Here is a 55302-nt window from a genome sequence, read left to right on the forward strand (position 1 = left end):
GCTGTCCGACATCCCAACGCTCCTTAGATGGACAGTTGTCGCAATCCGTCCGCGACGCCTGCCTGTTGCGAGGGCGCGAAAATAGCGAGTGCGTTGTGGTGCCGCAATGGGGATTTCGCAATATCAGACAAAGTTCAAGCGGGCGGTGCGAGTGGATGATGCGGAGTGACGCGTAGAGCCGGGCTTGCCCGGCTGGCGTGGATCCCGGGTGGTTCGCAGCGGGGCGAGCCCCGCTTTACGGGGTTGGCGCAATGGGCACGTTTTGCGGTAGCACCGGTCATGCACGGGCCGGCCAACGGCCGGCGCTACCGGGGTGCTGCGTGATTCGCTTTGGTGCGGCGACGTTGCCAAGTTTCGCTGCGTTCCGATGTTCGCCGTCGCCGCCGGCTGCTCCACTGCCAGAGCCCGCATGTGCGGGAGCTCAAGGAGCGGATGATGATGAGACACCTGTTGTGGCTGTCACTGGGACTGGCTGCAGTGCCCGCCCAAGCGAACGAACGCCCGGAAGACCCGATTGCATGGAGCTGCTTCTATTGCAATGAAGAAGAACGCCAGGCCATGGCAATCCGCAGAGGTGAGGGCATGCACCTCATCTACACAGGGTTCAACTATGACCTTCTCTATGCCTACAACGTGCAGCGCGACGGCAGCGAGTTGGCCGTGGACAGGTGGTATCCCGCTTCCTGGGTAAGCCAGCAGTTCAACGCGATGATCCTCCAGTACCGACAGAGCAGTGGCGAGTTCTACTATGACTGGGGTCTGCTCCAGCTGGTTCCGCCCGGCTGGCCCGGCGAGACAAGCGACTCGGTGATGTGGGGACACCATGTGACCGATCTGCATCCACGGCACGCCGAAGCCCGCGCAACCGTGCAGCGCGTGTTGAACGGCTCCACAATCTTCCGTCACATGAGAGCGGATGAGTACGGTCGCGTGCTGCGCTTCGATTTCCAGCTGGATGGCACGATTCCCTACACCGCACGTCTGCGCAACGGCAGTACTGCACTGGGCTACATGGAGTTCTACTTCGATTACGACACCCGGAACTGGGAGTACCTGGGGTCGAGAGATCTACGTCATCCGATCCAGGAATCGCCGGAAGACTTCCTGGCCGCAGATGGCGGCGCGCGCTCTTTCTACTACTCCAGGACGTTCCAGGATCCTGCGCCTTACTTCCTGCAGCGCGCCAAATGGGCCAACGTGAAGGTCCATGGTGAAATGCCCTCAACTCACAGGGACGTCCGCTTCGACTGCAGCCGCATGGACGGCGAGATCAACTGCTTCGTGATCCACCTGTAACACAACACCCTGCAGCGCCCCGCCGGGCGCTGCAGGTCCCACACACAAACCTCAGGTTTCGCGCAGGGCGGTGGTGATCGGCAACCGTGCCGCACGCAGCGCCGGGAACAGCCCGCCGACCAGGCCGATACCCAGCGCCCACTTCAGCCCGCTCCACAGCAGCTCTGGCGAGACCTTGAACTGGAACACCACCTGGCTGAAATTGCTGCCGATGGTGCTGACGCTGTAGCCATTGAAGATGGCCCACGCGACCAATCCACCGAGCAGCCCGCCAATCAGCGCCAGCAGCATGGTTTCCAGCATGATCGCGGTCACCACCGGCAGGCCACGGAAGCCGATCGCACGCATGGTGGCAATCTCACGCGCACGTGTAGCCACCGCCGCATACATGGTGTTGAGCGCACCAAACACCGCACCGAACGCCATGATCGCGCCGATCACCGTGCCCAGCACACTGATCAGCTTGGTCAGCCCGCCGCCCTGTTTGGCGTAGTACGCCTTGGTGGTTTCCACGTCCAGCTTCAGGCGCGGGTCGGCGGCGACGGCCGCCTTGAACTGGTCAAACCCGGCCTTGCCATCGGTGCGCACGCTGATCGACTGCCAGGCGCCGCGCTGATAGGTGGTGGCCAGCGTTTCGGCGTCGGTCCACAGTTCCGAATCATGCGAGTCGCCGGAATTGAAGGCACCCACCACGGTCCACTGCTGGTTGCCCAGGGTCAGGGTCTGGCCGACATCCAGCCCACGGAACTGGCTCTGCGCGCCCTTGCCGACCACGATCTCGCGCAGGCCCGGCTTGAACTGCCGGCCCTCGGTCACCTTGACCTTGTCATGCACCAGCCAGCCCATCTCGCCCACGCCACGGAACTGTGCATTGACGTCGGTGCCGTCGCCCTTGGACACCAGGTTGACCACCTGCGACAGCTCCGGCGAAATCATCGGCCGGCCCTGGGCATCCTTGCTGACGCCGGGCAGGGTGGACAGCAGCGGGGTCTGCTCGCGGGTAATGACCGAATTGGTTTCGGCCTGCGAGCCGCCACGCAGCACGATCGCGGTGGTGTCATCGCCGGTGCTGTTGAGGGTGGACTGGAAGCCCTGGCCCATCGCCAGCATCGCCACCAGCACGCCGACCACGCCGGCAATGCCGACCACTACCACCGACGAGGCTCCCCAGCGCTGCGGCAGGCTGGCCACGCCAATTCGCGTTGCGGCCAATGCCAGCCGCCCGCTGCGGGTCAGCAGCAGCCACAGCGCGACCGCCACCGCCACGGCGAGTACGCCGGGCCAGGGCAGGGCGATCCACACCCCCAGCGCCACCGCGAGCAGCACGACGGTCAACGCATTCTTCAACCAGTGCTTGATCATGTCGATTCTCCTCAGCGGCCCGCCAGGGCGTCCACAATCTTCAGCCGCTTGGCGCGCAGCGCCGGCAGCAGGCCCACGATCACGCCAATGCCAATGATCAGCGCCACGCCCATCACCCAGGTCTGGGTCGGCACGTGGGGCGGCAGCAGACCCTGGGTCTTCGGGGCCAGCGCCGGCAGGATCATCGCCGCCAGACCCATGCCGATGGCCCCGCCCAGCCCGATCAACAGCACCGATTCGATCATCACCAGCACCAGCACGGTGCTGTCCTTGAAGCCCAGCGTCTTCAGCGTGGCCAGTTCCGGCACGCGTTCGCGTACCGCCTGGGCCATGGTGTTGCCGGTGAGCAGCAGCAGGGTGAAGAACACCGCGCCCATGATCGAGGTGACGATCAGGCCGATGTCGGCGAACTGCTTGACGAAGGCCTGCTGGAACGCCGACTCGGTCTGGCTCTTGGTCTCATGGTCGGAGTTGGCCGAGATCGCATCGATCGCCTGCGCCACCCGCGAGGCGTGGTCGGGGTTGTCCAGCGTGACCGTGTACCAGCTGACCTGGTTCTTGATGTAGTCGTTGCTCTCGTCGAAGTACTTCCAGTTCATCATCAACTGGCGTTCTTCGTTCGCGGCCAGGGTGCGGTCCTTGGAACGGAAGATGCCCACCAGCTGCAGCGGCCAGTCATTGCTGCCACTGCGCGGGAAGATGGTCGCCTGCAGCGGAATGGTGTCGCCGATCTTCCAGCCGAACTCCTTGGCCAGGGTCTCGCCGACCACTGCGCCGGTTCGGGTGTCCTGGAAGGCTTTGAGCTGGTCCGGCGGCAGTTGCAGTTCGCGGTACACGTCGAAGTAGTTCGGAGCCACCGAGAAGTTGGCGAAGAAGTTCTTCGGATCCTGGTAGATGCCGCCGAACCACATGCCGTAGGTGACGTCCTTCACCCCGGCCACCTGCCGCACCTGCGGCTCCAGCCGGATCGGCAGCGACTGGGTGATGGAAAGACGCGAGGCCACGATCAGGCGGTTGGCCCCTTCCACGCTGCCGCCCGAACTGAACGCCACGCGCACCGAGTCGAGCATGCCGAACAGCAGGAACGCAGCCACCACCGAAAACAGGGTCAGCAGCGTCCGCGTCTTGCTGCGGAACAGCTGCGCCCAGATGAGCGAGAAATATTTCATGGCGGCGCTCCTCCGTCAGTGCGCCGCTGGCGCGTCGGCCAGCTCGCCCTTGTCCAGGTGCACGGTATGGGTGGCGTACTCGGCGGCCTTGGGATCGTGGGTGACCATGATGATGGTCTTGCCGTGCTCGCGGTTGAGCTGCTGCAGCAGCGACAGGATCTCCTCGGCCGAGGCGCGGTCGAGGTCACCGGTCGGTTCGTCGCAGATCAGGAAGGTCGGGTCGGAGACGATGGCACGCGCAATCGCCACGCGCTGCTGCTGGCCGCCGGACAGCTCATTCGGACGGTGGCTGCGACGGTCGGCCAGACCGACCAGGGTCAGCGCGATCTCCGCGTTGCGCTTGCGCTGCGCGGCACCCAGGTGGGTCAACAGCAGCGGCAGTTCCACATTCTTCTGCGCGGTCAGCATCGGCATCAGGTTGTAGAACTGGAACACGAAGCCGACGTGGTGGCTGCGCCAGGTGGACAGCTGACCACCGCTCATGCGGTCGATGCGCTCGCCTTCAATCTCGATCTCGCCGCCGCTGGGCGTGTCCAGGCCGCCGATGAGATTGAGCAGGGTGGTCTTGCCCGAGCCGGACGGCCCCATCAGCGCCACGAAGTCGCCGCGTTGGATATCCAGGTCGATGCCATGCAGCACCTGCACCTTCTCGGGGCCGCGCTGGTAGGTCTTGGTGATGTTGCGGAGCGAAACCAGGGTGGACATGGGTGGTTCTCCGTATCAAGAGGTTTGACGCATGCACGACCAACGGTCGTGCGCTACCGGTAGGACACGACCGTTGGTCGTGTCACCCGTTATGGCGCTTGCTTCTCCACCACCGCACTGCCGTCACGCAGTTCCGGCGGTGGGTTGTTGACCACCTGCTGGCCGGCGCTGAGTCCGGCGGTGACCTGGCGGTCGTTGTTCAATGCCACACCCACGGTCACCGGCACCTGCTGCGCGTGACCGTCATCGCTGACCACGAAGGCCACGGTTTTCTGGTCGCGCTCGACCAGTGCCGACGCCGGCACGCGAACGCCCTTGGGCGCTTCTGCCTGGGCCGGTGCTGCCGCTTCCAGGAAGCTCACCCGCACACCCATTTCAGGCACGATGCGCGGATCCTTCACCTTCAGCGCCACCCGCACCTTCACCGTGGCCTTGCCGCGGTCGGCGGTGGGAATGATGGCGATCACCTCGGCCGGAATCTTCCATTCCGGGTAGGCATTCAAGGTGGCTTCCACCGGCATCTTCGGCTGCACGCGGCCGATGTAGGCTTCGCCCACCTCGACTTCGATTTCCAGCGATTCCATGTCGACGATGGTGCCGATGCCGGTGCGGGTGAAACCGCCGCCAGCCGACAACGGCGAGACGATTTCGCCCGGCTGGGCCGCCTTGGCGGTGACCACGCCGGAGAACGGCGCGCGCACGATGTTGTTGTCCACGCCGAGGTCGGCAATGGCCAGCGAATCGGCCGCCACCTGGGTGTTGCGCTCGGCGGTCTTCAGCTGCGCGCGCAGGCTGTCGCGCTGGGCGGTGGCCTGGTCGTACTGCGACCGGGAGACCAGCTGCTGGCCGACCAGCTGCTGTAAGCGTGCCGCCTCGGCATCGGCCTGTGCCACCTGTGCCTTCAACCCGGCCAGTTGTGCGCGTGCGGCTTCCAGCTGCGAGGCCGACAGGCTGCGCTGGGCATCAGCATCAATCGGGTCCAGCGTGGCCATGATCTGGCCGGCTTCCACCCGCATGCCTTCCTCGATCATCACCTCGCGGACCTTGCCGGTGATCTTGGCCGACACCGTGGCCATGCGCCGGGCCACCACGTAACCGCTGGCGTCCAGCACCGAGCTGCTGGCGGTGCCTTGTTGGATGGCCAGCACCGGGGCGGTGGTGACCTCCAGCGGCTTTTCGCGGCCGAAGGCGAACCAGCCAACACCGGCCAGCAGCACCAGGGCCACCACGGCCAATGTGATCCAGAGACCGCGACGTGGCGAGGACGGCGGCGGGGCCGCGCCCTTCTGGCGGTCGATACGAAGTTCCTTGAGCAGTTCGGCGGATGCGTTCATGGGACTCAAGACGTGGAATCGCGCCGAGTGTGACCGCAAGAATGTCCGGCGGCAAACGCCGCCCGGTGGGCGTTACCGGCCTGGGCCCCGCGCCATCGCCGAAAACACCCCGTCGCGCCGCACCCAGGCGTGGAACAACGCCGCACACAGATGCATGACCACCGTCGCAAACAGCACGTAAGCGAGCAGGCTGTGCGCGCTGCGCAGGGCCGCGTAAAGGGCCGGGCTGTGCGGCAGGATGTGCGGCAGTGCAACACCCTTCCACATCTGCACCGGGTAGCCGCCGGCTGACAGCATCGCCCAGCCCACCAGCGGCATCGCGAACATCAGCCCATACAGCAGCCAGTGCGAGGCATGCGCAGCAGCCACCTGCCAGACCGGCAGGTCGGCCGGCAGCGGCGGCGGGCGATGGCGCAGGCGGTTGATCAGGCGTACCACCGCCAGCATCAGGATCGCGATGCCCAGTGGCCGGTGCAGGTCGATCAGCGCCGGCCGCCAGTGCAGCGACGCCACCATGGTCACCCCGATGAACAGCATCGCCAGGATCAGCGCGGCCATCAGCCAGTGCAGCACCCGCGCGGTCAGGTTGAAATGTCCGCTGCTCTGCTTCATTTCGCTTCTCCCGTCGCCTTGGCCGCACCGCTGGCGGTTTCGCGCTCGCGGCGGTTGAACGACACCGAGTACACGGCCGAACGCGCGGCCAGGATCGGGTCGTCGGTGCCGTCGATGCCACTGGGGAGGATCAGCGGGTCGAAGTTGATGTCGCGGCAGGCCCCGCTGGCCTGCGGCTGCATGGCGGTGAGGCTGAGCGTGCCGACCTTGACCTGGCGGCGCTCGGCCGGCCACGGAATCGAGGGGTCATTGATCGCATCGGAAGGTTCGGCCAGGGTCACCCACATTTCCCATTGCACCGGTCCCTGTGTGAGGCGTTGCTGGAACTCGTCGGCCAGATAATCCAGCCCGGCCTGCGCGCGCTGTTCGGCGCTCATGGCTTCAAACGCAGCCTGCGGACGCATGCTCCAGCGCACCACCTGCTCCTTGCCGGCGGCATTGGTGAAGCGGAAGCTGTTGACGCCGTTGTAGTCGGTATTGGCCCAGCTGGTCGACCACGGCGCGCTCTTGGCCCACTCGCCAAACGCGCGAACCGAAGGGTACTTTGCCGCCACCGCTGCCATCTTCGCCGGGTCGGGTTTGCCGGTGGCGGGATCGGGAATCTGCGCCTTGGTCTGTTCCAGGAAGGCATCGGCGGTGGGCACGGCGAAGAACGGGAAGCTGTTCATGGCCGTGCGCCATTCCTGGCCGTCGTCGGTCACCAGCTGCAGCGCCATGCTGCGCACGCGCGCGTTTGCATCGGCACCATGCGGGTCGGCACCGCCGATCGACATGCGGCCCAGCACCGGTACCTGCTGCTGGCGGAACACCCGCGCCGAGCTCAGTTCAGCACCGGCGGGCAGGCCCTGGAAGGTGCCGGTAACGCACACGCCTTTGCTGTGCGCACGGCGGAAGCCCGGATGCCTGGCTCCGGTGGCTTCAATGGTGTCAGTAAAGGACTGCGCCGTAGCGCGGTCGCGCCCCAGCCAACCGGCCAGCCAGGCAAACGCCAGAATCAGCAGACCGGCAATGAAGGCAATCAGCCCGATCCACAGCAACGGGGAATGCCGGCGGGGTGCACCGGGTTCCTGGCCGGCACGGGTGTAGCGGAAGAGCGACATGGGCCAATACCTGCCTTCACGAAGTGAGTGGGTGGGCTGGCGCTCATCCTCGCAGAACCGGTGTCCGGCCGATATTCACATTTTCGACAAGGTTGAAAACGACGATCCCCGCCGGGGCGGGGATCGTGGGTATCAGGCGTACCGCGTCTTCAACATCTGCCACGCCGAGCGCAGCGCCAACGCCTCACCACCGGCCGGGCGGCCCGGGCGCTCGCCGTCATTCCATGCGTACACGTCCAGGTGTGCCCACAGCTGGCCTTCGCCAATGAAGCGCTCCAGATACAGTGCGGCGGTGACCGAGCCGGCCATGCGCGAGCCGGCGTTGGCCAGGTCGGCAATGCCGCTGTGCAGGTAACGCAGGTACGGACGCCACAGCGGCATGCGCCAGACCGGGTCGCGGGTGCGGTCGCCGGCTTCCAGCCACTGTTGGGCCACGCGATCATCGTTGGTGAACAGCGCCGGCAGATCCGGGCCCAACGCGATGCGCGCCGCGCCGGTGAGGGTGGCGAAATCGAGCAGCAGCTCCGGCTTCTGCTCGCTGGCGTAGGTGAGCGCGTCGCACAGGATCACCCGGCCTTCGGCGTCGGTGTTGTCGATCTCGATGCTCAGGCCCTTGCGGGTGGCGATCACTTCGCCCGGACGGAAGGCGTCCGGACCGATCGCATTCTCCACCGCCGGAATCAGCAGGGTCAGCTGCACCGGCAGCTGCTGGGCCATGATCAGTCCGGCCAGTGCCAGCGCGTGCGCGGCACCGCCCATGTCCTTCTTCATGTTGCGCATGCCGTCGGCCGGCTTGATGTCCAGACCGCCGGTGTCGAAGCACACGCCCTTGCCGACCAGCGCCACGTGCGGCGCACCGGTCTGGCCCCAGCGCAGCGCGATCAGGCGCGGCGCGCGGTGCGAGGCGCGGCCCACCGCATGGATGGCCGGGAAGTTCTGCGCCAGCAGTGCCTGCCCGGTGATCACCTCGATCTGCGCGCCGTGGGCATTGGCCAGTTCACGTGCGGCGTCTTCCAGCTGCTGCGGGCCCATGTCTTCGGTCGGGGTGTTCACCCAGTCGCGCACGCGCAGGCTGGCGGTGATCACGTCGCGCACTTCCGCCGACGGGTTGGCCACCAGCTGTGCCGGGGCGCGGTTGGGCTTGCGGTAGCGGGTGAAGCGGTAGCTGCCCAGGCCCCAGCCGAGGTGCAGCAGGGTTTCAATCTCCTTCGGCAGCGCGTCGGCCAGCTGCCACACGCTGCCTTCCGGCAGTGCGAACGGCGCGTGCGCGTAGGCATAGGCATCGCCCGGATCACCCACGCCGACAATGGCACCGCCGATACCGGCGTCGCCCGGCAGCAGCACCACGCTGCCGCCGCTGCCGTTGAAATGCTGCGCATCCAGCCAGGCCACCAGCGCCGGGGACTGCTGCGCGCGCCAGGCGGCGAACTGTTCGCGCTCCATCACGTGCAGCGGCAGGGCCTTGGAGGAGTCGGAGGTGAAGCCGTTGATCTGGGTCATGCGGGAAGGGTTCCGTAGTGGATCAGGCGCGCGCTGCGCCCGGGTTGGCATCGAGCCAGTCGGCCAGCCCGGTCAGGGTGTCAAACTGCAGGTCAGGCTGCAGCGAAGGATGGGTCCAGGTGTGGGCCTCGCGGTTGATCCAGCAGCCGCGCAGGCCGGCCTCCATCGCCCCCACCACGTCCATGTCCATGTGGTCGCCCACGTGCAGCACGTGGGTCGGGGCTACACCCAGGCGCTCGCAGGCGGCGTGGAAAATGCTGGCCGCCGGCTTGGCCGCGCCGTGCTCGCGCGAACCCAGCTGGAACGCGAAGTGGTGGGCCAGGCCGATCCGCTCAAGGTCGGCATTGCCGTTGCTGACCGCCGCCACCGGCACCCGCGCGGCGATCCGCGCCAGGGCGTCAATGGCGTCCGGGTAGCACTCCACCTGGTTGCGCGCGGCGTAGAAGGCCTCGTACGCCGGCTCCAGCAGGTCCAGGCTGGCCCCGCTGTTTTCCAGCGCCTCACGCAGGGTCAACCGGCGCAGGCCGCTCAGGTCGTAATGCAGGTGAGGGTTGTCGCGGAAGGAGCGCTCGCGCAGTTCGCGCATGGCCGCCACCGGGTACATTTCAGCGGTGGCCGGGCTGTGCTCCAGCATCCACGTGTGCAGCACCTGGTCGATGCGGGCCCCGATGGGGGCGAACGGCCACAACGTGTCGTCGAGGTCGAGGGTGATGGCTTGGACAGGGAAATTCACCCGGCCATTCTACTCCAACAGCCTTGCCCACCCCTGAGTGCCATCCAGCCGTGCCAGCACCAGCTTGATGCACACCAGCAGCGGCACCGACAGCAGCAGCCCCACCATTCCCCACAGCCACCCGAACACCATCAGCGCCAGGATCAGGATCAGCGGCGAAATCGCCATCTGCCGCCCCAGCACGATCGGGGTGATCACCTGGCCTTCCACGGTATGCAGGGCCAGGTAACAGGCGGCCGGCAACAGCGCCTTGAACGGGTCGCTGAACTCCACGAATCCCATCAGCAGCATCAGGGTGACCCCGATGAACGGGCCGACATACGGCGCGAAGTTCAGCAGTGCCGCCACCGTGCCCCACAACAGGGCTTCCTGTACGCCAATGCCCAGCAACAGCAGTATCCCGGAAAACACCAGGCCGACCAGTGTGTTGATCACCGTAATGGTCAGCACATAACGCGACACCTCGCGTTCAATCGAACGCAGGATGTCACTGGTGAAGCGCTGCTGCTGGCGGCTGGGGAACAGCGCGATGGCGTGCTTCTGCAGGTTCTGCCCGTAGATCATGAAGAACAGCGTCAGCAGCACCACCGCCAGCACCGAAGCGGCCAGTTTCGGGGCGCGGGTCAGCACCCGGTACGGGTCGTCCAACTGGGTGCGGACGATCTGCACCCGGCGATTGGTCTCGCCACCGGCGGCACGGGCGAAGTTCTCCGCCGCCAGGTTGGCCTGCTGCACCGGCTTGGTCAGGTTCTGCACCTGCCTCGCCACCTTGCGCAGCTGCTGCGGGGCTTCCTGCGCCCAGTCCATGGCCGGACCGACCAGTTGCACGCCCAACGCGGCGGCACCACTCAGGCCCACGCCAATGACCAGCACCGCGGCCAGGAAACGAGGAATCCACAGCCGGCCCAGGAAGCGCAGGATCGGGTTGCCGACCAGGGCGAAGAACATCGCCAGCAGCACCGGCAGGATGATGTCCTGCGCCGCCCACAGGGTGTAGCAGACCGCCAGGGTGGCCAGGACCACCAGCGACATCGGCGCGCGCGGACGCGGTGCGGGTGAGGCCGGGGCAGGGCTGTCGGGCTCAGGCACGACCACATCGGAAGAGGGAGTCACCGGAACGCTCATGCCGATTGCCTGCAAGGTAGTGCCCGGCATTCAGCCGGGCGGATCGTGTTGGGGTCGGAATACTACTGCTTACCGTTCTGAAACGTCGGTAGCGGCTTCCGCCGGCTGCGGCTGCGGTTCACTACGCGGGGCGGCCGCTGCGGGCTGTGGCTGAACGCGCGCTGCGGCGGCCGGGGCCACGTCATCGGCGACGTCATCCACCTTGTCAGCCGCCTGTTCGGCAGTGTCGGCCGCTTCAGCGGCCTGCATCGAGGCAAACGCGGCCTGCGCGCTGGCCAACAGGCTGGATACCGAACCGATCATCTGCAGCCAGCGTGCGCCGTGGAAACGGGTCTTGCCCGGCTCCAGCTTGCCGGCGATGAAGCCACCGGCCAGGCCTACGGTGATGATGCGCAGCGGCGTCCAGCCCTCGCGCCAGACCTTGCTGAGCGTGAACCAGTTGCTCTGGGTTTCAACGCTGCGGATGACCACCACCTGTTCGGCGCGCTTCACCCGCTGGCGCAGGGCTTCAAACTTCATCGCGTGCGCTCCGTCTCGTCGTCGCGGCCTTCCGGGTCGTCGTCGTGGGGTTCGTCGAACAATCCCAGCCGCGCCAGCTGGCGCCGGGTGGCGTGCATGCCGGTATGGCGGAAGAAGAATGACACCCGCCAGATCGCGTAACCGGTCACCGCCAGGCTCAGCACCGAGGTGATCAGCAGCGAGTGGAACCATGAAAGGCCCCACCGCTGCATCAGTGCGATCAGGGTGCCGGCCAGCAGCAGCCAGGCCGAGGCACCGAACACAATCGCCACGCCGCTCCAGGCCAATGCCCGTCCAAACGCGCTGCGTGCCAGCGCGAACTCGAACGAGGCCAGCCGCCGCAGCGAGCGCAGCGTGTGTTTGGCCGAATCCACCGTGGCGCGGCCGGCCTGGCCGACCTCACGGATGCTCTCGTCGAGGCCGGGAGCCTTGTACGCATCACCGTCCGGTGGCGGGTTTGCCGCGCCACCGTCGGGGGGCAACTGGGACTGATCGCTCACGCCGGATTACTTGTCGCCGCCGCTGCGGGCCAGCTTGGCGATGATCCAGCCGGCGGCGAAGGCGACGCCGAACGAGGCCAGCGGGCGTTCCCGGATCAGTTCGGCAGCGCTGTCGACCAGGTCCTTGCCCTTGTCCATCAGTGCGTCGACCTGTTCCTTGGCGGCGGCACCCCCGAACTCGGCAGCGGCCAAGCCGGAAAGCGCGGTGTCGGACAGCTCAGCCTTGACGTTGGCCTTGCCGATACGCAGTTCATCCGTAGCGGCACCTGCCGCACCCTTGATCGAGCTGCCCGCGGCGCTGGCGGCGGACTTCAGGTGCGAACCGGCTTCACCCAGGTGTTCCTTCAGGTTCTCGGTATTGGTGGGGCTCATCGTGTATCTCCTGTATGCGATGGGGAAGGTGACCGCGGATGACCCCGGCGGTAACGAACGCCATCAATAGCATCGCCGGGGTGTAGAGGGTGTTACGTATCTGCGTGGTGCACGTCAAGGTACACCACGCCGGTTCAGCGCATCACCAGCTGGCCGCTGGCCCCGCCGCGCACGATCCGTAGCACCAGCTGCTGCGGACGCTGCTGGAAGTTGGCGCGCCAGCTGGCGAGGTCGGCAAATTCGCCGGCGCTGGCCTGGATGATGACGTCGCCGCTGGCCAGCCCGCTATTGGCCGCGCGGCTGCCGCGCTTGACCTCACTGACCACCACGCCGCTCAGTCCTGCCTGACGCATCGATTCCGGAAGGTCGGCAAACGTGGCACCGGTCAGGCGCGGGTCCAATGACTCGCCGGTGACCGCACGCGGCTGCTCTTTCAGCACGGCCTTCAATTGCTGCGCCTTGCCGTCGCGACGGATGTCCAGGGTCAGCGTGCTGCCCACCGCCTGCAGGCCTTCAATGTTGTGCAGCGCCTGCGCGCTGTCCACGCGCTGGCCGTTGGCCGACACCACCAGATCGCCCGGCTTCAGCCCGGCTGCGGCCGCGCCCGAGCCCGGCAGCACGCGGGTCACCAGCGCGCCGCGGGTTTCGCTCAGGCCCAGGCTCTGCGCCAGCTGCGGGGTCAGGTTCTGGCTTTCAAGACCAAGCGTGCCGCGCACCACTTCGCCATGCTTGACCAGCTGATCGACCACATCGCGGGCCAGGTTGGATGGAATCGCCAGGCCCAGGCCGATGTTGCCGGCCATGCTGCCCTGCGGATTGAAGCTGGCGGTATTGATGCCGACCAGCTGGCCCTGCAGGTTCACCAGCGCGCCGCCGGAATTGCCCGGGTTGATCGAGGCATCGGTCTGGATGAAGTTCTGGTAGCCCAGCCCGCGGATGCCGCTGCGGCCGACCGCCGAGACGATGCCTGAGGTCACGGTCTGGCTGAAGCCGAACGGGTTGCCGATCGCCACCACGAAGTCGCCCACGCGCAGTTGGGTGCTGTCGCCGAGCTTGATCTCGGTGAGGTTGCCGGCCGGAATGCGGATCAGCGCCACGTCGGTATCAGCATCCGAGCCGATGAATTCGGCCTTCACCGTGCGCCCGTCCGACAGGGTCACCTGCACGTCGTCGGCGTTGTCGATGACGTGGTGGTTGGTCAGCACCAGGCCTTCGGCGGCGTCGATGATCACGCCCGAGCCCAGCGATTCGTTGATTCGTTCCTGCGGCACTTCCGGGAACAGGCGGCGGAAGAACGGGTCGTTGAAGAACGGGTTGCGCACCCGCACCACCTGCTTGGTGTTGACGCTGACCACCGCCGGCATCACCCGCTCCAGCATCGGGGCCAGTGACGGAACCGGCTGCCCGGCGACCGACGCCGGCAGCGCTGCGGTGGTCGGCACGGTCAGTGCGGTAGCCGGTAGCGGCGCGGCGTCGGCGCGGTTGTCCAGGTGGGCGTTGATGGCCGAAGCCACGAATCCGCCGAAGGCGGCAGCAAGGGCAAGCGTCAGTAGAGTGGGCAGCGGGCGCATGGCAGATCCGGCGTGGGAACGGGCAGGGCGGGGAACGGTGTGGGCATACGGTAAACCAAGCTGAATGAGTGTGTAGGCAATGGCCTAAACCGGCGATGAAAAATGGCCGCTGCGCGGTCGGCCGGAGCCCGGGCCGGGCAGGTTCGTCGGTAGCCGCGAACACCGATGACACCGTGGCATCTGCCGCGCGCTGCCACCGCATCGCTGCGCAATTCCGCGCTGCAGCGCCGTCTGGCACGCTGCGCGCAGGCGGTTTCGATGATCGTTCCGCACAAAATTCGCGGTGATGTGGAGCGCCGTTCTGAGTGATGTAACGCGCGCGCGGATGCTGTTTTCAAGGGGTTTGCTACACAAGCGGGGTGGTCGCGCGCGGACGGCGCTGCGCGCGCGCCATGGCGGAGCACATGGACAACGCGCAAAAGTCGTTCCACGATCCGCATTGCCGGTATAGCATCGCCAGCGATTTGACCAACCTAGCCCCCTTGGAGGCAACAAATGAGCAATGGAAACGGTGTGGCGACGTCCCTGTCGCAGGGCGTCGAAAGCGTTAAAGAAACCGCTGGCAATGTGGGCGAAGCCATCGCCACCACCGCCGAAGAAGCAGTGGCCTCGGTGAAGAAGACCGTCAAGCGCGCCCGCAAGGCTGCCACCACCCAGGTTGCCAAGGTCAAGAAGGCCGTCAAGAAGGCCGAGAAGACCGTTGCCAAGAAGGCCGACAAGGCCGCCAAGACCGTCAGCAAGCGTCTGGCTACTGCCAAGAAGAAGCTGGAAGTTGCCAAGAGCAACGCCAAGGCCGAAGCCGCTGCCCTGACCAAGAAGGTTGCCAAGAAGAAGGCTGCTGCCGAAAAGGCCGTCACCAAGACCACCAAGGCTGCCGGCAAGAAGGCCGCTGCTGCCAAGAAGACCGTGACCAAGAAGGCCGCGGCCGCCAAGAAGACCGTCGGCAAGAAGGTCGCCACCGCCAAGAAGGCCGTGACCAAGAAGACCGCCGCTGCCAAGAAGGTTGTCGGCAAGAAGGTTGCCGCCACCAAGAAGGCCGTGACCAAGAAGTCCGCCGCCGCCAAGAAGGTTGTCGGCAAGAAGGCCGCCGCTTCGAAGAAGGCCGCGACCCGCAAGACCGCCGCGACCAAGAAGGTTGTCGGCAAGAAGGCTGCCGCCACCAAGAAGGCCGTGACGAAGAAGTCGGCTGCCGCCAAGAAGGTTGTCGGCAAGAAGACCGCCACCGCCAAGAAGGCCGTTGCCAAGAAGTCGGCTGTGGCCAAGAAGGCCGTCGCCAAGAAGACCGCGACCGCCAAGAAGGCGGTTCGCAAGGCTCCGGCCAAGCGCGCCCGCAAGTAAGCGCGTCCCACCGCTGCCCGCCTCCAGGGCGGGCAGCGGTTTCCACGTCGCGGCCACACCCGCCGTGCCAGCAATGACGCCGGCCGCCAGGCGGCGCTTACTTTTTCTCCAGCACCACAATCGGCACGAAGCCACCGTAGATCATCCGCTTGCCATCAAACGGCATCGGATTATTGGCCGGGTCCATGCGCGGATCGTCCATCATTTTCTTCATGCCGGCGTCGCGGGTGGCTTTGTCCGGCCACTCAATCCAGGAGAACACCACGGTTTCGTCTTCCGTGGCCTGCACCGAGCGGAAGAAATCGGTCAGCTTTCCGTGCGGTACGTCGTCGGCCCAGCATTCGAGCACGCGCAACGCGCCAAATTCCATGAATACCGAATCGCCCTCATTGGCGTGGTCGATGAACTTCTGTTTGTTGGCAGTCGGTACCGCCAGTACGAATCCGTCTACATACGACATGTGCAGCCTCCGGTTGGGAGCGGGTGCGCCACCACGGGCACCTTCATCAGGTACGACGCACGGGCGTGATGAAAATCGACCGTGCCGCCCAGGCCGTGCCGGAACTGTGACGAATACCCGGTAACCGGTGGTAATCAAAATAGAATCAATGTGTTAACTGAGTTTATCGCTGCGTTGCAGCGTGAATGGGGTAAGGAAAATCCTAACCTTGGTGAGGAATTGTCTGATAGGCGAACTGGAGTTTCCGGACCAATATGGGCGGGCCGGGCAGGATGCTCACTCACTGTGACCTGCAGTTCGACGCCTGAGCTGCGTTGGCCCCGGTGCACCACGGAGATTGGACGCGTTAGCCGACTACTCCCCAAGAGCGGCTTCCCCAGCGCGTGACGCCCCGCAAGGGTATCGTCGTGACCAGCGCTCCTTCTTTTCTCTCTTGAGTTTCCTGAGGTTGCCGGGCATGGCCCGGCACTACGCTGCGTTTCATTCTTCTGAGGTTGCCGCCCAGCGGCCGGCACTACCGTGCGCGCACTCGCGTGTACGCGCCTTCGCCTGAACACATCCCAAAAATTCAGCGTGTTGAATGCGGCCAACTTCAGGGCGCGTTGTGTCGAATAACGGAAACTTTGCATTCCCGATGCAGCAGCCGATCGTTGCCACTGCACGACATAAGAAAGAAAGGATGTACCGCATGAAGACTTCGTTGATCGCCTTGGCCCTGGCTGCCGCCCTCCCGTTCACCGCATCGGCCGCTGAAGGCCTGTCCTACAACTACGCCGAAGGCAACTACGTCAAAACCGACGCTGACGGCGGCAAGGCTGACGGTTGGGGCGTGAAGGGCTCCTACGGTTTCCTGCCGAACGTGCACGCCTTCGGTGAGTTCAACCAGCAGAAGACCGACATCGGCGATTTCAAGATCGACCAGTGGCGCGTCGGCGTGGGCTACAACCAGGAAATCGGCAGCAGCACCGACTTCGTCGGCCGCGTCGCCTACAACAAGTTTGACCCGCGTCACGGCCTGGACTTCAACGGCTACAGCGCTGAAGCCGGCATCCGCACTGCCTTCGGCCAGCACGCCGAGGTGTACGCCATGGCCGGTTACGAGGACTACAGCAAGAAGCACGGCATCAATCCGGATAGCCAGTTCTACGGCCGCCTGGGTGGCCAGGTGAAGCTCAACCAGAACTGGGGCCTGAGCGGTGACCTCAAGATGGACCGCCACGGTGACAAGGAATGGTCGGTCGGCCCGCGCTTCAGCTGGTAAGCGGCGCTTGACCGTTTGCCGCGCGCTGCATGCGTGGCAACCAGGGCCCGGCACTGCCGGGCCCTTTTTTGTGCGCGTCGTCATGACCTGTGGGATGGGTAAGGCGTGTCTGTCGCTGCCACACTCGGCGGCCGCTTCCGCACCGCCACACCGTATGCTCTCTGCTGCTGCCGCGTCGCCTCCGCTGTATCGCTTCGCCGTCGGCATGTGGGCGTTGCTGATCATCAGCAGCGCGCCGGCGGTGTACCTCAGTCAGGGTATCGGCGGACCTCTAGGTGGATGGTTTCATGCGGTGGCCTTCATCGTCGGCAGCTACCTGCCCTGGATGCTGGCAACGCCGGCACTGTGGCTGCTCTGTCGGCGCTGGCCACTGGGCCTGGGCCGTGATCTGCACCACGCAGGCTATCTGCTGCTGCTCGGCGCAGGGGTGACCCCGGCCTTGTCGGCATTGGGCTGGATCCTGGGTGCCTGGATGGCGCAACTGCATCCCTGGGGAAGCCTGCCCAGCGCAACGGTGGTCGCGCGGGCCATCGCGGTGACTGCCTTGTTTGCCGCGCCCACGTTTGTGGCGGTGGTGGGTATCGGCCAGACCCTGGCCTTCGTGCAGCGCTACCGGCGGCGTGGTGCGCTGCTGGAACAGGCCCGGCAGGAGGCATTGCGCCAGCATCTACAGCACCACTTCCTGTTCAACGCGCTCAATGCCATTGGCGGGCTGGGCTACCAGCGCCCCGCGGATGCTGATCGTGCACTGGCACGGCTGTCGGACCTGCTGCGTGACGCCATGGCATGCGCCGCGCAACGTGCGTTGGCCGACGAAGTGGCGGCCGCCAACGACTACCTGGACCTGCAGCGACTGCTGCGAGATGTGCCGTTGCAGGTGGACTGGCAGGTGGTGGGTACGGCATGGCGCTGCGCCGTGCCTGGGCTGTTGCTGCAGCCCCTGCTGGAGAACGCCGTGCGCCATAGCGGCTGGGAGCAGGGCACCGCAGCCCTGGACATCCGGGTGCGCGCTGAGCGCATCGGTGCGCGGCTGCATCTGAGTGTGCATAACGGCTGCGGGCTGGCGGGCAGGTCGCCCCCGGCGGGGTCCGGCACCGGCCTGCGCAATCTGCACCAGCGCCTTCAGTCCCTGTACGGTGAACGTGCCGTACTGGACGCGCGGCCTCTACCCGATGGCTTCCGCGTCGACGTGCAGGTGCCGGTGTGAGCGCCCCGCTCAGCGCGCTGGTGGTGGAAGACGTGCCGCTGGCCAGCGCCAAGCTGGTGCGCCTGCTGGACGCGCATGCCGACATCCGCGTGGACGGCACGGCACGCAGCGTGGCCGAAGCCGACGCTTTGCTGAAGGCACGCCGCTTCGACCTGCTGCTGCTGGACATCCAGCTGCCCGATGGCGACGGCATGGCGCTGGCCGCGCGCTGGCCGGCAATGGCCACCCGCACCATCTTCATCACCGCCCACCACCAGCACGCGCTGCGTTCCTATGCGCTCGGGGCGGCAGACTATCTGCTGAAGCCGGTCGACGCCGATCGCCTGGCCATGGCACTCGACCGCACGCGGCGATTGATCGCCCCACCTCCGCCGGCAACGTCGGGCGAGGGGCTGGCGGTGAAGCAGGGTAGCCGCACCGAGTTCCTCGACCCGGCCCGGATCGACTACATCGACATGGCCGGCCATTACGCCTGTGTCCATGTAGGTGCGCAGGTGCACCTGCTGCGCGAAAGCATCACCGAGCTGGCTGCACAGCTGGGAGGTGCGGGTTTGCTGCGCGTGCATCGCTCGGTGCTGGTAAATCCGCAGCGGGTATATGCGTTGTGCGAGCGGCGTAATGGCGACGCGATGTTGGAACTGGCTGGCGGTGTGCAGCTGCCACTGAGTCGCACCTATCGGAAAGCCTTGGAGGACGCGCTGCGCGCGCGCTGACACGGTTGGTGCCAGTGCGCGCCCGGTTGGCACCATGGCAGGGCGAATCGAGTGTCGCCGAATAGGTCCCGACCTCATGATTGCCGGCCATGATCAATCAGAGGCCCGGTCCATGCGCGTGTGCTTTTCCTTGCTGATGTGGGCGCTTGCCGCGCCATTGGGTGCTGCCGAACTGCACGTTGGGGTATTGGAAGAAGGGGCCGATCGCGTTCCGCAGATCCGCGTGACCGGACTGGGTGCCACCGAGCCGGTGGAACTACGCCTGGACATGCACGATGCGCGCGGACAGCGCTGGCAGTCGCGCGCGCTGCTGCGTGCGGACCTGGAGGGAGTGATGGACACGAAGGTGGCCGCAGCGCAGCAGGGAACCTACCGTGGCGTGGATGCCAGTGGCCTGATCTGGTCGATGCGGCCGGAAAGTGGCAACGGCAGTCCCAGCCCGTTGCCGCAGCGCATGCAGCCCGGCGCCCTCACCTTCGCGCCGGTGCCGATGCGGCTCTCCGCCTATCGCAATGGCCAGTTGCTGGGCGAACACACCCTGCTGCGTCACTTGTCCACTCCAGCGGTGACGGCCCGCGAAGTGCGCATCGGCGGGGTAACGGCGCGGCTGTACCTGCCCGGACCGACGGACGCCAGCGGGAATCCCCGACCGGCCGTCATCACCCTGGGCGGAGCTGAAGGCGGCATCGACAGCGCCAGCGCCTATGCGTCCTGGCTGGCCAGCAATGGCTACGTCGCCTTGGCAGTGGCGTACTACCGCGTACCTGGGCGGCCGAAGGACCTGATCGGCGTGCCTATCGAACCGGTACTGCAGGCGGTGGACTGGCTGCAGCGGCAACGCGGGGTGGACCCGCAGCGGATCGGGGTGATGGGCGGGTCGTGGGGCGGCATCGTGGCGATGGCGGCTGCGGCGCATGACCCACGCATTCGTGCCGTGGTGTCGTGGGTCGGCAGCCCTGCGCCGTTCCGGGGCATTGCGCGTGATGTGCCGCCTGCGGATTTCCGGGGTGTGGACCTGCCGGCGCTTTCATACCGGGGACAGTCGCTGGGGTATCTGCCCTTCGATGAAGGTGCCGACTGGTCGCGTCCGACGGCGCAGCAGGCGCAGGTCCTGGAGCACGCGATGCTGCCGATTGAACGCATCAACGGGCCAGTGATGCTTGTGGCTGGAGGCGATGACCAGCTGGGCGACTCGGCGCGGATGGCCGCGGTGGCGCAGCGCTGGCTGCGCGAGCGGCGCTCCATTCCGCAGCCGGATGAAGTGGCTTACTTCGCGGATGCCGGGCATCTGATTACGCCGTTCCTGCAGCCCACGACCTTCCGCCATCAGACCGGCCCGTACATTCCGGTCGGTGGTACGCCGGAGGGGTATGCATGGGCGGATCGGGAGTCGGGGCCGCGGGTGTTGGGGTTTTTGGGGCGGGCGTTGGGGGCTGGGGGTACTGCGGAACGATGATGGTGGTGCAGCCACGCAGGGCGTGGCTCTACGCGGTTATTCGCCTTGGTATTGTTTTTCTTCTACGAGGTGCGAGCCGGCGATGCGGTTGATCTCGTTCTTCACTTTTACCCGCTCGCCATTGGTGCCGTAGACGCCGCGGGCCAGCTGGATGAAGTCGTCATCGAAGGTCTGGGCGGCTTCCTTGTCGCGCAGGCGGTCCTGGATGTCCCACATGCGTTCGTTGATGACCTTCAGCTGCGACTTCAGCGCGTCCAGGCCCGGCTGCGCGGACAGCTGCTGGTGCCACAGCGGCAGCAGGCCATCCAGCTCGGTGCGGACATTGGCGACCTTGCCGGCATCGGTGATGCGCTCGGCCTTGATTTCCAGAATGGTGATCTTGTCGATCAGTTCGCCAATCGACACCGGGGTCAGGATCGCGTCCACGTGATTCTCGCTGCAGGATTCAAGGCCCCCATGATACCGCGCGTGAGCTGAAGGCTCCGTCGCGGTCTTTACGTGGAATTTGCGCCGTGGCTGCCCCGCGCGAATGGCTCCGTTATGCCCGTGCTGGCGACACTGGGCGCTTCAACGGCGTGGCCGTTTTCTGGAGTGTTTCAACGTGGCAAAGCAGGCAGCAGGGCGCACGATGCGCCGCATGGGGGCGCTGGTGATCGGCATGGCGATCAGTGGTTCGGCGCTGGCCGGCGTGGACGGCAACGCGACATTGACCACCGACTATGTCTGGCGCGGCAGCTCGCAGACCCTGGAAGACCCGACCGTGCAGGCTGGCGTCAAGCTCAGCAGTGAGTCCGGCTGGTACGGCTCGGTCTGGGGCTCGGGCGTGTCTTTCGAGCCGGACGCCGGCGCACGCAGCGAGTTCGACTTCGTGGCGGGCTGGGGCGGTTCGCTCTCGGAAGACTGGGCCCTGGACGTCAACCTGACCCACTACATGTACCCGTCCACCGACCAGGGTGTCGATCTGGACTGGACCGAGCTCAACGGCACCGTGACCTTCAAGGGCAACTACTGGCTGAGCATGGGCGTGTCCGACGACGCGCTGGCGTCTGATACCACCGGTACCTACGCCCAGCTCGGCGCGCGTTTCCCCATCAACGATCAGTGGCGCATCGAAGCTGCCGTAGGCCAGTACTTCCTGGACAAGGAGTACGCCGACGATTACCTGCACGGTCAGCTGAGCGCCATCTGGAAGGTGCATGGCCCGTGGGAACTGCGCCTGACCGCGCACGACACCGACAATGCAGGCAAGCGCCTGTTCGGCAGCAACGCCGGTTCACGGGTGGAGTTCGCGATCCAGACCGCGTTCTGAGGGGTACCACCGGGTGCGCCGGGCCTGTGCCCGGCGACCCCGCTCAGCGCTTGCGCAGGCCCCAGGCCAGCAGCGCCATCATCGCCACGGTCGCGCCGGTCAGGCAGACGCCGGTCCAGCCGAAGCGCTGGTACATCTGCGCCGAGACCAGCGAACCCAGTGCGCCGCCGATGAAATACCCGGTGATGTAGCCGGCATTGAGCCGGTTACGTGCTTCAGGGCGCAAGGCGAACACCACGTTCTGGTTGCTCACGTGCAGCAGCTGCGCGGCCAGGTCGAGCACGATCACACCGACCAGCAGCGCGATCAGCGAGTGCGCGGAGAACCCCAGCGGCAGCCACGACGCCGCCAGCAGCACCAGCGCCACCGTGGTGGCCAGACCGGCCTTGCCACGATCGGATAGACGCCCGCCAATACCTGCGGCCAGCGTGCCGGCCGCGCCTACCAGTCCGAACAAGCCGATGGTGGCGTCGCTGTAGTGGTAGGGCTCGGCCGCCAGCAGGAACGCCAACGGCGTCCAGAAGATGGCGAACATCGCAAAGCTCAGCGCGCCCAGCAGCGTGCGCAGGCGGAACACCGGTTCCTGCGCGAACAAGGTGCCAATCGAGCGCAGCAGTGCGAAGTAGCCCAGCCCGGCATGCTCATGGAAACGGGGCAGAGTGCGATACAGCGCCAGCGTGGTCAGCACCATCGCTCCCGCGGCCATCCAGTAGACCGTGCGCCAGTCGCCCAAGGAGGACAGTGCGCCAGCGACGGTGCGTGCCAGCAGAATGCCCAGCAGCAGCCCGCTCATCATCACGCCGACCACGCGGCCGCGCTCTTCCGGCCGGGCCAGGGTGGCGGCGAACGGCACCAGCACCTGCGCCACCACCGAGAACAGGCCGGTCAAGGCGGTGCCCACCACCAGCCACAGGAACTGCTGGCTAAGTGCACTGATCACCAGGCCGGCCGCCGACAGCAAGGACATCACCACGATCAGCCGACGGCGCTCGAACATGTCGCCCAGCGGCACCAGCAGGATCACCCCCAGCCCGTAGCTGAGCTGCGCGGCGGTGACCAGCATGCCGGCCCGCGCAAAGCTGATGTCGAGCGACTCGGCGATGGTGTGCAGCAGCGGCTGGGCGTAATAGTTGCTGGCCACCGCCACACCCGTGGCGAAGGCCATCAGCAACACCTGCCAGCGGCTCAGCGGCGCATGCGTCTCAACCACGGACGCGCAGGGTCAGTCCCTTCAGGAAGTTGCGCAGCATCTGGTCGCCGCAGGCGCGGTAATTCTTATGGTCCGGCTGACGGAACAGGGCGGACAGTTCCGGCTTGGAGACAGGGAAGCCGGCGCTTTCGAAGATGGCATGCATGTCCACGTCCTTCAGTTCGAAGGCCACGCGCAGCTTCTTCAGTACCAGGTTGTTGGTGATGCGCTTTTCCACCGGACGCAGCGGCTGGCTTTCGTCGCGGCCGCGGTAGTGCACGATCAAGCCGTCCAGGAAGTGGGCCAGGCTGCGGTCATCACAGGCGATGAAGCCGGCCTCGTCTTCCTTGCGCAGCCAACCGGCCACATCGGCCGGGTCCACCACGAATGCCGGGTCGGCCAGGGCACAGGTGTTGGCGACCATGGTGTCGCTCAGGTCGAGCATGTAGCGGATGCTGCGCAGTACATCGTTGTTGATCATGGGGGTTCCAGTACCGCCGGCGCGGCTGCGCGGCTGGCTGCCATTTTACCCCGGGGCGGCCGGTTGCCCCGGTTGCAGTCGTTACGGCTGTCATCTGGCTGCCATGAAAGTGAAGCACAGTGCCGGCCTCAGGCATCAATTCCAGGTGGAGCGGGCAATGCGCAGGTGGCAGGTACTGGCGGGTGTGGGCATGGTCTGGCTGGCCGCAACGGCCGCCGCGCAGGCCCCGTATGTGGCAATCGAGCAGCGCGTGGACCCGCAGGCGCTGGCCGAGGTGGGGCTCACCCCCAACCAGCTGCAGACCCTGAACCGCCTGCTGCGTGAGGCCGAGCAGCAGGCTCCGGCCGCGCCTGCGCCGGTCGCGCCGGTTCCGGCACAGGCCCCGACGGCAGCCCCCATGTTCGCCGGCCTCGACGACGGTCCCATCGAAGCCCATGTCACCGGAACGGTGGACGGCTGGCAGCCGGGCACCGTGTTCAGCCTCGACAACGGCCAGCAGTGGCAGGTGCTCAAAGGTGACATGAAGCTCAAGAAGCCGGTCATCAACCCCGCCATCGTGGTGGTGCCGGGCATCGCCGGGCGCTGGTTCCTCCAGGTCGACGCAGACCTGCCCAAGGCGCGCGTGTTCCGCATCCGCTGAGTCCGCCAGCGCGGGCAACACACGCGCGTTCATCCAGTGCGAAAATGGGCGGGACTTCTCACGGAGACCCGCGATGACCCGTACTGCCCTGATCACCGGTGCCACGTCCGGCTTTGGTGCCGCTGCCGTCCATTGTTTCGCCAAGGCCGGCTGGCGCGTGATTGCCACCGGCCGCCGCGCCGAGCGCCTGCAGCCGCTGGTGGACGCTTATCCGGGCCTGGTGCACGCGGCCGCCTTCGACGTGCGCGACAGTGCCGCGATGGAAGCGGCGCTGGCCGCGCTGCCGGCTGAGTTCGCCGGCATTGACCTGCTGGTCAACAACGCCGGCCTGGCCCAGGGCACCGCCCCGGCCCAGAACGCCTCGCTGGACGACTGGCGCACCATGATCGACACCAACGTCACCGCGCTGGTCACCCTGACCCACCGCCTGCTGCCGCAGCTGGTGCAGCGCAAGGGTGCGATCATCAACATCAGCTCGGTCGCCGGCGTGTACCCGTACCCGGGCGGCAACGCCTACGGCGGCACCAAGGCCTTCGTCAGTCAGTTCTCGCTGGGGCTGCGCGCCGACCTGCACGGCACCGGCGTGCGTGTGACCACCATCGAGCCGGGCATGGCCGAAACCGAATTCACCGTGGTCCGCACGCATGGCGACCAGGCGGCCTCGGACAAGCTCTACAGCGGAGCCAATCCGATGACCGCCGAGGACATCGCCGAGCAGATCTTCTGGGTCGCCAGCCTGCCGGCGCACCTGAACATCAACCGCCTCGAAGTAATGCCGGTGACCCAGTCGTTCGCCGGCTTCCAGGTCGCGCGCGACTGAGAAACCGCGTAGCGACGCGCCATGCGCGTCGTCCGCACCGTCGGAAAAAGAAAAAGCCCCGCAAGCGGGGCTTTTTCATGGCTCAAGGCCAACCGTTACAGCAAAGGGCTCAAAGGCCAATGTCGGTCACTGCGCCTTGATTGCCATCGCCTGCATGCCGCTGCTGGACAGCTTCTGCTTGGCCTCGGCCAACTCGCCGGCGGTGCCATACGGCCCCATCCGCACGCGGTACACGGTCTTGCCGCTGATCTGCGCCGACTCTACCCGTGCCGCCAGGCCCAGCATCGCCAGCTTGGCCTTGGTCGCCTCGGCATCGCCGGAGGCCCCGAAGGCACCGGCCTGCAGGATGTAACGCACGTTGCTGTCAGCAGCCGGAGCCGTTGTCGTTGCGGCGGCGGCGGAAGCGGGCTCAGCCGGCTTCGGTGCCGCCACGGCGGGGGTGGCGGCCGGGGTTGCGGCGACCGCCGCCGGGCGCTCGCTCACCGGAGCCGGCATTGTCGTCGCCGCCGGCGCGGTGGACGCAACCGAGGTGGAGGTCGCCGCGGCCGCCGGTACCGGGCGACCTTCCAGGGCCGCCTGCGCGCGCTGGGCTTCCGCCTTGGCGCGACGCTGTTCTTCCGCACGCGTGCTGGCCGCCAGTTCCGCGTCCGACATTTCCACTTCCTTGCCGGGCAGCAGGGTGTAGAAGTCGTACTGGGTGGCCGCCGGCTTGGCCGGTTCGGCGGGCTTGGTCGCACCCGGGCGCGGCAGCTCGGTGCCCACGTCGGTGTCGGCGTCGCTCACCGGGGCCGGCTGCGCGTTCGGGTTCGGCTGCGGGCCGACCCGCAGGAAGCCGTCACCTTCGCTCTTGAACAGGTTCGGTGCCGCGAGGAACACCACTGCGGCAATCGCCACGCCGGCCACCAGCCACACCCACCCGGGCGTGCCTTGGCTGCTGTTGCGCCGTGCCTGACTCTTGCCGCGTCGTGCTGCCATTTACTGCTACTCCAGTGATTACATTTTTTCCGGGGCGGAAACGCCCAGGAGCTTCAAGCCATTGGCCAGCACCTGGCGCGCCGCGCACGCCAGCGTCAGCTTGGCATTGCGCTCGGCATCGTCAGCCACCAGCACCTGCGTGCCGTGATACCACGTGTGGAAGGCGTGCGCCAATTCACGCAGGTACTGCGCGATCAGGTGCGGTTCCAGTGCAATACCCGCCGCTTCCACCACTTCCGGGAAGCGCGACATTTCCACCATCAGCCACAGCGAAGCGTCATCGCCCAGCGTGGCCAGCGCCGCGGCGTCACCCTGGCTGAAGCTCAGGCCCTTTTCCTGGGCCTGGCGCAGCAGGCTGCACACGCGGGCGTGCGCATACTGCACGTAGAACACCGGATTGTCATTGCTCTGCTGGCGGGCCAGATCGATATCGAAGGTCAGCTGCGAATCCGGCTTGCGCGCAATCAGGAACCAGCGGGTCGCATCGCGGCCGGCTTCGTCGATCAGGTCGCGCAGGGTCAGGTAGCTGCCGGCACGCTTGGACAGCTTCACTTCCTCGCCGCCGCGCATCACCGTCACCATCTGGTGCAGCACGTATTCCGGCCAGCCCTTGGGAATGCCCACGTCCAGCGCCTGCAGGCCGGCGCGCACGCGTGCCAGCGACCCGTGGTGGTCCGCACCCAGTTCGGTGATGGCGCGCTCGTAGCCGCGCTGCCACTTGCTCAGGTGGTAGGCCACGTCCGGCAGGAAGTAGGTGTAGGTGCCGTCGGACTTGCGCATCACGCGGTCCTTGTCGTCACCGAAGTCGGTCGAGCGCAGCCACAGCGCGCCGCCTTCCTCATAGGTATGGCCGGCCGCGTTCAGCTGGGCCACGGTCTCTTCGACCTTGCCGTCCTTGTACAGCGAGCTTTCCAGGAAGTAGATGTCGAAATCCACCCCGAATGCCGCCAGGTCCTGGTTCTGCTCGTTGCGCAGGTAGGCCACGGCGAAGCGGCGGATGCCGTCCAGGTTGTCCGGATCGCGCTCGCCGACCACGGTGTGGCCTTCCAGCTCGACCTTGGCCCCGGCCAGGTAGGCATCGGCCACGTCCTGGATGTAGTCGCCGCGGTAGCCCGCTTCCGGCCAGCCGGCGTCGTCAGGCTTCAGGCCTTTGGCGCGGGCCTGGGTGGACAGGGCCAGATTTTCGATCTGAACGCCGGCGTCGTTGTAATAGAACTCGCGCTTGGCGTTCCAGCCGTTGGCGTCCAGCAGGCGCGCCAGGCAGTCGCCGATGGCGGCGGCCCGGCCGTGACCGACGTGCAGCGGACCGGTCGGGTTGGCCGACACGTATTCCACGCCCACGGTGCGGCCGTTGCCGCTCAGGTTGTGGCCGTAATCAGCCCCTTCCTTCAGCACGAAGGCGGCCTCGCGCTGGTAGGCGCTGGCAGCCAGGCGGAAATTGATGAAGCCCGGGCCGGCAATGTCCACGCCGGTCACGTCGTCGCTCTTCGGCAGTGCATCGACCAGAGCCTGGGCCACGGCGCGCGGATTGCTGCGCGCGGCTTTGGCCAGCAGCATCGCGGCATTGGTGGCGAAATCGCCGTGCTCACGGGTCTTCGGGCGTTCCACCACGAAGTCCGGGGTGAGGGTATCGGCCGGCAGCGTACCGTTGGCACGCAGGGCTTCAATGCCCTGGTTGATCAGGGCGCGGAGGAGATTTTTCACAAGGCCTGCTTTGAGACTGGAGCGGCGGAATCGGCAATTTTAGCCCAGATGGGCCCCAAACCATTGAACCGCCCCCCAGCAAGGGGGGTAACCCGGTAGCGCCGGCCGTTGGCCGGCCCACGACGAACCGTCTAATACCTCGACCTGACCGCCCCGTTCAGCTCAAACCCGCCCCAGCCACCCGCGCTCGGCCATCGACACCGGTTCCCCCTCCCCGACCACGATGTGGTCCAGCAGCCGCACCCCGACCAGCTCCAGCGCCGCTTTCAGCTCCACGGTGATATGCCGGTCTGCCGCCGAGGGCTCGGCATGCCCGGAGGGGTGGTTGTGGCCGACGATCACGGCCGCTGCGTTGTGCAGCAGGGCATGACGGGCCACTTCGCGGGGGTGGACCCCGGTCGCGTCGATCGTGCCCGAGAACAATTCTTCGAAAGCCAGCATGCGGTGGCGGTTGTCGAGGAAGAGGGCCGCGAAAACCTCCACCGGCCGGCCGCGAAGCCGTTGGTGGAAGTAGCGGCGCGCTGCATGGGGGTCCAGGCTTTCGCCCTTGTCCAACGTAGCGCGCAGATGCCGGTGCGCCAGTTCCAGCGCCGCCTGCAGCTTGCAGGCCAACGCAACGCCCAGCCCTGGCAGCTTTTGCATCTCTTCCGGCGGCATATCCAGCAGCTTGCGTAGAGGGCCGTGCTCGTTGAGCAGCAACCGGGCGTTCTCCAGAACGTCCATGCCCCGGCGGCCTGTGACCATCAGCAGCGCAAGCAGTTCTGCATCGGTCAGTGCTGCAGCACCCCGGGCAATGAGCTTCTCACGGGGACGGTCCTGTTCCGGCCAGTCTTTGATTGTCATCGCAGATGATGCGGGTCAGTGGCTGCGATCCCCATCGGCAACGTGACGCCGCCTCCGGCGCGTATCGATGATCGTCCAGATGGCGACGCTGATGCCTACCACGCAGGCGACGATGGTGGTTGCTACGACGATGATGGTGATCATGATTTCGCTCCCTCGCTGCGGTTATTGGGGTTGGAGAGATCTCCGAAGAACGACCGCGCTTCATAAGAGTCGCCCCGCCGTCTGCCATAGGGCGCTCCAGCGGCCTTCGTTGGTCAGTTACTGATCCTTTGCATCACGCTTGTCCACTCTGTATTTTCGGTCGGCCAGGACCGAGTAGACGCCTGTTGCAAGGCCGAGAATAGAAATCACGACGGAGGCGACGACCACGAACGTTGTCATATTGGTTCTCCAGTATTCTGCTTGAGTGAAGTGGAAATTTTCCTGAGCACTACACGGCTCGTTAGAAGAGACGCCGCGATAAGCGCAACTGCGCAGACCGTCAGGGCGGCGCTCTCAATGACTGAGGATCCGACCAGAACGAGCGTGTAAAGAACGCAGTACAGCGAGACCAACATGATGGAAGTTCCGTTTTGTGCGGTCTTCCACTCCCTGCCGGGGTCCGCGATGTGCTCGATCTCATTGATGTTCGAAATCTGCAGGATCAGTCCAAACGCGATGACATCAGAGATCGAGAGGATGTCGACGACGCCCTCTTTGGTGACCGCCCATGCCATCAGCCTCGCCATGATCGGTATCAGGCCGATCAGGACCGTGTAGACAAGCCACTTTGTCTTTCTGCTTCGTTGGTCCATCCGGACGTGCTCATTTGTTGACCAGTAGCTGCGATTGACAATGGGTGGAGTTGTCACACGGCATCAGATGGACGCTACGCCTTCCTTCAAACAGCCGCGAGGCCATGAGCGACATCGCCACGAAAATTGCCTGAAATCCCGGAGTTTTCGATGGAGTAGCTTGTTCGGACCGGCGAGCGTGGCAGTGTCGCCAATAGCCTCGAAGCTTTCTGATCTGATCGATTCCTACGATTGACGAAGGATCACGCGCCGCTTAGTCTCCGCCTCGTCGAGGTGACTCGACCTACGAGACTGCATGCGATTCACAGACACTGTTTGTGCGCTAGTTGCAGCAGGCTTGCCAGGCGATGACAAGCTTTGCCAGCGTCTTCAAAAAAGGCCCTTGGCAGTTCGCTGCCGAGGGCCCTGTCTCAAACCGATCTTTACTGCGCAGCACCCTTGCCCGGCCCGCGATACCGCGACAACCAATGCGCATACGGAGCCGGCAGGGTCCACGCCGGATTCTCCTCACCCAGCGCGATCGCCAGCTGATACGGATAGTGCGGATTGGCCAGATGCGCCCGCGCGATCAGCACCAGATCCATGCTGCCCTCGGCCACGGCCTTCTCCGCCATGTGCGGATCATCAATGCACCAGCTGGCCGCCACCGGCATCTGCACGTCGTGCTTCAACCGCGCGGCCACCGGTACGAAGAATCCCGGTCCCCACGGTGCCTTGCTGTTCAACGTGGAGAAACCAATGCTGGCATCGATCAGGTCCAGCCCGCCGTCGCGCATCTGCCGTACCAGGTGCGCGGCTTCGGGATAGAAGCTGTCGTCGTGTCCGTCGTACTCCACCACGCCAAAACGCGCGGTCAGCGGCAGGTGTTCCGGCCACACCGCGCGCACGGCTGCGAGTGTTTCCAGAAGGAACCGGCCCCGGTTCTCCGCGCTGCCGCCGTAGCGGTCGGTGCGCTGGTTGGCCACCGGCGAGAAGAAGCTCTGCGCCAGATAGCCGTGTGCGAAGTGCAGCTCCAGCCATTGGAAGCCGGCCGCCAGTGCGCGTTTCGCTGATGCCACGAAGTCAGCCTGCACCCGCGCAATGGCGTCCAGGGTCATCTCACCGGGCACCTTCGGCAGGCCCGCACCGAAGGCAATGGCCGAGGGAGCCAGGGTCGGCCAGCCGCGACGGTCGCCTTCGGCGATGTGGTCATCGCCTTCCCAAGGCAGGTTGGCACTGGCCTTGCGCCCGGCGTGACCAATCTGGATGCCGGGCACGGCACCGGCCGCTTTGATCGCGCTGGCGACCCGGGCCATGCCCTCGATCTGGCCGTCTTCCCACAATCCCGCACACCCGGGAGTGATGCGCCCTTCCGGGGACACGGCGGTGGCTTCCACGATCACCAGGCCGGCCCCGCCACGGGCCATGCTGGCGTAATGGGGCGCATGCCAGTCGCTCAAGTAGCCCTCATGGGCGGAGTACTGGCACATCGGCGGAATGGCGATGCGGTTGCGCAGGGTGACGTCTTTCAGCTGGAACGGGGTAAACAGGGCGGCCATCAGGGTCTCGGGTGGGGGAATTTCACCCGATAAGGGTAGGGACCCCGGACCCATTGATGATCTAATCGAACCTTATCCTTCGGATAAGAATTTCTTATGCACAACCCGCAATGGCTGCGCTCATTCGCCACCGTCGCCAGCACCGGCGGCTTCACCCGCGCCGCCCACGCGCTGGGACTCACCCAGGCGGCGGTCAGCCAGCACGTCCGCCACCTGGAGGCTGAGTTCGGTCCACTGTTCATCCGCCGGCCGCGCCAGATCGAATTGACCCCCGCGGGCGTGGCGCTGCTCGCCTACGTGGAGGACACCGCGCGCGCCGAGCGCAGGCTGCGGGCAAGCCTCAGCGATGCCGATACCGACGTGGGTGAGGTGAGTTTCATCACCCCGGGCAGTGTGGGTCTGGCGCTCTATCCCATCCTGCTGGACTACCAGCACAATCATCCGGGTCTCTGCATCCGGCATCGCTTTGCACCCGACCCGGACATCCTGCAGGCGGTGCTGCAGAAGCAATACGAGTTGGGTTTGGTGACGCTCAGGCCGGAAGACCCCCGGCTGGTTGCTACGCCGTTTACCGAGGAATCATTGGAACTGGTTGTACCCGCGGGTGAGAACGTGGAGCAATGGCCTGACCTGCAGCGGCTGGGCTTCATCGACCACCCGGACGGTCGCGGCATGGCCACCCGCTTGCTATCCCGCCGCTACCCGGGCAACCCGGGCATCGGCACGTTGCCGGTTCACGGCTTCACCAATCAGGTCGCACTCATTCTGGAACCGGTAGCGCGCGGCCTGGGGTTCACGGTCATCCCGCGACACGCGCGCGAGTCGTTCGCTCACCCTGAGGCGCTGCGCGTGGTGGACTGTGGCGATCCCGTGATCGACACGCTGTGGCTGATCCACCGCGCCGAATGGCCGCTGTCGGGGCAGGCGCGGTGGTTGGTGGAGCAGTTGCGGGGCGTGCCGAGGTTCCAGCAGCGCCGATCGTGATCTACTGCTTGCCCGAACACTGCTCCATGGCCCCGCCCAATGCCATGGCGAAGTCTTCAGGAACCTTGCCTTCGTTGATCTCTGCCATGCCCTTGTCGCCGTAGTGCTTGTGTACGGCATCGAACGTGCACTGACAGACGCTGCGGGCGGCGTTGGCGGCGCATCCGTCAACGAACGAGGTTTCGAACTCGGTGGGCTTGCGGCTGCAGGCGGCGAGGAGAATGGCGGTTCCCGCCAGGAACAGACTCTGTGCAATGTGTCGGGTGTTCAAGATGTCATCCTTGGTTGGGCAGCCTTTTCCGATTATGCGGGGCTGGTCACGGTTCGTGCCAGCGCCTCTCGCCCTGCCGGGCACCAGGGAGCTTGAATCCCCGCAGCGAGAAAGGCAATCATCCATGCGCAGCTGCCAGTCTGCGGGCCGCCCGAGTTTTCCCACCAAGGATGATCATGGCGCGTTGGAGTCTTTCTCAACTTTCCCGGGCAGTGGCTTCGGTTCTGACCATCGGCCTGCTCATTCCGCAGGTGGCTGCAGCGGATGATGCGCCTGCTTTCAGCACCGCGCTGCGCCGCCAGTTGGTACTGGATACCGCGCCCGACCAGCGATTCTCCATTGAAGAACGCATGCGCCATTACGGCGTGCCCGGCGTCAGCGTGGCCGTGGTCGAGAATTGTCGGGTCGTCGAGGCACGCGGGTTTGGCAGCGCCACCGTGGATGGCCGCCCGGTGGATGCGCACACGCGATTCGCGGCCGGATCGGTCAGCAAGGTGGTCGCGTCTGTGGGCGCGCTGGCGCTGGTCCAGACAGGACAGTTGAGTCTGGACGAGGACATTTCCACCCAGTTGCGCCATTGGCAGCTGCCGCGCCAGGGTGAATTCGCTGACAGCAACGTCACCCTGCGGAACCTGCTGACCCATAGCGCAGGTTTGAACGTCGCGGGATTCAAGGGCTACCCACGTGACCAGCCGTTACCCAGCCTGGAGCAGATACTCGACGGGACCGCGCCGGCCAATACGCCGGCAGTACGCATTGAAGCCGAGCCAGGCAAGGCGTGGCGATACTCGGGCGGTGGGTTCGTGTTGACCCAGCTCCTGATGGAAGACACCACCCAGCAGAAGTTCGCACCGCTGATGCGCGACACCGTGCTGGCACCGGCCGGCATGAAGGAAAGCACCTATCAACAACCGTTGGACGCTGCGTCTGCGCGACAAGCTGCCACGGGCACCTTGGCCGACGGCACCCCCATCCCGGGTGGCTGGCGGGTGTATCCGGAACAGGCCGCCGCCGGGCTGTGGTCAACGCCGTCAGACCTGGCGCGTCTGGGCATCGATCTGGTCCACTCCCTGCGCGGCAAGCCCGGTGTGCTGGACACTGACATGGCCAAGCAGATGATGCAGCGCCAGATCGGCAACTGGGGGCTGGGTGTGGAGGTGTCGCCCGAAGGCAAGCCGAGAAAGTTCAGCCACACCGGGGCTCCGGTGGGCTATCGCACGCTCTGGCTCATGTACCCGGATACCTGCCAGGGTGCGGCCATCATGACCAATGCCGACGAAGGCATGACCCTCACCCACGAGATCGCCCGTGCGCTCGCAGACACCTGGCGATGGCCGGACGCAGCGCCGTCGAGCATGGTCACCACCTCGGCACTCACCCCGGAGATCTCGGCCCGGTTTGTCGGCGAGTACCAGTTGCGCGATTTCCCCGCTGAGCGGTTCGAGGTCACCGTGCAGCCCGAGGGTCACCTTGGCTGGTCGCGCAAGGGCCGTGGCCTGCGGGATCTGGTTGCCAAAGGGCCGATGGAACTGGTCTCGCCTGACAGTGGAATGCGCCTGGTGGCTACCGGAGAACCGTCAGCTCAAGCCGATACGCTGGAGCTCCATTTCCCGGGTGGCGTGAACGTTGCCTTGCGAGTGAAAGAAGGCAGCAGGTAGTCAGCGGCAGACCGCAACGGTTTTTGAACGCTGGTCGATCAGCACCACACTCTGCTGCAGCGCTTCTGCACCTACCAGTGGTCCGGGAAACTTTGCCGAAACCCTGATCTCCACGTCCTCCAGGTTTGCCTGGCCCACACGCACCGGCCCCTGCAACGTCGCGCGCCATGTCTCCAGCTGACCGTTGGTCAGCTGGGAGCGCACCGCGTCCTGCAGCGGCGCGTCCCAGATCCCTTCATAAACTGCCTGGGGCAGCACCAGGTTGACGTTGGCTCCCGTGTCCAGCTGGGCGACAAGCGCGTGCCCGGCAACGGTGACGGGAATGCGGAAAGCACGCTCATAGGGCAGGGCGTTCTTGTCTGAAGGCGAGATCGCATGACGCTGCGTGAAGCTCAGGATTCTGCGCGGGTAATCGATCACCAACAGGCCATTGCCGAAGAACTCACGGCCGAGAATGCCGTGGAACGCAGCCTCGGGGCTGTTGCGCTTGTTGTAGTTCCGGGTAATCAGTTCAAGGTCGCGGTGAACCAGCGCGCCCAAGGACAACGACTGTATGCGGGTGGTATCGACCTCGGCCGTGTTGACGCCATCTGAGGTCGTGGCCACGCCGTGCCTCTGCAGGCCCATCAGGGCGACCAGACTCTCATCCAGCCGCCCCATGCCGCTTGCTCCAGTGTCGACTGCGAATCGGTAGGGGCCGCTTCCATTAACCGTGGCCTGCACGTAGATACGCCCGTCAACGATCTGGAAAGGTTGGTGAACCGTTGCGTCCTTCGTCGCCACGCCGGCAAGCCGACAGGCATCGGAGGGTGCCTTGGCCAGCACCGCGGGTGCCGTTAATAGAGAGAGGGATGCCACCAACCACCCTGTCCACGTACGCATGTAGACGTCCCTTTGCATCGGCAAGCCTCGGTTCCGAATGGATGGTCAGACTGCCCGGCGTCAATCGTCCGAACAAGCCGCCCTGCGATGTAGGCGCGATCAGGCCGACGAAACGTCAGACACTTGGGATGAAATACGGGTAATGGCGGGCTCAGTCATCCAGACCCCATCCAACCGGCTGGTCCTGCTTGAAGTGCACCATCCAGATCGAACCCGGTTCAAAGGTGTCATGGAAGGTCAGGCTGAAATCGGCGTGATCCCGGGCATGCTCCACAATCTCCATGCTTCTTGGCACCAGGCGCTCGACCCCTGCGTCAGGGTGATCGGCTGTCTGGATCGTGTCACCGCATGTCTGCATCAAGTAACTGCGCGCGACCGCGAGGTGGGTCTGCATGCGTCCACGTTCGCGCAGAATCAGCTCGCACGAAGCCGGTGTTGGCTCGCTCTCACTTGCGTCCACCAGCACCATCGCAGCTTCACCCAGTTCGGGTAGCGGGCAGGTCCAGCGATCTCTGTCCTCGTCCCAGATCAGGGTCAAGCGGTCGTCATGGTGGAAGGGCGCAACCGGGACATGGGGTTGGGACAGCCACCGCAGCAACGAGCGCAGCATCAGCCTCTTCCTTCTGGGTCATTGGCGTTACCATCGGATTCTCCATTTTTGGCATCCGGGTGGCACATGCTCAACCACGTCATGGTCGGCTCCAACGACATCGAACGGTCCAAGACCTTCTACAACGCGGTGCTGGGTGGCGTGTTCGGCGCGCGCGAGCCGTATGAGAACCGTGCCGACTCCGGTCATGTCCGCCTCTTCTACCGCCATGACGGCAGCAGCTTCTGCGTCAGCCAGCCGATCAACGACGAGCCGGCCACGCCCGCCAACGGGGCCACCATCGGCTTCAAGTGCACGTCGCCGGAACAGGTCCAGGCCTTCCACGATGCGGCGGTGACTGCCGGCGGAACCTCCATCGAGGCCCCGCCGGGACTGCGTGAGAGCACCATGGGCGCGGCGTGGCTGGCCTACGTCCGCGACCCGGATGGCAACAAGCTGTGCGCGATCTATCGACCGGTCTGAGCCACGTGGGCGAGCACCGCTCATAACCAGAAATCCCCCACTCATGCCCCTGGCGCATCAGGGCCGCCACATCGCATCGGGTAAGCTAGCGGCCTCAGATCTACAGGAATTCCGCAGGTGGCTGACTCCCCCCAGGCATCCCCGGCGCAGGTGCGCCCGCTGGACGGCCAGAAGCTGTTGTTGTGCGTGGGTGGCGGTATCGCGGCCTACAAGTCGCTGGACTTGGTGAGACGCCTGCGTGATGCCGGTGCCCAGGTCCAGGTGGCGATGACCGCCGGTGCCCAGCAGTTCGTCACCCCGCTCAGCTTCCAGGCCCTGTCAGGCCAGCCCACCCGGACCACGCTGTGGGACAGCGCGGCCGAACAGGCCATGGGTCATATCGAGCTGGCGCGCTGGGCCGACCGCATCTTGGTCGCGCCGGCCACCGCTGACCTGCTGGCGCGGCTGGCAAACGGCCACGCCGACGACCTGGTCACCACCCTCTGTCTGGCCACCACCGCGCCGCTGACCGTGTGCCCGGCGATGAACCACCGCATGTGGCTGCACCCGGCCACCCAGGCCAACATCGGCCTGCTGCGCGAGCGTGGCGCGCAGGTGATCGGCCCGGAAGATGGCCCGCTCGCCGAAGGCGAGTCGGGCCCTGGCCGGCTCAGCGAGCCACATCAGATCGTCGCCGCGCTGGCGGCGCTGCGCGCTCCGGCCGCTGCAGATGGTGATGCCACTTCGCAGGAGCTGCAGGGCCTGCGCGTGGTCATCAGTGCCGGCCCCACCTACGAAGACCTCGACCCGGTGCGCTACGTCGGCAACCGCAGCAGCGGCAAGATGGGCTATGCCCTGGCCGCCGCCGCCGCCCGCCAGGGCGCGCAGGTGGTGCTGGTCAGCGGGCCCGTGCATCTGGCCACGCCGCCGGGCGTGCAGCGCGTGGACGTGCGCTCGGCCGCGCAGATGCGCACCGCCGTGCTCGATGCGCTGCCGGCAGACATCTATATTGGGGCCGCCGCCGTCTCGGACTACACCCCGCGCCAGATCGCAGCACAAAAGCTGAAGAAGACCGCAGGAACGCAGACGTTGACCCTCGAACTGGTGCGCACGCCGGACATCCTGGCCGAGGTCGCGCAGCAGACCAACGCGCTGAAGCTAGTGGTCGGTTTTGCCGCCGAAACCCACGATGTCGAGAAGTACGCGCGCGGCAAGCTGATCGACAAGCGCCTGGATCTGGTGATCGCCAATCAGGTCGGCATCGCAAACGGTGGCTTCGAAAGCGACGAGAATGCAGCTACGGCCTATTGGCAGGGCGGGGAACAGGCCTTCCCCGGCACCAGCAAGACGCGCCTGGCCGAACAACTGTTGTCCCTGATTGCCCAGAGGTTGCATGCATGAGTGTTGATCCGTCGCTCCAGCCCTTGCAGGTCAAGCTGCTTGACCCGCGTTTCGGCGATACCTGGCCCCTGCCGGCCTACGCCACCGAAGCCAGCGCCGGGCTGGATCTTCGCGCCGCACTGGAGACCGAACTCACCCTGCAGCCCGGCGACGCCGCGCTGATTCCCAGTGGCATCGCCATCCACATCGCCGATCCCAACCTGTGCGCGGTGATCCTGCCGCGCTCCGGGCTGGGCCATCGGCACGGCATCGTGCTGGGCAACGGCACCGGTCTGATTGACGCGGACTACCAGGGCCCGCTGCTGATCAGCACCTGGAATCGTGGCCGCGAGGCCTTCACGGTGCAACCCGGGGACCGTATTGCACAGTTGGTGGTGATGCCAATTGCACGCGTAGGGCTGCAGGTAGTGGATACTTTCACCGACAGCGCCAGGGGAACGGGTGGATTCGGCCATACCGGGGTGCGCTGACAGGGGGTTGTAGATGAGCAAAGCAAAGGCGGAAGGCAAGCGCCAACTCAGCGGTTCGCAGAAGCAGTGGCTGCTGGTGGTGTTGCTGGTGCTGTTGGCGGCATGGTTTGTGTGGGGCGGTGTCCGCCAGTGGCAACAGGCCTCGGCGGGGGCGGCGCTGGAGCAGTCGCGTGACCAGATCGCCGGTGGCCTGCTGACCGCCTGGAGCGGCCAGGTTTCCCAGCTGGAAAAGGTGCTCAAGAGCGAACGGGTGACCGCCGCGCTGGCCAACGGCAATGCCGATGCCGCAGCCCTGGCAATACGCGAGGGCTGGCCGGGCACGGAAGAGGTGCAGGTCCTGCCGGCCGCACTGGACGCCGGCTACAGCGATCCCAAAACCTTTGGTTATGCCCGTCTGGCGCTGCTTGAAGCGGCATTGGCCAACGAAGCCGTTGCCGCGCGCGTGGTGCGCGATGCCGGCGGTCAACGCCTGGGTCTGGCCGCACCGGTGCAGCTGGGCTCCCAGGGCCCCGCCGTGGTCTACGTGCGCCAGCCGCTGCTCAAGCTGATCGGCACCTTTGACCAGGTGCGTGTGCCCGGTAACGGCTATCTGGCGCTGCGCCAGGGCAGCCACAGCGTCATTGAACAGGGCGACACCGCGCTGGCCTCCCGCGCGGAAGGTCTGGCCCGCCCGATCGGCAAGAGCGGTCTGCGTCTGGCTGCGGCCGTGCCGGACGTCGAACCCGGCCCGCTGGGGCTGGGCTTCATCCCCTGCCTCATTGTGGGTGTGCTGCTGCTGGTCGTGGCTGTGCTGCTCAAGGTGGGCAAGGGCCGGGTCAAGCTGCCGGTGCGCCGCGCCGCTGCAGATGCCGTCGATGAAGGTCCCACGCTCAGCGAAAGCCTCGCGCGCGAACCGGTGCTGGCACCGGCTGCTGCCGACGAGGGCGCTCCGCCGGTGCCGCGCGGTCCTGGCAACGAGATCGCCGAAGACATCTTCCGCGCCTATGACATCCGCGGCGTGGTCGGGCGCGAACTGACCCCGCCGGCGGCTGCGCTGATCGGCCAGGCCATCGGTTCGGTGCTGCAGGTGCAGGGGCTGCGCGACATCGTGGTCGGCCGCGACGGTCGCCTGTCCGGTCCCGAACTCACCAACAGCCTGATCGAGGGCCTGCGCCGCGCCGGCTGCAACGTCATCGACATCGGCCTGGCACCGACCCCGGTGGTGTACTTCGCCAGCTATCACCTGCGCGCGGGCAGCTGCGTGGCCGTCACCGGCAGCCACAATCCGCCGGATTACAACGGCTTCAAGATCGTGGTCGGTGGTGAAACCCTGGCTAACGAAGCCATTACCGAGCTGTATCACCGCATCCGCAATGGCGACCTGCATGTGGCCGCCGAACCGGGCAGCCTGCAGCAGCGCGACATCAATGCCGACTACGTGCAGCGCATTGCTGACGACGTGCAGCTGGATCGTCCGCTGAAGGTCGTGGCCGACGCTGGCAACGGCGTCGCCGGTGAGCTGGCGCAGCCGCTGCTGGAGGCGATCGGTGCCGAGGTCATTCCGCTGTACTGCGATGTGGACGGCACCTTCCCGAATCACCATCCGGACCCGAGCGATCCGGAGAATCTGGAAGACCTGATCCAGACCGTGAAGCGCTTCGATGCCGACATCGGCCTGGCCTTCGACGGCGATGGTGACCGCCTTGGCGTGGTCACCAAGGAAGGGAAAATCATCTACGCCGACCGCCTGCTGATGCTGTTCGCGGCCGATGTGCTGATGCGTAATCCCGGCGCGCTGGTCATCTATGACGTCAAGTGCAGCGGGAAGCTGTCCGACTACGTGCTGCGCAACGGCGGCAGCCCGATGATGTGGAAGACCGGGCATTCGCTGATCAAGGCCAAGATGCGCGAAACCGACGCCGAACTGGCTGGCGAGATGAGCGGGCACTTCTTCTTCAAGGAGCGCTGGTTCGGTTTCGACGACGGCCTGTATGCCGCTGCGCGGCTGCTGGAGATTTTGGCGCAGCGCGAGGAAACCCCCTCGGAAGTGCTGGATGAGCTGCCGGACAGCGTGTCCACGCCGGAACTGAAGGTGCCGGTGGAATCGGGCACGCCGCACGCCCTGGTGTCGCTGTTCGTGGCGGCGGCGCAGGGCGAGGAGTCGCCGTTTGCCGGCGCACGCCTGTCCACCATCGATGGCCTGCGTGCCGACTTCCCGGATGGCTGGGGCCTGCTGCGCGCGTCCAACACCACCCCGGTGCTGGTGCTGCGTTTCGAGGCCAACGACGAGGCCGCGTTGAACCGCATCAAGAGCCTGTTCCGCGAACAGCTGCAGCCGCTGCTGCCGGATGTGGAATTGCCGTTCTGACGGATGTGCCGACCAACGGTCGGCACCTACCGGGCATTGATGCCGACCAACGCTCGGCACCCACCGTGTCCGGATGGCCGGTAGGTATCGACCGTTGGTCGATACCGGATCAACCGATCAACCTTTGAACCGCAACCCCACACCCGGCTCGGTAAACAGATACCGCGACTCCAGTGCGGAGTCGCCCAGCTTGTGCCGCAGCTTGCCGACCAGAATGCGCAGGTAATGCGTGTCGTGCTGGTGGGTAGGCCCCCAGATCTCGGCCAGGATCTGCGGCTGGGTCACCACCCGCCCGGCATTGCGCAGCAGCAGTGACAGCAACGCGTACTCCTTGCGGGTCAGCGCCACCGGCGTGCCGTCCAGATGCACTTCACGACGCACCAGATCGATATGCAGGTGCCCGTCGTCGAAGTGCGGTAGGGCTCCGTCGGCGTTGACTGTGCGCGAGCGCAGCAGCGCACGGATGCGCGCCATCAGCTCCTGTATCCCGAACGGCTTGGTCACGTAGTCGTTGGCCCCGTTGTCCAGCGCCTTTACCTTCTCAGTTTCGCCGGCGCGCACGGTCAGCATGATCACCGGCACCTGGCTCCATTGGCGCAGTTCGGCCAGTGCCTGGTGGCCTTCCATGTCGGGCAGGCCAATGTCCAGGATCACCAGCTCGGCTCCCTCGGTGGCCAGCAGTTCCAGACCTTGTTGCCCGGTCTCGGCTTGCAGCACCCGGTAACCCTGCGCGCGCAGGCTGATATCGAGGAAGCGCCGGATCTGCGCCTCGTCATCAATCACCAGCACGCGCGCTGGCGGCACGCCTTGGGAGGAATCAGGATTCGTCGTGGTCATCGGCTGGCAGGGGCTTGAGCAGAGGCAGCGTGATGCGGATCAGGGTACCGCGTCCATCGCGCCCGGGCAGAGCCTGCACGCGTCCGCCGTGCGCGCCGATCATGCCCTGGCAGATGGTCAGGCCCAGCCCCGTACCGTGGCGGCCTCGGTCGCCGCGTTCCACGGTGTAGAACATGTCGAAGATCCGTGCGCGCTCGTCGTCGGGAATACCGGGGCCGGCATCCAGCACATCAATGCGCAGCTCGCCTTCCACCAGCCGGGCGCTGACCTCCACCGGGGCGTCGGGCGGCGAGAACTTTGCGGCGTTCTCCATCACATTGAACACGGCCTGCTCCACCAGTGCCGGATGCACCCAGATCGGGCCCAGCGTGGCGGGAATGTCCAGGTGCAGCTTTACCTCCGGCTGGTAACGCTGCAGCCGCCGCGCGGCCGAGCCGATCAGCTCGTCCACGCCGATCCAGTCGCGATTGATCTGCAGGCCTTCGTGCCCGAGCCGGGTCATGTCGAGCAGGTTCTGGATGTAGCGGTCCAGGCGCTCGCCTTCGACCAGGATGGTGTTGAGCAGGGCGCGGCGGTCGGTCGCGTCCATGGCCTCGGCATAGCTGGATAGACTCTCGGCCGAGCCGATCATCGCTGACAGCGGCGAGCGCAGGTCATGTGACACCGACGACAGCAGGGCCGAACGCAGCCGCTCGGTCTCGTTGCTGACATGCGCTTTCTCGAGGTCGGCGACCAGGCGCGTACGCAGCGCGGCCTGGGCAATGTCATCGACCATCGCTTCGGCCAGTTGCCGCTGCTCCGGCGTCAGCCGTGGCGCACTGCGTGGGAAGCGGATGCCGGCTACGCCGATCGGGCGCTCCTCGCCGTCCAGCAGCGGCAGGAACCACCATTCCGCGCCGGCCAGCGTGTCGGTGTAGCGGCCGCTGGGCTGGCCGTGGCGGTATGCCCAGTCGGCGGCGGCCAGGTCGGTATCGCCCGGCACGCCACTGCCACTGCTGCTGGTGTCCGCACCGATGCGCAGCCATGCCGGCGCGTCCAGTGCCTGCTCCAGCGCTTCGCGGCCGGCCTGCGCCACTTCGTCGATGCTGGCCGCGCGGGTCAGCTGGCCGCCCAGCACCTGGCGCGCATTGGCATGACGGTTCGCGGCGCGCAGCGCCACCACCTGCATGCGCAGGCGCGACGCCAGACGCCCCGCCACCAAGGCCGCCGCCAGGAAGAGGAACACCGTGATCACGCCCTGGCGCGCGCTGATCGCAAAGGTGAAACGAGGCGTGATGAAGAAGAAGTTGTAGGCCAGGAAGCACAGTGCAGCGGCGATCACCGCCGCACTGGTGCGGCTGCGCGCCGCCACCAGCACCACCGCCACGATGAATACCATCGACAGGTCGTACAGACCCACCCAGCGCTCGATGACGGCTGCCACCGCGCAGGCCAGGGCGGTCGCCGTCACCGCCAGCAGGGTGTCTTTGCCGGTGCTCAACGTCGGCATGGAAAGCCCATGGCGGCGTGCATGCGCACGCGCCTGCGGCGTGCCGATGATGGTGATCTCGTAATGCGCCCCGCGCTGCACCAGTTGCTGGGTCAGAGTACGGTTGAGCATGCGCGCGAAAGGACGTTCGCGGGTGCGGCCCAGCACGATGGTGGAGACGCTGTTGTGCCCCGCATGGTCCAGCAGCGCGTCGGCAATGCTGGTGCCGTGCAGCAGTTCGGCATCGCCGCCCAGCCGGCGCGCCAGCGCGAAGGCCGCATCGATCTCGCGCTGGGTACTTTCGTCCCAGCGTCGGTTCTGCACGGTCACCACCGTCCACGGCGCATCGCGGCGCTCGGCAATACGCCGGCCCACGCGCACCAGGTACTCACTCTGGCCACCGCCATCGATGGCGACCAGCACGCGCCGGCGCAGCGGCAGATTGCCCTCACCACGCGCGGCACGGGTTTCGCGCAGGCTGCTGTCGACCCGGTCCGCAGCTTCCTGCATGGCCAGCTCGCGCAGCGCGGTCAGGTTGGCCGGCGAGAAGAACTGGGTCAGGGCCTGTGCCGCCTGTTCGGGTACGTACACCTTGCCCTGCTGCAGGCGCTCGATCAGTTCGCGCGGCGGCAAATCCACCAGCACGATGTCATGCAGGCGGTCCAGTACCGCATCGGGCACGGTCTCGCTCACCCGCACGCCGGTGATCCGCATCACTACATCGTTGAGGCTTTCCAGGTGTTGGATGTTGATCGTGGTCCAGACGTCGATGCCGGCGTCCAGCAGTTCCATCACGTCCTGCCAGCGCCGCTCATGGCGGCTGCCGGGAACGTTGCGATGGGCCAGTTCATCGACCAGCACCAACGCCGGATGCCGTGCAAGCACGGCATCCAGATCCATTTCATGCAGGGTATGGCGCTGGTAGGTCCGCTCCAGCAGGGGCAGCTGTGGCAGGCCCTCCAGCAGCGCCGAGGTCTCGGCGCGGCCGTGTGTTTCCACCAGTCCCACCACCACATCCACGCCACGGCGCAGCTGTTCGTGGGCGCGGGCCAGCATGCTGTAGGTCTTGCCCACGCCCGGCGCTGCGCCCAGGAACACGGTCAGCTTGCCGCCCGCCTCGCGCTGCAGGCCTTCCACCAGGGCATCGGCCTGCCGGGTACGGGAGTCAGTCATGGGAGAGCATTGTGCTCGCAACCGCGCCACAACAACATCACGGGGTGGAATCCAACGCCACGTTCAACATCAACACATTCACCCGAGGCTGCCCGAACACCCCCCACGTCTTCCCCTCGGTGTTCGCATCCACCACGGCCTGCACCTGTTCCACCGTCATCCCACGCGCCTTGGCCACCCGCGGCACCTGCACAGCTGCAGCGGCCGGCGAGATATGCGGGTCCAACCCCCCACCGGACTGGGTCGCCAGGTCAGCGGGAACATCCGCCACCGCAATACCCTCACGCGCAGCCACCTCCTCGGTGGCCTGCTTCACGCGGGCCTGCAGGTCCGGGTTGGTCCGCGCCATGTTGCTGCCCGCAGCGGCCATCGGGTCATAGCTGGCCGCCGACGGACGCGACTGGAAGTAGCCGTCGGCCACGAACGGCTGGGCCACCAGGCGCGAGCCACGGACCTTGCCGTCCTGGACCAGCAGGCTGCCATTGGCCTGGTCGGGGAAGATCGCCCCGACCACGCTGGTGGTCGCCACAGCGTAGAGCAGGCCAAAGCCCAGCAGGCTGGCGATACCCAGCACGATGGCCGGGCGCAGCGCGGTGCCGTCCTTCAGCGCGACCGTGGTGTCGGCGCGCGAAGGCAGGGGGCGGGAAAGCGAAGCAGTCGTTGAGCGGTTCATGCGCCAAACACCATGACAAGGAAGAGGTCGATCAATTTGATGGCCGCGAACGGCAGCAGCACGCCGCCCAGGCCGTACACCAGCATGTTCCGACGCAGCAGCGCGGTGGCGGTGGCCGGACGGAAGCGCACGCCACGCAGCGCCAGCGGAATCAGCGCCGGAATCACCAGCGCGTTGAAGATCAGCGCGGCCAGCACCGCATTGCGCGGGCTCGACAGCCCCATGATGTTCAAGGTGGCCATGGCCGGCAGGGCCGCGGCAAACAGTGCCGGCAGAATCGCGAAGTACTTGGAGACGTCGTTGGCCAGCGAGAAGGTGGTCAGCGCACCGCGCGTGATCAGCTGCTGCTTGCCCACTTCCACCACCGCCAGCAGCTTGGTCGGATCCGAATCCAGATCGACCATGTTGCCGGCCTCCTTGGCTGCCTGCGTGCCCGAGTTCATCGCCAGGCCGATGTCGGCCTGGGCCAGCGCCGGGGCGTCGTTGGTACCGTCACCCACCATCGCGACCAGTCGGCCGCCGGCCTGTTCGGCACGGATGCGGGCCAGCTTGTCTTCCGGACGGGCTTCGGCGATGTAGTCGTCGACACCCGCTTCGGCGGCAATGGCAGCCGCGGTCAGCGGGTTGTCACCGGTGATCATCACCGTGCGGATGCCCATCGCGCGCAGCTGGGCGAACTTCTCGCGCATGCCGTGCTTGACCACGTCCGACAGTTCGATCACCCCCAGCACGTGGCGGCCTTCGCACACCACCAGCGGGGTGGCACCGTTGCGTGCGACCTGCTCGACGCGGCCGGCCAGCTCGGCTGGTACCGCGCCGCCCTGTTCGCGGACATAGGCGGTAATCGCGTCCGAGGCACCCTTGCGGATGCGACGGCCACCGTCCAGGTCAACGCCGGACATGCGGGTCTGCGCGGTGAAGGCCAGGTACTCGGCACGATCTGGCTCGGCGGTGGTGCAGCCCTGTTCGCGCGCCAGGCGCACGATCGACTTGCCTTCCGGGGTCGGGTCGGCCAGCGAGGACAGCAGCGACGCTTCCCGCAGCTGGGCGGCATCGATGCCCGCCAGCGTGTGGAAGTGGGTGGCCTGGCGGTCGCCGTGGGTGATGGTGCCGGTCTTGTCCAGCAGCAGCACGTCGACGTCACCGGCCACTTCCACCGCCTTGCCGGACTTGGCCAGGATGTTGGCCGCCAGTGCACGGTTCATGCCGGCAATACCGATGGCCGGCAGCAGGCCGCCGATGGTGGTCGGAATCAGGCACACCAGCAGCGCGATCAGCAGCAGCGGGTCGACATTGACGCCGACGAACGAACCGATCGCCGGCAGCGTGGCGACCACGACCAGGAAAGTCAGGGTCATCGCCGCCAGCAGCAGGGTCAGCGCGACTTCGTTCGGGGTCTTCTGGCGGTTTGCGCCTTCCACCAGCGCGATCATGCGGTCGAGGAAGCTGTGGCCCGGTTCGGCGGTTACCTTCACGATGATCTGGTCGGACAGCACCTTGGTACCACCGATCACACCACTGCGGTCGGTACCGGCCTCACGCAGCACCGGGGCCGATTCACCGGTCACCGCTGCTTCGTTGATGGTGGCCAGGCCCTGCACGATCTCGCCGTCGGCCGGCACCAGTTCACCGGCGCTGACAATGACGTGGTCGCCCGGGCGCAGTTGCGCCGCCGGCACATGGGTTTCGCTGGCACCGGCATGGGCGGCGGCCAGACGGCGCGCGGTCAGGTCCTGACGGGCACGGCGCAGCGACGCGGCCTGGCCGCGGCCACGGGCCTCGGCCACTGCTTCGGCGAAGTTGCCGAACAGCACCGTCAGCAGCAGGATCGCGGTGACGGTCAGGCCGAAGCCCAGCGGTGCGTTGCCGGTCAGGGTGACCAGCAGCGCCACCAGGGTGCCGGCCATGACCACGGCCATGACCGGGCTGTGGATCAGGTGACGCGGAGACAGCTTGACCACCGAATCGCGCAGGGCGCGGCGCAGGCCGGGCCCATCCAGCAGGCGCTGGCGGCGAGGGGAAGACGCATTCAAGGGAAGAGTGCTCATGGAATCTTGTCTCACTGCAGGGTCAGCGACAGGTGGTCGGCCACCGGGCCCAGCACCAGTGCCGGCATGAACTGCAACACAGTCAGAATGACGATCACCGCGATCAGGGTGATGCCGAAGGTAGGCGTTTCCAGCTGCAGCGTGCCGGCGGTTTCCGGCGCGCGACGCTTGGCCGCCAGCTGCGCGCAGATGATCAGCGGCACAATCAGCAGCGGGTAGCGGCCCAGAATCAGCACCAGCGTGCAGGTCAGGTTCCACCATGGCGTGGCGTCACCCAGTCCTTCAAAGCCCGAACCGTTGTTGGCATACGCCGACGTGTATTCGTAGAAGACCTGGCTGATCGCGTGGAAGCCCGGGTTGGAATTACCGGTCAGCGAAGGCACCGCCAAGGTGATACCGGTCAGCACCAGCAGGGTGATCGGCTGCAGCAGGATCAGCAGGGCCAGCAGGCGCACCTGCGGGGTTTCCAGCTTGCGGCCGAACAGCTCCGGAGTACGGCCGGTCATCAGGCCGGCCAGGAACACGCCCAGCAGCATGTAGACGATGAACTGCAGCAGGCCGCAGCCAATACCGCCCCAGATCGCGCCGACCAGCATGTTGACCATCGGCACGGCACCGGCCAGCGGACTCAGCGAGTCATGCATGCCGTTGACCGAACCATTGGTCACCTGGGTGGTCACGGCCGCCCACAGCGCGGTGCCATCGGAACCGAAGCGCACTTCCTTGCCTTCCATCAGCAGCGGGCTGCTGGCGGTCGAGGAGTAGCCCTCCAGCCACACCGTGGCCGCGACCGAGACGCTGGACATCGCCAGCATGCAGCCGAACACCAGGCCGGCCAGGCGCTTGCGCCCGGTGAACGCACCCAGCATGAACACCACCGCGATCGGAATCAGCAGGATGCTCACGATCTCGATGGCATTGGCCAGCGGAGTCGGGTTTTCCAGCGGCACGCTGCTGTTGGGGCCATACCAGCCGCCACCATTGGCGCCCAGCTGCTTGGCCGCCACCATCGCGGCAACCGGACCCAGCGGCAGCTTCTGGCCTTCCATGCCGGCCGATGCGTCGATCGGCGTGGCGGTCGGGCCACCGGCCAGCGTGGACGGAACGCCCTGGCTGGTCAGCAGCACCGCCCACAGCAGGCACAGCGGCAGCAGGAAGCGCACGCACGAACGCACCACGTCGGCGTAGTAGTTGCCGACGTTGACCAGGCGGTCACCGTTGGCAACCGGCTCGGCCTGGGCAGTTGCCGCCGTGGCGTCGGTCTTGACGAACAACGCACGCAGCGTGGCCACCAGCAGGGCCAGGCCCATCATCGGGGTGACCACCTGCAGGCCGGTGATCGCGGTCATCTGCGCGAAGTACGACAGCTGCGCCTGGCCGGAGTAGTGCTGCTGGTTGGTGTTGGTCAGGAACGACACCATTGTGTGCAGCGCGGTATCCCAGCGCATGTTGGGAATCTGGTCCGGGTTGAACGGCAGCCAGGCCTGGGTCATGAACACGATCTGCACCAGCACCGCGATCACCACGTTGCTGAGCAGGAACGCGCCCACATAGCCGCGCCAGCTCATGCCGCGCGCCGGGTTCACGCCCAGCAGCCAGTAGAGGGGTTTCTCAACCAGCCCGAACAGCGCATCGCCGGCCATCGGCCCGCCGCGCATCACCCGGGCCAGGTACAGCCCAAGCGGAAAGGCCAGCACGATGCTGGCCAGAATGATCAGAAGAATCTCGGTCATGGTCGGCTCCGATCAGAACTTTTCGGGCGCAAGCACGACGTACAGCAGGTAAGCGGCGGCAACCAGCACCAGCACGCCACAGATCAGGGCAAGCCAGGCGGGCAGGGTAGGCGGCGTTGCAGCAGCGGCGGCAACAACAGGCAGAATCAGGCTCATGGGACGTCCAGGTGGAACCACTCCACGTCAGATCGCCATCGTCCGCCTCAGCCGCGTAAACACGCCACGCCCGCCTCAGCGGGCGAGCGTAAAAAAGCCATAAAAATCGCGATCAACCCCTCGGGTCGTTCGCTACCGCGGTCCCCTTCAACACACGGTACCGCTGCAACGTTTCCTCGATTTCCGTATCCAACGCCTCGCGCTGGGCGATGAACGAGGCCTGCAGGCGCTGCTGCGCCACCAGTTCGGTATGGCGCAGGCGGATATCCTGGGTCTGCTTGTCCGTCACCGGCTGCCCGGCCAGCTCGCGGTCGCCGGCACCGGAGAGCAGGGTCACCAGTGCATCGCGCAGGCTGGCCACGTTGTAGCTGGCGGTCTGCACGTTGTTGTCCAGAATGCTGGTGCGCTCGGTGAACACCCGGCGCAGGTCATTCTCGTCCTCGTAGGTGGACAGCATGGCCTGTTCGGTACGCTTGCGGGTTTCCTCGGCGGCCTGGTCCAGCTGGCGCTGCGCAGCGGCCACCGCTTCGGTGGCACGCTCCTCTTCGGTCAGGGTGCGCTCCACGCTGCCCCGGCGCAGGCCGCTCTTCACCCCGAATTCCTCACGCGCGCTGTTCACCGCGTCCTGCGGCAGGGCATCGCTGCAGATCCGCTCATTGCCCTTGTTCCAGCAGTACAGCTTTTTCGGCTTGGCCTGCACCCGCTGGTACTTGGGTGCCTGCTGTTGCTGTGCCTGCAGCGCCGGTGCGGCCAGCAGCAGGGCCAGCGCGGTGACGGTCAACGATAACGTGGTGAACCTGGACATGGTGAGCAGCCCCCTGCTGCAATCAACGCGTAGGACGGCTGCCGTAACGGGACCTGTAGTCCTCCAGCGGCTGCCGGTACCCGACAAGTTCCGGATTTCCGGAGGCAAAATCAAGCAGGTCGGCCAGCGTGGCGACTGCCACCACCGGAATGCCGGCTTCTTCGGCCACCGACTGGGCTGCCGAGCGGCGGTCGGTTTCCGACGCGATCTCCTGACGGTCCAGCGCCACCACGATGCCGGCCGGCGTGCCGCCCGCGCCCTTGATGATGGTCAGGGCCTCGCGGATCGCGGTACCGGCGGTGATCACGTCGTCCACGATCAGCACGCGCTTGCCGTTCATGTCCGCGCCGATCAGGTTGCCGCCTTCGCCGTGGTCCTTGGCTTCCTTGCGGTTGAACGACAACGGCAGGTCGCGGCCGCGTTGGGCGAATTCACAGGCGGTGGCGGTGGCCAGCGGAATGCCCTTGTAGGCCGGGCCGAACACCACGTCGAACTTCAGCCCGGTGGCTTCCACGGCGTCGGCATAGCAGGCCGCCAGCTGGGCCATGCGGGCACCGGAGTCGAAACGCCCGGCGTTGAAGAAATAGGGGCTCAGCCGGCCCGACTTCAGGGTGAACTGGCCAAAACGCAGCGCGTCGGCGGTCAGCGCCAGCTGCAGGAAACGGTAACGATGGTCGCTCATCTAATGACTATTCAATTCTCTTTGGAGCGCAGATGCTAATGCATTGGCCCCAATTCAGGCTCGCGGCCGGCCGTCGCAGGCCCCAGCAGCGGCCGGATCCGGCCAGCCGCCGGCGTGGGCAACCCGGTATGCTTTGTCGGTTCCCGCACCAACCCTGGAATCGCATGCGCATCATCAGTTTCAACGCCAATGGCATCCGCTCCGCCGCCAGCAAGGGGTTCCTTGACTGGTTCCGCGCCCAGAATGCCGACGTGCTGTGCATCCAGGAAACCAAGGCCCAGGAAGACCAGCTGGCCGACCCCATGTTCCGCCCGGACGGTCACCACTGCTTCTACCGCGACGCCATCACCAAGAAGGGCTACAGCGGCGTGGCCATCTACAGCAAAAAGGAGCCCGACCAGGTCATCACCTCGCTGGGCTGGGCTCCGTTCGACGACGAAGGCCGCTACATCGAGGCCCGTTACGGCAGCCTCAGCGTGGTCTCGTTCTACATTCCCTCCGGCAGCTCCGGCGACCTGCGCCAGGGCTTCAAGTACGAGGTGATGGAATGGCTGCGGCCGATCCTGGCGCAGTGGCTGGCCAGCGGCCGCGACTACGTGCTGTGCGGCGACTGGAACATCGTGCGTTCGGCGCTGGACATCAAGAACTGGAAGTCCAACCAGAAGAACTCCGGCTGCCTGCCGCCCGAGCGCGACTGGCTCAACGGCCAGTGCGTGGACACCGACCAGGCCATGGACATCGCCGCCGGCCAAGGCTGGACCGACGCCTACCGCCTGCTGCACCCGCAGGGCGAGGACTACACCTGGTGGAGCAACCGCGGCGCAGCCCGGGCCAACAATGTCGGTTGGCGCATCGACTACCAGTTCGTCAGCCCCGGTCTGCGTGAGCGCCTGCGCAGCTGCTCGATTTACCGCGACGAGCGCTTCTCCGACCATGCCCCGTTCACGGTGGACTACACCCCATGAGTGAAGCGGTGGCTGCCAAGCGCCAACGCCCGTGGCAGCGGGTGCTGGCCAACCTGACCGATCACAAGGTCATGGCCATGCTGCTGCTGGGCTTCAGCTCCGGCCTGCCGATCTACCTGGTCGGCAACACGCTTGGGTTCTGGATGCGCAAGGAAGGCATCGATCTCAGCACCATCGGCTTCCTGTCCTGGGTCGGCCTGGCCTATACCCTGAAGTTCCTGTGGGCTCCGATTGTCGACCGCACCGACGTGCCCGGATTCGCCCGCCTCGGCCGTCGCCGTGGCTGGATGCTGCTGTCGCAGATCGTGGTTGCCGCCGGCCTGGTCGGCATGGCGCTGGTGCAGCCCAAGGGCGGCCACATCCAGTTCCTCGGCATCGCCTGGGAGCACATCGTCGTGTTCGGGGTGATGGCGGTCATCGTCGCCTTCGCCTCGGCCACCCAGGACATCGTCATCGATGCGTGGCGTATCGAAAGCGCCAAGGACAGCGAACAGCTCGGCCTGCTGACGTCCTCTTCCGCGCTGGGCTACCGCAGTGCCCTGCTGGTCACCGACGCGCTGATCTTGCTGGTCGCCTCGCGCGTGGGCTGGCAGATCTCCTACGAACTCATGGCCGTGCTGATGATGGTCGGCGTGGCGGCCGTGCTGGTCGCCGACGAGCCCGCGCGGCAGACCGCGGCAGGGCAGGGCCAGAGCGCCGCGCTGTGGACCCCGCGCGGCTTGTTCGACGCGGTCGTTGGCCCGTTCGTGGCCTTCATCAAGGAGCATCGTAGCGGGGCCATCCTGATCCTGGTCGCCATCAGCGCCTACCGCATGGCCGACTTCATCATGGGCCCGATGGCCAATCCCTTCTACGTGGACCTGGGGCTGGACGAAGACGTGGTCGGCGCGGTGCGCGGCTCGGTCGGGCTGGTCGCCACCTTCGTTGGCATCGCCCTGGCCGGTCTGATCGCGGTGCGTTGGGGCGTGCTGGTCACCCTGGTGGTCGGTGCGGTGCTCGGGCCGTGTTCCAATCTGGCGTTCGCCTGGCTGGCCTATGTCGGCCCGGACACCACTCATTTTGCCGTGGCCATGGCGATCGACAACGTCGCCAGCGGGTTCGCCGGCACGGCGTTGATCGCCTACATGTCCAGCCTGACCAGCATCGGCTACACCGCCACCCAGTACGCGCTGCTCAGCTCGTTCTATGCCATGCCCGGCAAAGCCTTGAAGGGCTTGTCCGGCTGGGCCGTGCAGAGCCTGGCGCAGGGTCGCACCCTGCTGGAGGGCTATGCGCTGTTCTTCATCGGCACCGCGCTGATCGCCATTCCGGTGGTGCTGCTGTGCCTGGGCCTGATCTGGCAGCAACGGCGGCAGACAGCGAAGGCCTGAATACTGGGGAATGCTCTGCGTAGAGACACGCCATGCGTGTCTTCGCGGTGCCGGATTCACGCGAGACACGCATGGCGTGTCACTACGGGTTGCTAGAACGACTTCGCATCCGGCAGCGCCTGCAGCGCCGCGATCGCATCGGCCAGGGCATCCACTTCCGGGTTCTGGAACCCATGGCGCACCTCGAGCTCGCTGGAGAACAACCCCTGCTCCAGCAGCACCACGCAGGTGTACTCGCGCGTCCAGCCGCGCGCCACGGCGACGCGACGGATGCGTTCGTCGAGCAGCGGATCAAGATCGCGCAGCACCAGATCGGCCATGTGTTCTCCCCTTGCGTACAGCACCGCCCCCACGGCACAACAGGGTCGATCATGCGCCTGCCTTGGGGCGCGGGCAATACGCCCGCGGAACGCCAGACCTGCTGCGTTCACCTAGGCCGGATGGATCGCGCCCAGAATCCGCGGCCCCTCGGCCCCGGTCACGCTCGGCAGGTTGCCCGCCAACCCGTCCAGGGTGCGCTGTGCCAGCCAGGCAAAGCCCATTGCTTCCATGTAGTCCGGATCCAGCCCGTGCACCGCGCTGGACTCCACCACCACGCCCGGCAGCCGCGCGCTGAGCCGCTGCAGCAGCTGCGGATTACGCACGCCACCGCCGCAGACCAGCACCCGGCGCGTGTCCGGCAGATGCGCCAGCAGGGCGCCGGCCACGGTGGCAGCAGTCAGTTCCAGCAGGGTCGCCTGCACGTCGGCAGCCGCCAGCGTCCTTCCTGCCAACGCGGCCTCCGCCCACGTCAGATGGAACTGCTCGCGCCCGGTGCTTTTCGGCGGGGGCAGGGCGAACCACGGCTCCGCCAGCCACTGCGCCAGCAGCGCCTCATCGACCTGGCCGCTGGCCGCGAAGGCCCCGTCCGCATCGAACGGCACGCCCCGGTAGCGCTGGCACCACGCATCCATCAGCGCGTTGGCCGGGCCGGTGTCGAAGCCGCGCGGCGTGCCGCCACGCGGAATCAGGGTCAGGTTGGCAATGCCGCCCAGGTTGAGGATCGCGCGGTCCTCGTCGCTGTGGCCCAGCATGGCCAGATGGAACGCCGGCATCAGCGGCGCGCCCTGGCCACCGGCGGCCACGTCGCGGCGGCGGAAGTCGGCCACGGTCGTGATGCCGGTCCCCTCGGCGATCCGGTTGGCATCGCCCAGCTGCAGGGTGAAGGCTGGGGAGGCCAGCGGCCGGTGGCGGACTGTCTGCCCGTGCGAGCCGATCGCCCGCACCTGCACGCGCTCCACGCCGCTGGCCTCCAGCAGTGCATTGGCGGCGGCGGCAAAGGTCAGGCCAATCTGGGCGTCGATGCGGCCCAGGGTATCCAGCGAGTCCACGCTGCCGCCTTCGCCCAGCGCGATCAGCTCCGCGCGCAACCCCGGTTCCCACGGGTGCGTGTGCCCGTGCAAGAAGCGGCATCCGCCTTCAGCAGGGAACTGCACCAGCGCGGCATCGATGCCATCGGCGCTGGTGCCCGACATCAGGCCCAGGTAGAGGGGAAGGGCAGGGTCAATGGCAGTCATGAAAAAGGTGGGTCCCGAAAGAGAACCCGCCCATCATCGCAATCCGAAGCCCGTAGAGCCACGCCCTGCGTGGCTGCCAGGCTCAACCGCGCCCGTTCTTGGCCGGCTTGGCCGCACTAGCCGTAGCCTTCTCAGCCGATGCCGCCTGCGGAGCCGGGCTGGCCTCCGCATAGATCAGCTTTTCCATGCCCTGGATACGCGCCAGCGCCGGCGCAGTCTGCGCGCGGAAGGCCACCAGTTCAGCCCCCTTCAGCGGTTCCGGCGGCGGCATGGTCACAGACAGCGGATTGCGGTGCACGCCGTTGACGCGGAATTCGTAGTGCAGGTGCGGGCCGGTGGCCAGGCCGGTCGAGCCGACGTAGCCGATTACCGTGCCCTGGGCCACACGCTGGCCGGTCTTGATCTTGCCGAAGCGCGACATGTGACCGTACAGGGTGGTGTGTCCCTTGCCGTGGTCCAGGATCACCACGTTGCCGTAGCCGCGCTGCACGCCGGCAAACTGCACCCGGGCATCGCCGGCGGCCATGATCGGGGTGCCGGTGCGCGCGGCGTAGTCCACGCCCTTGTGCATGCGCATCTTGCCCAGCACCGGGTGGCGACGCGCGCCGAAGGTGGAACTCAGCCGCGCGAAGGGAATCGGCATGCGGATGAAGCTCTTCTTCAGCGGTCGGCCGCTGACGTCGAAGTACTCCGACTTGCCGTTGCGGTCGAAGCGGAAGCCGCTGTAGGTCTTGCCGTCCGAGGTGAACGTGGCCGCCAGGATCTTGCTGGTGTCCACCTTCTCGCCTTCGCGCCAGGTTTCATCCAGCACCACGCTGAAGCGGTCGCCCGGCTGGATGTCCTTGGAGAAGTCGATGTCGTACTTGAAGATCTCGTCGGTCATCGTCGCAATGGCCGAAGGCGACAGCCCGGCCTTGCGCGCCGCCGCGTACAGCGAACTGGTGATCTCGCCGCTGGTCACCACCCGGCGGGTGGAGCTCTCGCGCTTGGTGACCTGCTCGCTGATCTTGCCGTCCTTGAGGGTCAGCTCCACGCGGTTGTCGCCGTCGCGGTTGTAGCGGATCGCACGCAGGTCGCCGGAGAGCGGTACATCGAAGGCAATCTCGGTGCCCGGGCGCAGCTTCACCAGCGAATCGCGCACGCCGGGGTGGTCCAGCACATCGTGCATCACCGTGGCCGGAATGCCGGCTTCGTCGAACAGGTCGCTCAGGGTCTGGCCGCGCTGCACGCGCAGCACCTGCCAGCTGTCACCCGGGGTCTGGTTCTGGCGTTCGGCCGACAGCGGTGGCAGCGGCAGGGCCAGGGTGGAGTGGTCGGCTGAGTACGGGCCGTCGATGGTGTGCGAGAAGCCCGGCACAATAGTGGCCACCAGCGCGCCGATGGTGGCGAACAGGCTGGCGTGCATCCAGTGACGGCGGGTCCAGCGCTCGTTGAAGGCCGCCGGCAGGTGCTGCTTGAGCTTCCGATGGAGGGCAGTGTCGTGAAGAACGTGGAGACGTTCCTTGAAGCGCTGCTTGCGGGCGCGGCCTTGATCGGAGTTGAGCATCGTCGAGCGGTTCCTGGCTGACCCGGCAACTCGGGCCTAAACGCCGGTTACCATAGACAGGTATAAATATCGCGTCAAACCCTTGTGCCTATTGGCTTTTGTGAAGCACTTGCGGTTAACTTGTACTTAACGTCATTCATATAAATACGGCACCGCCGGGAGTTGCAACGTGTCATCGATTGATCAAGCCCTTGCCCAGATCGGCCGCGGGGCCGATGAGATCCTCAAGATCGAGGAGCTGCGCCAGCGGCTGGAAAGCGGCCGCCCGCTGCGGGTGAAGGCCGGCTTCGACCCCACCGCGCCGGACCTGCACCTGGGCCACACCGTGCTGCTGAACAAGCTGCGCCAGTTCCAGGACCTGGGCCATCAGGTGATCTTCCTGATCGGTGACTTCACCGGCATGATCGGCGACCCGTCCGGCAAGAACGCCACCCGCAAGCCGCTCAGCAAGGACGACGTGCTGGCCAACGCCCGCACCTACGAGGAGCAGGTGTTCAAGGTGCTGGACCGCGACAAGACCGAAGTCCGCTTCAATTCCGAGTGGTTCGGCAAGATGGGCGCGGCCGACATGATCCGTCTGGCCGGCCAGCACACCGT

General features: G+C 66.2%; 56 protein-coding genes (2 of these 56 cut by a window edge). 18 read left to right on the forward strand and 38 right to left on the reverse strand.

From position 1 onward, the window contains the following. Positions 1-12, reverse strand: the 5' portion of a protein-coding gene (locus tag PDM29_RS08880; protein ID WP_311193475.1) for an MASE1 domain-containing protein. It extends 1509 nt beyond the left edge of the window; 12 of the gene's 1521 nt are visible here — the first part of the coding sequence; it begins with the start codon at positions 10-12; its stop codon lies off the left edge, out of view. Positions 13-438: 426 nt separating this feature from the next. On the opposite strand from PDM29_RS08880, the gene PDM29_RS08885 reads away from it, so the two are divergent. Continuing rightward, positions 439-1296, forward strand: a complete 858-nt coding sequence (locus PDM29_RS08885; protein WP_311193476.1) for a hypothetical protein — start codon at positions 439-441, stop codon at positions 1294-1296. Between the two features lie 51 nt (positions 1297-1347). Here the strand turns inward: PDM29_RS08885 and PDM29_RS08890 are convergent, their stop codons facing one another. The 13 genes from PDM29_RS08890 to PDM29_RS08950 all read right to left on the reverse strand — a co-directional run bounded on the left by PDM29_RS08890 (position 1348) and on the right by PDM29_RS08950 (position 13898). Next, positions 1348-2658: an ABC transporter permease gene (locus tag PDM29_RS08890; RefSeq protein WP_260341738.1), complete on the reverse strand. Its 1311-nt coding sequence runs from the start codon at positions 2656-2658 to the stop codon at positions 1348-1350. A gap of 11 nt (positions 2659-2669) precedes the next feature. Further along, entirely contained in the window at positions 2670-3827 is a 1158-nt protein-coding gene (locus PDM29_RS08895) for an ABC transporter permease (RefSeq protein ID WP_311193477.1), read from the reverse strand. A 15-nt stretch (positions 3828-3842) separates the two neighbouring features. Then, positions 3843-4532 carry an ABC transporter ATP-binding protein gene (locus PDM29_RS08900; RefSeq protein ID WP_125359690.1) on the reverse strand — a complete coding sequence of 230 codons (690 nt, stop codon included), beginning with the start codon at positions 4530-4532 and terminating at the stop codon, positions 3843-3845. 89 nt (positions 4533-4621) lie between these two features. Then, a complete protein-coding gene (locus PDM29_RS08905) occupies positions 4622-5866 on the reverse strand; it encodes an efflux RND transporter periplasmic adaptor subunit (protein WP_311193478.1) in 1245 nt (414 codons plus the stop codon). A 72-nt stretch (positions 5867-5938) separates the two neighbouring features. After that, complete coding sequence (locus PDM29_RS08910; protein WP_311193479.1) at positions 5939-6478, reverse strand: cytochrome b; 540 nt, start codon at positions 6476-6478, stop codon at positions 5939-5941. Next, on the reverse strand, positions 6475-7578 hold the full coding sequence (locus PDM29_RS08915; RefSeq protein ID WP_311193480.1) for a catalase family peroxidase: 1104 nt from the start codon (positions 7576-7578) through the stop codon (positions 6475-6477). The genes PDM29_RS08910 and PDM29_RS08915 overlap by 4 nt, the downstream gene beginning before the upstream one ends. A gap of 132 nt (positions 7579-7710) precedes the next feature. Next, on the reverse strand, positions 7711-9078 hold the full coding sequence (locus PDM29_RS08920; RefSeq protein WP_311193481.1) for a leucyl aminopeptidase family protein: 1368 nt from the start codon (positions 9076-9078) through the stop codon (positions 7711-7713). Between the two features lie 22 nt (positions 9079-9100). After that, a complete protein-coding gene (locus PDM29_RS08925; RefSeq protein ID WP_311193482.1) occupies positions 9101-9811 on the reverse strand; it encodes an HAD family hydrolase in 711 nt (236 codons plus the stop codon). A gap of 9 nt (positions 9812-9820) precedes the next feature. Further along, the gene (locus PDM29_RS08930; RefSeq protein ID WP_311193483.1) at positions 9821-10936 is read right to left on the reverse strand and encodes an AI-2E family transporter; all 1116 of its coding nucleotides are present in this window, start codon (positions 10934-10936) and stop codon (positions 9821-9823) included. A gap of 69 nt (positions 10937-11005) precedes the next feature. Continuing rightward, a complete protein-coding gene (locus PDM29_RS08935; RefSeq protein WP_311193484.1) occupies positions 11006-11455 on the reverse strand; it encodes a protein sip-5 in 450 nt (149 codons plus the stop codon). Beyond that, on the reverse strand, positions 11452-11955 hold the full coding sequence (locus tag PDM29_RS08940) for a phage holin family protein (RefSeq protein ID WP_311193485.1): 504 nt from the start codon (positions 11953-11955) through the stop codon (positions 11452-11454). Before PDM29_RS08940 ends, PDM29_RS08935 begins: the two co-directional genes overlap by 4 nt. 6 nt (positions 11956-11961) lie before the next feature. Then, positions 11962-12327, reverse strand: a complete 366-nt coding sequence (locus PDM29_RS08945) for a hypothetical protein (RefSeq protein WP_282294970.1) — start codon at positions 12325-12327, stop codon at positions 11962-11964. 134 nt (positions 12328-12461) lie between these two features. After that, positions 12462-13898: a Do family serine endopeptidase gene (locus PDM29_RS08950; RefSeq protein WP_311193486.1), complete on the reverse strand. Its 1437-nt coding sequence runs from the start codon at positions 13896-13898 to the stop codon at positions 12462-12464. A gap of 495 nt (positions 13899-14393) precedes the next feature. On the opposite strand from PDM29_RS08950, the gene PDM29_RS08955 reads away from it, so the two are divergent. After that, entirely contained in the window at positions 14394-15236 is an 843-nt protein-coding gene (locus PDM29_RS08955; RefSeq protein WP_311193487.1) for a histone, read from the forward strand. A 97-nt stretch (positions 15237-15333) separates the two neighbouring features. Here PDM29_RS08955 and PDM29_RS08960 read toward each other — a convergent pair whose 3' ends face one another. Beyond that, positions 15334-15696 (reverse strand): DUF1428 domain-containing protein, encoded by a 363-nt coding sequence (locus tag PDM29_RS08960; RefSeq protein WP_311193488.1) that lies wholly within the window; start codon positions 15694-15696, stop codon positions 15334-15336. Between the two features lie 688 nt (positions 15697-16384). Between PDM29_RS08960 and PDM29_RS08965 the strand changes: the two genes are divergently transcribed. The 4 genes from PDM29_RS08965 (at position 16385) to PDM29_RS08980 (ending at position 20333) form a co-directional block, all read left to right on the forward strand. Then, the gene (locus tag PDM29_RS08965) at positions 16385-16957 is read left to right on the forward strand and encodes an OmpO family porin (protein WP_311193489.1); all 573 of its coding nucleotides are present in this window, start codon (positions 16385-16387) and stop codon (positions 16955-16957) included. 154 nt (positions 16958-17111) lie between these two features. Continuing rightward, the gene (locus tag PDM29_RS08970; RefSeq protein WP_311193490.1) at positions 17112-18164 is read left to right on the forward strand and encodes a sensor histidine kinase; all 1053 of its coding nucleotides are present in this window, start codon (positions 17112-17114) and stop codon (positions 18162-18164) included. Then, positions 18161-18877 carry a LytR/AlgR family response regulator transcription factor gene (locus PDM29_RS08975; protein WP_311193491.1) on the forward strand — a complete coding sequence of 239 codons (717 nt, stop codon included), beginning with the start codon at positions 18161-18163 and terminating at the stop codon, positions 18875-18877. The genes PDM29_RS08970 and PDM29_RS08975 overlap by 4 nt, the downstream gene beginning before the upstream one ends. A 112-nt stretch (positions 18878-18989) precedes the next feature. Continuing rightward, complete coding sequence (locus tag PDM29_RS08980; protein WP_311193492.1) at positions 18990-20333, forward strand: acyl-CoA thioesterase/bile acid-CoA:amino acid N-acyltransferase family protein; 1344 nt, start codon at positions 18990-18992, stop codon at positions 20331-20333. Between the two features lie 36 nt (positions 20334-20369). Here the strand turns inward: PDM29_RS08980 and PDM29_RS08985 are convergent, their stop codons facing one another. Then, on the reverse strand, positions 20370-20759 hold the full coding sequence (locus tag PDM29_RS08985; protein ID WP_125359677.1) for a DUF6165 family protein: 390 nt from the start codon (positions 20757-20759) through the stop codon (positions 20370-20372). A 202-nt stretch (positions 20760-20961) separates the two neighbouring features. Between PDM29_RS08985 and PDM29_RS08990 the strand changes: the two genes are divergently transcribed. Next, positions 20962-21642: a TorF family putative porin gene (locus tag PDM29_RS08990; RefSeq protein WP_311193752.1), complete on the forward strand. Its 681-nt coding sequence runs from the start codon at positions 20962-20964 to the stop codon at positions 21640-21642. 43 nt (positions 21643-21685) lie between these two features. Here PDM29_RS08990 and PDM29_RS08995 read toward each other — a convergent pair whose 3' ends face one another. Both PDM29_RS08995 and PDM29_RS09000 read right to left on the reverse strand, forming a co-directional pair. Then, positions 21686-22807 (reverse strand): MFS transporter, encoded by a 1122-nt coding sequence (locus PDM29_RS08995; protein ID WP_311193753.1) that lies wholly within the window; start codon positions 22805-22807, stop codon positions 21686-21688. A 37-nt stretch (positions 22808-22844) separates the two neighbouring features. Next, positions 22845-23312 carry a YehS family protein gene (locus tag PDM29_RS09000; RefSeq protein WP_125359676.1) on the reverse strand — a complete coding sequence of 156 codons (468 nt, stop codon included), beginning with the start codon at positions 23310-23312 and terminating at the stop codon, positions 22845-22847. A 157-nt stretch (positions 23313-23469) separates the two neighbouring features. Here PDM29_RS09000 and PDM29_RS09005 point away from each other — a divergent pair, with 157 nt between their 5' ends. Continuing rightward, positions 23470-23952, forward strand: coding sequence for a hypothetical protein (locus PDM29_RS09005; RefSeq protein WP_311193493.1), 483 nt, complete (start codon positions 23470-23472; stop codon positions 23950-23952). 73 nt (positions 23953-24025) lie between these two features. Continuing rightward, on the forward strand, positions 24026-24772 hold the full coding sequence (locus tag PDM29_RS09010; protein ID WP_311193494.1) for an SDR family NAD(P)-dependent oxidoreductase: 747 nt from the start codon (positions 24026-24028) through the stop codon (positions 24770-24772). Positions 24773-24898: 126 nt separating this feature from the next. Here PDM29_RS09010 and PDM29_RS09015 read toward each other — a convergent pair whose 3' ends face one another. From PDM29_RS09015 to PDM29_RS09040, 6 genes are all read right to left on the reverse strand, one after another. After that, positions 24899-25747, reverse strand: a complete 849-nt coding sequence (locus PDM29_RS09015) for an SPOR domain-containing protein (RefSeq protein WP_311193495.1) — start codon at positions 25745-25747, stop codon at positions 24899-24901. Positions 25748-25765: 18 nt separating this feature from the next. Next, entirely contained in the window at positions 25766-27451 is a 1686-nt protein-coding gene (argS, locus tag PDM29_RS09020; RefSeq protein WP_311193496.1) for an arginine--tRNA ligase, read from the reverse strand. A 162-nt stretch (positions 27452-27613) separates the two neighbouring features. Next, entirely contained in the window at positions 27614-28294 is a 681-nt protein-coding gene (gene radC / locus PDM29_RS09025) for a RadC family protein (protein ID WP_311193497.1), read from the reverse strand. 15 nt (positions 28295-28309) lie between these two features. Continuing rightward, complete coding sequence (locus PDM29_RS09030; RefSeq protein WP_311193498.1) at positions 28310-28438, reverse strand: hypothetical protein; 129 nt, start codon at positions 28436-28438, stop codon at positions 28310-28312. 236 nt (positions 28439-28674) lie between these two features. After that, positions 28675-29091: a hypothetical protein gene (locus PDM29_RS09035; RefSeq protein ID WP_311193499.1), complete on the reverse strand. Its 417-nt coding sequence runs from the start codon at positions 29089-29091 to the stop codon at positions 28675-28677. Between the two features lie 422 nt (positions 29092-29513). Beyond that, positions 29514-30629 carry an NADH:flavin oxidoreductase/NADH oxidase gene (locus PDM29_RS09040; RefSeq protein WP_311193500.1) on the reverse strand — a complete coding sequence of 372 codons (1116 nt, stop codon included), beginning with the start codon at positions 30627-30629 and terminating at the stop codon, positions 29514-29516. Between the two features lie 96 nt (positions 30630-30725). Here PDM29_RS09040 and PDM29_RS09045 point away from each other — a divergent pair, with 96 nt between their 5' ends. Continuing rightward, entirely contained in the window at positions 30726-31613 is an 888-nt protein-coding gene (locus PDM29_RS09045; RefSeq protein WP_311193501.1) for a LysR family transcriptional regulator, read from the forward strand. 1 nt (position 31614) lies between these two features. Here the strand turns inward: PDM29_RS09045 and PDM29_RS09050 are convergent, their stop codons facing one another. Then, the gene (locus PDM29_RS09050; RefSeq protein ID WP_311193502.1) at positions 31615-31884 is read right to left on the reverse strand and encodes a hypothetical protein; all 270 of its coding nucleotides are present in this window, start codon (positions 31882-31884) and stop codon (positions 31615-31617) included. A 212-nt stretch (positions 31885-32096) separates the two neighbouring features. Between PDM29_RS09050 and PDM29_RS09055 the strand changes: the two genes are divergently transcribed. After that, complete coding sequence (locus tag PDM29_RS09055) at positions 32097-33542, forward strand: serine hydrolase domain-containing protein (RefSeq protein ID WP_311193503.1); 1446 nt, start codon at positions 32097-32099, stop codon at positions 33540-33542. On the opposite strand, the gene PDM29_RS09060 is transcribed toward PDM29_RS09055, so the two are convergent. Beyond that, entirely contained in the window at positions 33543-34400 is an 858-nt protein-coding gene (locus tag PDM29_RS09060) for an aspartyl protease family protein (protein ID WP_311193504.1), read from the reverse strand. 175 nt (positions 34401-34575) lie between these two features. Continuing rightward, the gene (locus PDM29_RS09065; protein WP_311193505.1) at positions 34576-35034 is read right to left on the reverse strand and encodes a hypothetical protein; all 459 of its coding nucleotides are present in this window, start codon (positions 35032-35034) and stop codon (positions 34576-34578) included. A 66-nt stretch (positions 35035-35100) separates the two neighbouring features. Here PDM29_RS09065 and PDM29_RS09070 point away from each other — a divergent pair, with 66 nt between their 5' ends. The 4 genes from PDM29_RS09070 (at position 35101) to PDM29_RS09085 (ending at position 39693) form a co-directional block, all read left to right on the forward strand. Beyond that, positions 35101-35496, forward strand: a complete 396-nt coding sequence (locus PDM29_RS09070) for a VOC family protein (protein ID WP_311193506.1) — start codon at positions 35101-35103, stop codon at positions 35494-35496. Between the two features lie 117 nt (positions 35497-35613). Beyond that, positions 35614-36876, forward strand: coding sequence for a bifunctional phosphopantothenoylcysteine decarboxylase/phosphopantothenate--cysteine ligase CoaBC (gene coaBC / locus PDM29_RS09075; protein ID WP_311193507.1), 1263 nt, complete (start codon positions 35614-35616; stop codon positions 36874-36876). Beyond that, complete coding sequence (gene dut, locus PDM29_RS09080; protein ID WP_125361218.1) at positions 36873-37346, forward strand: dUTP diphosphatase; 474 nt, start codon at positions 36873-36875, stop codon at positions 37344-37346. The genes coaBC and dut overlap by 4 nt, the downstream gene beginning before the upstream one ends. Before the next feature lie 13 nt (positions 37347-37359). Beyond that, the gene (locus PDM29_RS09085) at positions 37360-39693 is read left to right on the forward strand and encodes a phosphomannomutase/phosphoglucomutase (RefSeq protein ID WP_311193508.1); all 2334 of its coding nucleotides are present in this window, start codon (positions 37360-37362) and stop codon (positions 39691-39693) included. A gap of 117 nt (positions 39694-39810) precedes the next feature. Here the strand turns inward: PDM29_RS09085 and PDM29_RS09090 are convergent, their stop codons facing one another. From PDM29_RS09090 to pyrE, 8 genes are all read right to left on the reverse strand, one after another. After that, the gene (locus PDM29_RS09090) at positions 39811-40530 is read right to left on the reverse strand and encodes a response regulator (protein ID WP_311193509.1); all 720 of its coding nucleotides are present in this window, start codon (positions 40528-40530) and stop codon (positions 39811-39813) included. Further along, a complete protein-coding gene (locus PDM29_RS09095; RefSeq protein WP_311193510.1) occupies positions 40511-43171 on the reverse strand; it encodes an ATP-binding protein in 2661 nt (886 codons plus the stop codon). Before PDM29_RS09095 ends, PDM29_RS09090 begins: the two co-directional genes overlap by 20 nt. Before the next feature lie 37 nt (positions 43172-43208). Then, positions 43209-43844 carry a potassium-transporting ATPase subunit KdpC gene (gene kdpC / locus PDM29_RS09100; RefSeq protein ID WP_311193511.1) on the reverse strand — a complete coding sequence of 212 codons (636 nt, stop codon included), beginning with the start codon at positions 43842-43844 and terminating at the stop codon, positions 43209-43211. Then, positions 43841-45892 (reverse strand): potassium-transporting ATPase subunit KdpB, encoded by a 2052-nt coding sequence (gene kdpB, locus PDM29_RS09105; RefSeq protein ID WP_311193512.1) that lies wholly within the window; start codon positions 45890-45892, stop codon positions 43841-43843. The genes kdpC and kdpB overlap by 4 nt, the downstream gene beginning before the upstream one ends. A gap of 11 nt (positions 45893-45903) precedes the next feature. Then, positions 45904-47625 carry a potassium-transporting ATPase subunit KdpA gene (gene kdpA / locus PDM29_RS09110; RefSeq protein ID WP_311193513.1) on the reverse strand — a complete coding sequence of 574 codons (1722 nt, stop codon included), beginning with the start codon at positions 47623-47625 and terminating at the stop codon, positions 45904-45906. Positions 47626-47637: 12 nt separating this feature from the next. Beyond that, entirely contained in the window at positions 47638-47730 is a 93-nt protein-coding gene (locus PDM29_RS09115) for a potassium-transporting ATPase subunit F (protein WP_311193754.1), read from the reverse strand. A gap of 163 nt (positions 47731-47893) precedes the next feature. After that, on the reverse strand, positions 47894-48586 hold the full coding sequence (locus tag PDM29_RS09120) for a hypothetical protein (protein WP_311193514.1): 693 nt from the start codon (positions 48584-48586) through the stop codon (positions 47894-47896). A 22-nt stretch (positions 48587-48608) separates the two neighbouring features. Then, positions 48609-49268, reverse strand: coding sequence for an orotate phosphoribosyltransferase (pyrE, locus tag PDM29_RS09125; protein WP_311193515.1), 660 nt, complete (start codon positions 49266-49268; stop codon positions 48609-48611). Between the two features lie 164 nt (positions 49269-49432). Here pyrE and PDM29_RS09130 point away from each other — a divergent pair, with 164 nt between their 5' ends. Both PDM29_RS09130 and PDM29_RS09135 read left to right on the forward strand, forming a co-directional pair. Beyond that, positions 49433-50233, forward strand: a complete 801-nt coding sequence (locus PDM29_RS09130; RefSeq protein ID WP_311193516.1) for an exodeoxyribonuclease III — start codon at positions 49433-49435, stop codon at positions 50231-50233. Further along, on the forward strand, positions 50230-51603 hold the full coding sequence (locus tag PDM29_RS09135) for an AmpG family muropeptide MFS transporter (RefSeq protein ID WP_311193517.1): 1374 nt from the start codon (positions 50230-50232) through the stop codon (positions 51601-51603). The genes PDM29_RS09130 and PDM29_RS09135 overlap by 4 nt, the downstream gene beginning before the upstream one ends. A 92-nt stretch (positions 51604-51695) precedes the next feature. Here the strand turns inward: PDM29_RS09135 and PDM29_RS09140 are convergent, their stop codons facing one another. The 3 genes from PDM29_RS09140 to PDM29_RS09150 form a co-directional block, all read right to left on the reverse strand. Then, entirely contained in the window at positions 51696-51923 is a 228-nt protein-coding gene (locus PDM29_RS09140) for a hypothetical protein (RefSeq protein WP_125361847.1), read from the reverse strand. Between the two features lie 111 nt (positions 51924-52034). Continuing rightward, on the reverse strand, positions 52035-53159 hold the full coding sequence (locus PDM29_RS09145; protein WP_311193518.1) for an anhydro-N-acetylmuramic acid kinase: 1125 nt from the start codon (positions 53157-53159) through the stop codon (positions 52035-52037). A gap of 82 nt (positions 53160-53241) precedes the next feature. After that, entirely contained in the window at positions 53242-54705 is a 1464-nt protein-coding gene (locus tag PDM29_RS09150; RefSeq protein WP_311193519.1) for a M23 family metallopeptidase, read from the reverse strand. A 169-nt stretch (positions 54706-54874) separates the two neighbouring features. Here PDM29_RS09150 and tyrS point away from each other — a divergent pair, with 169 nt between their 5' ends. Continuing rightward, positions 54875-55302: the 5' end (the start) of a tyrosine--tRNA ligase gene (gene tyrS / locus PDM29_RS09155; RefSeq protein WP_311193520.1), read on the forward strand. 787 nt of this gene lie beyond the right edge of the window; only the first 428 of its 1215 coding nucleotides appear in the window; its start codon is at positions 54875-54877; its stop codon lies off the right edge, out of view.

The sequence above is a fragment of the Stenotrophomonas oahuensis genome (genome assembly GCF_031834595.1).
In the GTDB taxonomy this organism is placed as follows: Bacteria; Pseudomonadota; Gammaproteobacteria; order Xanthomonadales; family Xanthomonadaceae; genus Stenotrophomonas; species Stenotrophomonas oahuensis.

What these genes read in the sequence shown, in the direction of transcription:
- radC (WP_311193497.1), bottom strand. Translation starts at nt 28,294, where the DNA reads ATGACAATCAAAGACTGGCCGGAACAGGACCGTCCCCGTGAGAAGCTC.
- PDM29_RS09145 (WP_311193518.1), bottom strand. Translation starts at nt 53,159, where the DNA reads ATGACTGCCATTGACCCTGCCCTTCCCCTCTACCTGGGCCTGATGTCG.
- dut (WP_125361218.1), top strand. Translation starts at nt 36,873, where the DNA reads ATGAGTGTTGATCCGTCGCTCCAGCCCTTGCAGGTCAAGCTGCTTGAC.
- PDM29_RS08950 (WP_311193486.1), bottom strand. Translation starts at nt 13,898, where the DNA reads ATGCGCCCGCTGCCCACTCTACTGACGCTTGCCCTTGCTGCCGCCTTC.
- PDM29_RS08890 (WP_260341738.1), bottom strand. Translation starts at nt 2,658, where the DNA reads ATGATCAAGCACTGGTTGAAGAATGCGTTGACCGTCGTGCTGCTCGCG.
- PDM29_RS09065 (WP_311193505.1), bottom strand. Translation starts at nt 35,034, where the DNA reads ATGCTGCGCTCGTTGCTGCGGTGGCTGTCCCAACCCCATGTCCCGGTT.
- PDM29_RS09130 (WP_311193516.1), top strand. Translation starts at nt 49,433, where the DNA reads ATGCGCATCATCAGTTTCAACGCCAATGGCATCCGCTCCGCCGCCAGC.
- PDM29_RS09030 (WP_311193498.1), bottom strand. Translation starts at nt 28,438, where the DNA reads ATGATCACCATCATCGTCGTAGCAACCACCATCGTCGCCTGCGTGGTA.
- PDM29_RS09010 (WP_311193494.1), top strand. Translation starts at nt 24,026, where the DNA reads ATGACCCGTACTGCCCTGATCACCGGTGCCACGTCCGGCTTTGGTGCC.
- pyrE (WP_311193515.1), bottom strand. Translation starts at nt 49,268, where the DNA reads ATGAGCGACCATCGTTACCGTTTCCTGCAGCTGGCGCTGACCGCCGAC.
- PDM29_RS09095 (WP_311193510.1), bottom strand. Translation starts at nt 43,171, where the DNA reads ATGACTGACTCCCGTACCCGGCAGGCCGATGCCCTGGTGGAAGGCCTG.
- PDM29_RS08990 (WP_311193752.1), top strand. Translation starts at nt 20,962, where the DNA reads ATGCGCCGCATGGGGGCGCTGGTGATCGGCATGGCGATCAGTGGTTCG.
- PDM29_RS08965 (WP_311193489.1), top strand. Translation starts at nt 16,385, where the DNA reads ATGAAGACTTCGTTGATCGCCTTGGCCCTGGCTGCCGCCCTCCCGTTC.
- kdpC (WP_311193511.1), bottom strand. Translation starts at nt 43,844, where the DNA reads ATGAACCGCTCAACGACTGCTTCGCTTTCCCGCCCCCTGCCTTCGCGC.
- PDM29_RS08915 (WP_311193480.1), bottom strand. Translation starts at nt 7,578, where the DNA reads ATGTCGCTCTTCCGCTACACCCGTGCCGGCCAGGAACCCGGTGCACCC.
- PDM29_RS09150 (WP_311193519.1), bottom strand. Translation starts at nt 54,705, where the DNA reads ATGCTCAACTCCGATCAAGGCCGCGCCCGCAAGCAGCGCTTCAAGGAA.
- PDM29_RS09070 (WP_311193506.1), top strand. Translation starts at nt 35,101, where the DNA reads ATGCTCAACCACGTCATGGTCGGCTCCAACGACATCGAACGGTCCAAG.
- PDM29_RS09015 (WP_311193495.1), bottom strand. Translation starts at nt 25,747, where the DNA reads ATGGCAGCACGACGCGGCAAGAGTCAGGCACGGCGCAACAGCAGCCAA.
- PDM29_RS09040 (WP_311193500.1), bottom strand. Translation starts at nt 30,629, where the DNA reads ATGGCCGCCCTGTTTACCCCGTTCCAGCTGAAAGACGTCACCCTGCGC.
- PDM29_RS08995 (WP_311193753.1), bottom strand. Translation starts at nt 22,807, where the DNA reads ATGGCCTTCGCCACGGGTGTGGCGGTGGCCAGCAACTATTACGCCCAG.
- PDM29_RS08900 (WP_125359690.1), bottom strand. Translation starts at nt 4,532, where the DNA reads ATGTCCACCCTGGTTTCGCTCCGCAACATCACCAAGACCTACCAGCGC.
- PDM29_RS09045 (WP_311193501.1), top strand. Translation starts at nt 30,726, where the DNA reads ATGCACAACCCGCAATGGCTGCGCTCATTCGCCACCGTCGCCAGCACC.
- PDM29_RS09000 (WP_125359676.1), bottom strand. Translation starts at nt 23,312, where the DNA reads ATGATCAACAACGATGTACTGCGCAGCATCCGCTACATGCTCGACCTG.
- PDM29_RS09120 (WP_311193514.1), bottom strand. Translation starts at nt 48,586, where the DNA reads ATGTCCAGGTTCACCACGTTATCGTTGACCGTCACCGCGCTGGCCCTG.
- PDM29_RS08920 (WP_311193481.1), bottom strand. Translation starts at nt 9,078, where the DNA reads ATGACCCAGATCAACGGCTTCACCTCCGACTCCTCCAAGGCCCTGCCG.
- PDM29_RS09085 (WP_311193508.1), top strand. Translation starts at nt 37,360, where the DNA reads ATGAGCAAAGCAAAGGCGGAAGGCAAGCGCCAACTCAGCGGTTCGCAG.
- PDM29_RS09035 (WP_311193499.1), bottom strand. Translation starts at nt 29,091, where the DNA reads ATGGACCAACGAAGCAGAAAGACAAAGTGGCTTGTCTACACGGTCCTG.
- PDM29_RS09005 (WP_311193493.1), top strand. Translation starts at nt 23,470, where the DNA reads ATGCGCAGGTGGCAGGTACTGGCGGGTGTGGGCATGGTCTGGCTGGCC.
- PDM29_RS08935 (WP_311193484.1), bottom strand. Translation starts at nt 11,455, where the DNA reads ATGAAGTTTGAAGCCCTGCGCCAGCGGGTGAAGCGCGCCGAACAGGTG.
- PDM29_RS08895 (WP_311193477.1), bottom strand. Translation starts at nt 3,827, where the DNA reads ATGAAATATTTCTCGCTCATCTGGGCGCAGCTGTTCCGCAGCAAGACG.
- PDM29_RS09135 (WP_311193517.1), top strand. Translation starts at nt 50,230, where the DNA reads ATGAGTGAAGCGGTGGCTGCCAAGCGCCAACGCCCGTGGCAGCGGGTG.
- PDM29_RS08945 (WP_282294970.1), bottom strand. Translation starts at nt 12,327, where the DNA reads ATGAGCCCCACCAATACCGAGAACCTGAAGGAACACCTGGGTGAAGCC.
- PDM29_RS08905 (WP_311193478.1), bottom strand. Translation starts at nt 5,866, where the DNA reads ATGAACGCATCCGCCGAACTGCTCAAGGAACTTCGTATCGACCGCCAG.
- PDM29_RS08970 (WP_311193490.1), top strand. Translation starts at nt 17,112, where the DNA reads ATGCTCTCTGCTGCTGCCGCGTCGCCTCCGCTGTATCGCTTCGCCGTC.
- PDM29_RS08930 (WP_311193483.1), bottom strand. Translation starts at nt 10,936, where the DNA reads ATGAGCGTTCCGGTGACTCCCTCTTCCGATGTGGTCGTGCCTGAGCCC.
- PDM29_RS08980 (WP_311193492.1), top strand. Translation starts at nt 18,990, where the DNA reads ATGCGCGTGTGCTTTTCCTTGCTGATGTGGGCGCTTGCCGCGCCATTG.
- PDM29_RS08960 (WP_311193488.1), bottom strand. Translation starts at nt 15,696, where the DNA reads ATGTCGTATGTAGACGGATTCGTACTGGCGGTACCGACTGCCAACAAA.
- PDM29_RS09140 (WP_125361847.1), bottom strand. Translation starts at nt 51,923, where the DNA reads ATGGCCGATCTGGTGCTGCGCGATCTTGATCCGCTGCTCGACGAACGC.
- PDM29_RS08885 (WP_311193476.1), top strand. Translation starts at nt 439, where the DNA reads ATGAGACACCTGTTGTGGCTGTCACTGGGACTGGCTGCAGTGCCCGCC.
- PDM29_RS08910 (WP_311193479.1), bottom strand. Translation starts at nt 6,478, where the DNA reads ATGAAGCAGAGCAGCGGACATTTCAACCTGACCGCGCGGGTGCTGCAC.
- kdpA (WP_311193513.1), bottom strand. Translation starts at nt 47,625, where the DNA reads ATGACCGAGATTCTTCTGATCATTCTGGCCAGCATCGTGCTGGCCTTT.
- PDM29_RS09090 (WP_311193509.1), bottom strand. Translation starts at nt 40,530, where the DNA reads ATGACCACGACGAATCCTGATTCCTCCCAAGGCGTGCCGCCAGCGCGC.
- PDM29_RS08955 (WP_311193487.1), top strand. Translation starts at nt 14,394, where the DNA reads ATGAGCAATGGAAACGGTGTGGCGACGTCCCTGTCGCAGGGCGTCGAA.
- kdpB (WP_311193512.1), bottom strand. Translation starts at nt 45,892, where the DNA reads ATGAGCACTCTTCCCTTGAATGCGTCTTCCCCTCGCCGCCAGCGCCTG.